Source organism: Streptomyces sp. NPDC001717, assembly GCF_042892775.1.
Taxonomy (GTDB): Bacteria; Actinomycetota; Actinomycetes; order Streptomycetales; family Streptomycetaceae; genus Streptomyces.
On the sequence record NZ_JBIAUK010000025.1, the window covers coordinates 1 to 57,671 of the forward strand.

Below are 57,671 nucleotides of genomic sequence, written 5' to 3' on the forward strand. Positions count from 1 at the left end.
GGTAGGCGTTGGCGGCAGCGTAGTTGGCCTGCCCGGCCGTACCCGTCACCCCCGTGATCGAGGAGAAGAGGACGAAGGCGTCCAGGTCCAGGTCCCGGGTCAGCTCGTGCAGCAGCCACGCGCTGTCGGCCTTCGGGCGGAGCACGGCATCCAGCCGGTCCGCCGTCAGCTCCTCCAGGATCCCGTCGTCCACCACGCCGGCGGCGTGGACGACGGCGGTGAGGGGGTGTTCGGCGGGGATCGCGGTGAGGAGGGCGGTGAGTGCGTCGGGGTCGGCGGTGTCGCAGGCGGTCAGGGTGATGTGGGCGCCGAGGGTGGTGAGGTGTTCGGTGAGTTCCCTGGCTCCGGGGGCGTCGGGTCCGCGCCGGCTGGTCAGGTGGAGGCGGGTGATGCCGTGTGCGGTGACCAGGTGTTCGGCGATGAGCGTGCCGAGCGCGCCGGTGGCGCCGGTGAGCAGCACCGTCCCGTCCGTCCGCAGCGGACGCGCCGTGGAGTCCCCGGCCGGTACGGCCGCCAGGCGCGGCACCAGGATCTCCCCCTCACGGAGGGCGAGTTGGGGCTCGCCCGAGCTGAGCGCCCGGTCGAGCGAGGCGGCGGACGCCTCGCTGCCGTCGGTGTCCACGAGGACGAACCGGTCCGGGTGCTCGCTCTGCGCCGTGCGCACCAGCCCCCAGACGGCCGCCGACGGCAGAGCGGGCAGGCCCTCGCCCGGACGGGCCGCGACGGCGCCTTCCGTGACCAGCGCGAGCCGCGCACCCGCCGGCTGCTCCACCGCCAGCCAGTCCTGTACGAGGCCCAGCGCGTGCCGGGCCGCGGCCCGGGGGCCGTCGTGCGTGTCGACGTACGCCGCCACGGCCGAGGAGTCGGAGTCGCGCTCGGCGGTGAAGGCCGGGGCCACCGCCGTCCACGCCACCGCGTACAGCGGGAGCGACGGGGCGGAGGGCGCGGCCGGCAGGCCTTCGGGCAGCGGCCGCAGCACCAGCGCCTCGGCGGTCGCCACCGGTGCGCCCGCCTCGTCCGTGCACACCACGGACACCGAGCCCGGACCGGCCGGGGTCAGCCGGACCCGGAGCGCCGTCGCACCGGTCGCATGGAGGCGCAGACCCGTCCACGCGAACGGCAGGACGACCTCGGTCGCGTCCTCCTCCCGGACCGGAAGCAGGTGCAGCGCCGCGTCGAGGAGGGCCGGGTGCAGGGCGAACGCGTCACCGGAGGCGGCGAGTTCGGCGGGCAGCCGCACCTCGGCGAACAGGTTCTCGCCGTCGCGCCAGGCGCCCGTCAGGTTGCGGAAGGCCGGCCCGTAGCCGTAGCCCAGCTCCGCCAGGCGCCCGTACACCCGCTCCACGTCGATCACGGCGGCCCCGGCGGGCGGCCGGTCGGCGCCGGGCGCGGCGGCCGGGAACGGCGCTTCGGGGACGAGGGTCCCGGAGGCGTGGCGGACCCACGGGGCGTCCTCGGAGGTCCGGGCGTGGACGGTGAAGGGGCGGCCGCCCCCGGCGCCCGGGGCGTCCACCGTCAGCTGGAGGGTGACGGGTCCCGTGGTGGGCAGGAGCAGCGGCGCCTCCAGCGTGAGGTCGTCCACCACCGGGCTCTGGGCGAGCTCGCCCGCCCGCAGCGCCAGCTCGGTGAAGACGCTGCCCGGTACGAGGGGCACCCCGCCGACCGCGTGGTCCGCGAGCCACGGCAGCAGCTCCGGACGCAGGGTGCCGGAGAACAGCAGGCCCCGCCCGTCGGCCAGTTCCACGGCGGGCCCGAGCAGTGCGGCGCCTCCCTCGGACTCGGGCGCGGCCTCCATCCAGAAGCGCTCCCGCTGGAAGGGGTAGGTGGGCAGGTCACGGGCCCCGGCCGACCCGGGCCCGCCGATCGCGGCCCGGTCGACGGCCACGCCCCGGGTGTGGGCGGTGGCGAGGGCGCGCAGGAAGACGGCCCGCTCGCTCCGGCCCCGGCGCAGGAGCGGGGACGCATCGGGAGTCAGCGAAGTCAGCGAGGCATCCGGGCCGACCTCGATGGCGAAGGCCGGGCCCTGGCCCCGGAGGGTTTCGAGTGCGTGGTGGTAGCGGACGGTTTCGCGGATGTGGCGGGTCCAGTAGTCGGGTGAGGTGAGTTGTTCGGGGGTGGCGAGGGTGCCGGTGAGGGTGGAGATGATCGGGATGCGGGGTGGGTGGAAGGTGAGTCCGGCGGCGACGGCGCGGAACTCGTCGAGGATCGGGTCCATGTGCGGGGAGTGGAAGGCGTGGCTGACGGTGAGCCGTCGGGTCCGGCGGCCCGCAGCGGTGAAGTGGGCGGCCACGCGGTCGACTTCGTCTTCATCCCCGGAGACGACTACGGCCCGGGGGCCGTTGACGGCGGCCAGTCCCGCGCCCCCGGTCAGATGGGGGAGCACTTCGTCTTCGGTGGCTTCGATGGCGGTCATGGCGCCGCCGGTGGGGAGGTTGCCCATGAGGCGGCCTCGGGTGGTGACGAGGAGGGCGGCGTCTTCGAGGGTGAGGACGCCGGCGGCGTGGGCGGCGGTGAATTCGCCGATGGAGTGTCCGATGAGGTGGTCGGGGGTGATGCCGTGGCTTTCCAGGAGCCGGTGGAGGGCGGTTTCGAGGGCGAAGAGGGCGGGCTGGGTGTATTGGGTGAGGCCCAGGCGGGTGTCGTCCTCGTCGAAGACGATGTCCTTGAGGGGGTGGTCGAGGTGGGGGTCGAGGGCGGCGCAGGCGGTGTCGAAGGCTTCGGCGAACGCCGGGTAGGCGTCGTACAGTTCGCGTCCCATGCCGGCTCGTTGGCTGCCCTGTCCGGTGAACAGGAAGGCGGTGCGGGCGGTGCCGGAGGCGGTCGCGTGCACGACGGCCGGGTGTTCCTGGCCCGCCGCCAGTGCGGCGAGCGCCGTCAGGGCGCTCTCCCGGTCGTCCGCGACGAGCACCGCACGATGGGCGAGCACGGCCCGACCCGAGGCCAGTACGCGCGCCGTGGCGTACAGCGAGGAGGATTCCGCGCGGGCGCCGAGGTGGGCCGCGACCTGCCCGGCCTGGGCCCGGAGCGCCTCCGGGGAGTGGGCGGACAGCGGCAGCAGCACCGGACCCCCGGCGGGGCCGGAGTCTTCGGCGCCGGCGGCCGGAACCTCGGCGGCCTCCTCCAGGATCACGTGCGCGTTGGTGCCGCTGATGCCGAAGGAGGACACGGCAGCCCGCCGCGGCCCGTCGCCATCGGGCCACGGCACCGACTCGGCGAGGAGTTCGACCGCGCCGGCCGACCAGTCGACGTGTGGGGAGGGTTGGTCCACGTGCAGGGTGCGGGGCAGCAGCCCGTGGCGCATGGCCTCGACCATCTTGATGATGCCGCCGACGCCGGCCGCCGCCTGCGCGTGCCCGATGTTCGACTTCAGCGATCCGAGCAGCAGCGGCCGGTCCTCCGGCCGGTCCTGCCCGTACGTCGCCAGCAGCGCCTGTGCCTCGATCGGGTCGCCGAGCCGGGTGCCCGTGCCGTGCGCCTCGACCGCGTCGACGTCCCGCGCGGTGAGTCCGGCAGAGGCCAGGGCCTGGCGGATGACCCGCTCCTGCGCCGGCCCGTTCGGGGCGGTCAGGCCGTTGCTGGCGCCGTCCTGGTTCACCGCCGAACCGCGTACGACGGCCAGGACCTGGTGCCCGTTGCGCCGGGCGTCCGACAGCCGCTCCACCAGCAGCAGCCCGACCCCCTCCGACCAGCCGGTCCCGTCCGCGGCCGCCGCGAAGGACTTGCAGCGGCCGTCGGCGGACAGCCCGCGCTGCCGGCTGAACTCCACGAAGGTGTCCGGCCGCGCCATCACGGTGACCCCGCCCGCAAGGGCCAGATCGCACTCGCCCGAGCGCAGCGCCTGCGCCGCCAGGTGCAGGGCCACCAGGGAGGACGAGCACGCGGTGTCCACGGTCACCGCCGGCCCCTCCAGACCGAAGGTGTAGGCGAGGCGCCCGGAGACCACGCTCGCGGTGTTGCCGGTGAGGACGTAACCCTCCAGCTCCTGCGGTGTCCTGGCCAGCCGCGCGCTGTAGTCGTTGTACATGACGCCCGCGAACACACCGGTCCGGCTGCCGCGCACCGACCCCGCGTCGATGCCCGCCCGCTCGAAGACCTCCCACGCGGTTTCCAGCAGCAGCCGCTGCTGCGGATCGACGGCCACCGCCTCGCGCGGGCTGATCCCGAAGAACTCGGCGTCGAACTCGGCCGCCCCGTAGAGGAACCCGCCCTCACGGGTGTATGAGGTCCCCAGGTGATCCGGGTCGGGGTCGTACAGCCCGTCCAGGTCCCAGCCGCGGTCGGGCGGGAAGGGGCCGATGGCGTCGGTGCCGGAGGCGACGAGCCGCCACAGGTCGTCGGGAGAAGCCACACCGCCCGGGTAGCGGCAGGCCATCCCCACGATCACCACCGGATCCTCGGTGAGCGGGACCGCAGCAGCCCCGGCCGTGCCCCGGTCAGCGGGGCCGCCCTCCCGGGCACCCGGCAGCAGGCTCACCACGTAGGCGGTGAGCGCCTCAGGGGACGGATGGTCGAACACGGCCGTGGCGGGGATCCGCAGCCCGGTGAGCGAGCCGAGCCGGTTGCGCAGTTCCACCCCCGTCAGCGAATCGAATCCCAGGTCGCGGAAGGCCCGGCCGGCGTCGATCGAGGTCGAGGTGGCGTGCCCCAGTACGGTCGCCACCGTCGTCCGGACGAGTTCGGCCACCTCACGGGTCCGCTCCGGTTCCGGCAGCGCCCCCGTCCGCCCGGCCCAGGACCCGTCCGCGGCCGGCCGGGAGCCGCCCGCCGCACCGGCCGCCGCGCGGCGCAGCGGGGTGCGCACCAGGTGCCGCAGCGGGGCCGGCAGCGGGCCCGCTGCCGAGCGCTCCCGCAGGGCCGGGGCGTCCACCCGTACGGGCGCCAGGGCGCCGGCGGCACCGCCCGCCGTCGCGGCGTCGAGCAGCGCCAGCCCCTCGTCGCCGGTCAGGGGGGCGAAGCCGGACCGTGCCCAGCGGGCCCGTTCCGCCGCCCCGAGACCGCCCGCCATCCCGTCCCCGGTGTCCCACAGGCCCCAGGCGAGCGAGACACCGGGCAGGCCCAGGGCCCGCCGGTGATCGGCGAGGGCGTCCAGGACGGCGTTGGCGGCCGCGTAGTTGGCCTGCCCGGCCGTACCGGCCAGCGCGCTGACCGAGGAGAACAGCACGAAGGCGGCCAGGTCCAGGTCCCGGGTCAGCTCGTGCAGGTGGACCGCCGCGTCGGCCTTGGGCCGCAGCACCGCGTCCAGCCGCTCGCCGTCCAGACCGTCGACCGTGCCGTCGTCCAGCACGCCCGCCAGGTGGAACACCGCTCCCAGCGGACGCTCCGCCGGTACGGAGTCCAGGACCCGGGCCAGCGCGCCGCGGTCGGCGGCGTCCACGGCCGCGAAGTCGGCCCGCGCACCCAGCGCCTCCAGCTCCGCCGCCAACTCGACGGCCCCGGCGGCCGCGGCCCCGGACCGGCTGAGCAGCAGCAGGTGACGCACGCCGTGCCGTCGTGCGAGATGCCGTACGAGCAGCCGGCCGAGGGAGCCCGTCCCGCCGGTGACCAGCACCGTACGGTCGGCGAGCCCGGCGAGCCCGGCCAGGGCCGGGGAGTCGGCGCCCGCCTCCGCCACCCGTACGAGCCGGGGCGAGCTCAGGACGCCCGCCCGGACGGCCAGCTGGGGCTCGGCCAGGGAGGCGGCAGCGAGCGCGGCCGGCGCCGCGCCGTCCTCCGCCGAGAAGCCGGAGTCGACATCGGCCAGGGCGAAACGGCCCGGGTGCTCCGTCTGCGCCGACCGCACCAGCCCCCACGCCGCGGCCGCCCACGGATCGGCCACCTCGTCCCCGGCGGCCGCCGCGACCGCGTCCCGGGTGAGGAAGAGCAGCCGGGACGCGGCGAACCGGTCGTCGGCCAGCCACGACCGCACCTGCTCGAGGACGTGCCCGGCCGCCCCGCGGCCCGCCGGAACCCGCACCGCGACCACGGGCGGGACCTCCTGGTCCTCCCGGTCCACGTCGCCGAGCGAGCCGACGAACGCCACGGTCCCCGCGGAGCCCGCCGCGGGCGCGACGGTCTCCCACACGACCCGGTGCAGATCACGTGGCCGCTCGGCCGCCGAACCGAGCCGGGCCACGTCGACGGGCAGCAGCGCCAGCGCGTCCGCCGTGACCACGGGGCGCCCCTCGGGGTCCACCGCCGTCAGGCTGCCGTCGGCCGCCCAGCGCACCCGCAGGACGGACGCACCGGTCGCGTGCACCTGCACGCCCGACCAGGAGAAGGGCAGCGGCAGACCGTCCGCGCCGTCCTCGGCGGCGCGAGCCACCGGCAGGTGCAACGCGGCGTCCAGCAGCGCGGGATGAACGCAGAAGCCCTCCGCCTCCAGCCCCGGCAGTGCCAGCTCGGCGTAGAGTTCCTCGCCCCGCCGCCAGGCTGCCCGTACGCCCTTGAAGGCGGGGCCGTACGCGTACCCGAGGGCGTCGAGGTCCTCGTACAGGGCGTCCGCGTCCACCGGCTCGGCGCCGGACGGCGGCCAGGCACCCGCGGGCCCGCCGGCCGGAGCGGTACGGGCCGGTGCCAGCAGACCGGTGGCGTGCCGGGTCCACCCCGTGTCCGTGTCCGTGCCGGCGTCGTCCGAGGAGGCCCGGGCGTGCACGGACAGCGGGCGCGCCCCGCTCGCGTCGGCAGCGCCGACCGACAGCTGGAGCCGTACGGGGCGGTCCCCGGCCAGGACGAGGGGCGCCTCCAGGGTCAGTTCCTCGACGCGCGGGGTGCCGGACTGTTCCCCGGCGGTCAGCGCCAGGTCGAGGAAGAGGGTGCCCGGCACGAGCACGCGGCCCGCGATCCGGTGGTCCTCCAGCCACGGGTGGGCGCCGGGCGACAGATGTCCGGGCAGGACGAGGCCGCCGTCCTCGGCGAGTTCGATGCGGGAGAAGAGGAGGGCGTGACCGGTCGTCGGCCGGCCGGGATGGGCGGGCGCGTTGAGCCAGTGGCGCCGGTGCCGGAAGGGATACGTGGGCAGGCCGTCCGCGTGGGTGGGGCGGCCGGGCTGGAAGGCGGACCAGTCGAGGACCGAGCCGTGCGCGTGCGCGGCGGCGAGGGCGGTCAGCAGGGTGAGACGCTCGTCCCGGTTGCGGCGCAGGAGGGGTAGGGCGCTCGGGGTGGACGCACTGAGGGCGGCGTCGGGGCCCACCTCGACGAGGACGGCCGCCACGCCGGTCTCGTGGAGGGTTTCGAGTGCGTGGTGGTAGCGGACGGTTTCGCGGATGTGGCGGGTCCAGTAGTCGGGTGAGGTGAGTTGTTCGGGGGTGGCGAGGGTGCCGGTGAGGGTGGAGATGATCGGGATGCGGGGTGGGTGGAAGGTGAGTCCGGCGGCGACGGCGCGGAACTCGTCGAGGATCGGGTCCATGTGCGGGGAGTGGAAGGCGTGGCTGACGGTGAGCCGTCGGGTCCGGCGGCCCGCAGCGGTGAAGTGGGCGGCCACGCGGTCGACTTCGTCCTCGTCGCCCGAAACGACGACGGACTCCGGGCCGTTGACGGCGGCGAGCGCCACCCGCTCGCCCAGCAGCGGCAGCACTTCGTCTTCGGTCGCTTCGATGGCGGTCATGGCGCCGCCGGCGGGCAGGTTGCCCATGAGGCGGCCTCGGGTGGCGACGAGGAGGGCGGCGTCTTCGAGGGTGAGGACGCCGGCGGCGTGGGCGGCGGTGAATTCGCCGATGGAGTGTCCGATGAGGTGGTCGGGGGTGATGCCGTGGCTTTCCAGGAGCCGGTGGAGGGCGGTTTCGAGGGCGAAGAGGGCGGGCTGGGTGTATTGGGTGAGGCCCAGGAGGGTGTCGTCCTCGTCGAAGACGATGTCCTTGAGGGGGTGGTCGAGGTGGGGGTCGAGGGCGGCGCAGGCGGTGTCGAAGGCTTCGGCGAACACCGGGTAGGTGGCGTACAGTTCGCGTCCCATGCCGGCTCGTTGGCTGCCCTGTCCGGTGAACAGGAAGGCGGTGCGGGCGGTGCCGGAGGTGGTTCCGAGGACCACGGCCGGATGCTCCTCGCCCGCCGCCAGTGCGGCGAGCGCCGTCAGGGCGCTCTCCCGGTCGTCCGCGACGAGCACCGCACGATGGGCGAGCACGGCCCGACCCGAGGCCAAGGCACTGGCCACCCCGGCGATGTCCGCGTCCTCATGGCCGGCCAGATACGCGTGCAGCCGCTCGGCCTGCGCCGTCAGCGCGTCGGCCGAACGCGCGGAAAGCGGCAGCAGCACCGGGTCGGCCGCCGCGGGTGCGGCGTCCGCCGCGACCGGCTCCGGCTCCGGGCCCTGCTCCAGGATGACGTGGGCGTTGGTGCCGCTGATACCGAAGGAGGACACGGCCGCCCGTCGCGGCCGCCCGTACGCGACCCACTCCCGGGCCTCCGTGAGCAGTTCGACCGCGCCGGCCGACCAGTCGACGTGTGGGGAGGGTTGGTCCACGTGCAGGGTGCGGGGCAGCAGCCCGTGGCGCATGGCCTCGACCATCTTGATGATGCCGCCGACGCCGGCCGCCGCCTGCGCGTGCCCGATGTTCGACTTCAGCGATCCGAGCAGCAGCGGCCGGTCCTCCGGCCGGTCCTGCCCGTACGTGGCGAGGAGTGCGTCCGCTTCGATCGGGTCGCCGAGCCGGGTGCCCGTCCCGTGCGCCTCCATGGCGTCGACGTCCCGTGCGGTGAGTCCGGCAGAGGCCAGGGCCTGGCGGATCACCCGCTCCTGCGCCGGACCGTTCGGGGCGGTCAGGCCGTTGCTGGCACCGTCCTGGTTGACGGCGGAGCCCCGTACGACGGCCAGGACTCGGTGCCCGTTGCGCCGGGCGTCCGAGAGTCGCTCCACCACCAGCAGCCCGACCCCCTCGGCCCACGCCGTGCCGTCCGCGGCCGCGGCGAACGGCTTGCAGCGGCCGTCGGGAGCCAGCCCGCGCTGCCGGCTGAACTCCAGGAACATGCCGGGTGTGGGCATGACGGTGACCCCGCCCGCAAGGGCCAGATCGCACTCACCCCGGCGCAGTGCCTGGACCGCCAGGTGCAGGGCGACCAGGGAGGACGAGCACGCGGTGTCCACGGTCACCGCCGGCCCCTCCAGGCCGAAGGTGTAGGCGAGCCGGCCCGAGGCGACGCTCGCCGTGCTGCCGGTGAGCAGGTACCCGTCGTAGCCGTCGGCCGCCTCGTGCAGGCGCGGCCCGTAGTCCATGGCCGTCGCGCCGACGAACACCCCGGCCCGGGATCCGCGCAGGCCGTCCGGGGAGATACCGGCCCGCTCGAAGGCCTCCCACCCGGTTTCCAGCAGCAGCCGCTGCTGGGGGTCCATCGCGGCGGCCTCGCGGGGGCTGATCCCGAAGAACTCGGCGTCGAAGTCACCCGCGCCCGCGAGGAACCCGCCTTCGCGGGCATACGTGGTCCCCGGGCGGTCGGGGTCGGGGTCGTACAGCCCGTCCAGGTCCCAGCCGCGGTCGGCCGGGAAGGGGCCGATGGCGTCGGTGCCGGAGGCGACGAGCTGCCACAGGTCGTCGGGAGAGGCCACACCGCCCGGGTAGCGGCAGGCCATCCCCACGATCACGACCGGGTCGGTGTCGGTGTCGGCCACCGGGGTCCGGGTGGTGGAGGCGGCGGTGGCCGCGTCGCCCGAGGGGGGCGCACCGGTGTACCGCTCCTCCAGTACGCGGACCACGGCCTCGGGGGTGGGGTGGTGGTAGATCAGCGCGGAGGGCAGCGCGTGCCCGGTGGCTGACTGGAGCCGGTCGCGGAGCTCGACCCCGGACAGCGAGTCGAACCCCAGGTCCTTGAAGCTGCGCGCGGTGTCCACGGCCGCGGCCGTGGCATGGCCCAGCACGAGGGCGATCTGGGTGCGTACGAGTTCTGTCAGGTCGGGGTGCGCCGGGTCTGCGGCGGGAGCGGCCGGAGCGGCGGAGGCGTCTGGAGCGGCGGGGGCGGCCGCAACCGCCGGCACGGCGGCAGCGGCCACCGCCGCAGCCCCGAGGGGATCCGCCGGGGAGTCCGCCGAAGGGGCCGCGGCGTCCAGCCAGTGCCGTTCGCGGTGGAACGCGTACGTCGGCAGCGGTACGGCCCGCCCGCCCCGGGCGGCGAACAAGCCCGTCCAGTCCACGGCGGTGCCGTGCACATGGGCTCCCGCGACGGCGGTGAGCAGGGCCGGGGCCTCCGGACGTCCGCGGCGCAGCCCGGCGAGCAGAGCCCGCCCGCCGCCGCCCGGCCCCTGGAGGGTCCGACGGGCCATCGCGGTGAGCACCGCGTCCGGGCCGAGTTCGAGATAGACGGTCGTGCCGGCGCCGTCGAGGGTCCGGACGCCGTCGTGGAAGCGGACGGCCTCCCGGATGTGACGGGTCCAGTAGTCGGGCGAGGCCAGCTCCTCGGCGGTGGCGAAGGCGCCCGTCACGTTGGAGACCACCGGGATGCGGGGGGCGTGGAAGGTGAGCGAGGCGGCGACGGCGCGGAACTCGTCGAGGATCGGGTCCATGTGCGGGGAGTGGAAGGCGTGGCTGACGGTGAGCCTTCGGGTGCGCCGGCCCAGCGCGGCGAAGTGGGCCGACACCCGGTCCACTTCGTCGGCGTCACCCGAAACCACCACGGATTCGGGCCCGTTGACGGCGGCGAGCGACACCCGGCCGCCGAGCAGGGGCAGTACCTCCTCCTCCGGCGCCTCCACCGCGGCCATCGCGCCGCCCCCCGGCAGGCTCCCCATCAGGCGCCCGCGCACCGCGATCAGCAGGGCCGCGTCGGCCAGGGAGAGCACCCCCGCCACGTGCGCGGCCGTCAGCTCGCCGACGGAATGGCCGCCGACCCGGTCCGGGGTGACGCCCCAGTTCTCCAGCAGCCGGTGGAGGGCGGTTTCGAGGGCGAAAAGGGCGGGCTGGGTGTATTGGGTGAGGCCCAGGAGGGTGTCGTCCTCGTCGAAGACGATGTCCTTCAGGGGGCGGTCGAGGTGGGGGTCGAGGGCCGCGCAGACCGTGTCGAAGGCTTCGGCGAACGCCGGGTAGGTGTCGTACAGTTCGCGTCCCATCCCGGCCCGCTGGCTGCCCTGCCCGGTGAACAGGAACGCCGTGCGGGCGGTGCCCGAGGCGGTTCCGCGGACCACCGCCGGATGCTCCTCGCCCGCCGCCAGCGCGGCGGTCCCGGCGAGCAGCCCGGCCCGGTCCCCGGCCACCACGACCGCCCGCCGGTCGAAGAGGGTCCGGGTCGCGGCCAGGGAGAAGGCGGTGTCCACCGCGTCGTGCGCGGAATCCGCCTGGTGCCGGTGCAGCCGGGCGGCCTGACCGGCCAGCGCCCCGGCGTCGCGCCCGGACAGCAGCCACGCCACGGGCCCGCCACGAGCGCCGCCCGCGTCACCGCCGCCGAAGGTGACGGCCGGTACGGAGGAAGTCGACCGGGGGGCAGCCGGCACGGGGGCCGCCTCGCCCACCACCACATGGCAGTTGGTTCCGCCCATGCCGAACGAGCTCACCCCGGCGATCAGTCGGCGGTCGGGTGCCGGCCACGCGCTCTCCCGCGTCTGGACCCGGAGCCCCAGCTCCTCCAGGGGGATGTCGGGGTTCGGCTCACGGAAGTTCAGGCTCGCCGGGATGCGGCGCCGCGACACCGACAGGGCCGTCTTCAACAGCCCCACCAGCCCGGCCGCGCCCTCCAGATGCCCCACGTTCGTCTTGGCCGAGCCGACCAGCAGCGGGGCGTCCGCCGGGCGGCCGGCGCCCAGAGCGGCACCCAGGGCCGCGGCCTCGACCGGATCGCCCACGGGTGTTCCGGTGCCGTGCAGTTCGACGTACTGGACCGAACCCGCGTCCGTGCCGGCGCGGGCGTGCGCGGCCCGCAGCACGGCCTCCTGCGCGGCGCGGTCCGGGACCGTCAGGCCCGCGGAGGCCCCGTCGTTGTTGACGGCGCTGCCGAGGATCACGCAGTGCACCCGGTCCCCGTCGGCGACCGCCCGGTCGAGGGGCTTCAGTACGACGGCGACACCCCCCTCGCCCCGGACGTAGCCGTTCGCACGGGAGTCGAAGGTGAAGCACCGGCCGTCGGGGGACAGGGCACCGAACCGGGCGCTGTCCGCGCTGCTCCCGGGCGACAGGATCAGGTTCACCCCGCCGACCACGGCCAGATCGGCGTCGCCGTGGCGCAGGGCCTCGCAGGCCAGGTGGACCGCGACCAGGGACGAGGACTGCGCGGCGTCGACCGTCAGGCTCGGACCGGTCAGCCCGAGCACGTACGAGAGGCGGTTGGCGATGATGCCCCGGCTGAGTCCGGTCACCGAATGCCGCCCGGCCGCCGCCTCGCCGCGACGGTGGTGCAGCGCCGCGTAGTCGTCCCAGATGGCGCTCGCGTACACCGCCGTCCGGCTCCCGGCCAGCGAGCCGGGCACGATCCCGGCCTCCTCCAGGGCCTCCCAGCCGAGTTCGAGCATCAGCCGCTGCTGCGGGTCCATCGCGGCAGCCTCGCGCGGGGAGATCCCGAAGAAGTCGGCGTCGAAGCGGTCCACCTCGTCGAGGAAGGCCCCCCTCGCGGGAGCCGACGCGGACCAGCGGCCCGCCGGAGGCTCCCCGACCGCGTCCTCGCCCCGGCTGAGCAGCCGCCAGAAGGCGGTGGGGTCGTCGGCCCCCGGAAGGCGGCAGGCGAGGCCGACGACTGCGATCGGTGCGGAGCGGGGCTTGGCCATGGTCTGTCACGTACTCCCTCGTCGAGGACGAATGCGCCACCAGGCTCGCCACCTGCTCTAACGGGGGTCTTTCGCCGCTCTAAATCCGGTCCGCCGGACCCCGGTGCAGCCCCGCGCGCAGCGCCGTGAGGTGCTCCACCCCGATCCGCTGCCGGTCCTCCGGCACCACCCCGTCCACGAACGCGTGGTAGGCGCCGGGGAAGTTGTGCAGCTCCACCGGTACGTCCGCCTGCGCCAGCCGCAGCCCGTACTGCAGGCCCTCGTCGCGGAGCGGGTCGAGACCGGCGGTCGAGATGTAGGCGGGCGGCAGTCCGCTGAGGTCCGCGGCCCGGGCCGGGGCGGCGTACTCGGAGACCCCGCCCCCACCCCCGTCCCCGTTCCCGCCCAGGTACAGCTCCCAACTCTCCTCGGCCAGCCGGCGGTTCCAGACCGGCGTGTCCGTGTACGCGGCCATCGAGGCGGTCGCCAGCCGGTCGTCCAGCACCGGCGTGCTCAGATGCTGGAAACACAGCGCGGGACCGCCCCGGTCGCGGGCCAGCAGGGTCAGACCGGCGGCGAGGGCGCCGCCGGAACTCGCCCCCGCCACCGCGATCCTGCCCGGGTCGGCGCCGATCTCGGCCGCATGGCCGGCGGTCCACCGCAACACCGCCCAGCAGTCGTCGAGACCCGCCGGGTAGGGATGTTCCGGCGCCAGCCGGTAGGAGACCGCGACCACCACCGCCGAGGCGTGCAGGGCCGCCTGCGCGGCCCCCAGGTGCACGGAGTCCACGTTGCCGAGGCAGAACCCGCCGCCGTGGATCCACAGCACCGCCGGCAGCGGCGCCCGCGACTCCCGCGGCCGGTAGACCCGTACCAGGACGTCCGGACCGCCGGCCGGTCCCGGGACCGTCAGCTCCCGTACGTCGGTACCCGGCACCGGCGGCAGTTCGCCGATGCCCAGCAGCCTGCCGCGGTGGTCCGCCACCGCGTCCACCAGACGTCCCTCGACCGGCATCCTCAGGCCTCCAGAGCGAGGGCCTGCGAGGGACACAGGGCCACGGTCCCGCGGGCCCGCGACTCCTCCTCGGCACCGCTCACCCGCTCCCGCAGGACGAGCACCGTTCCTTCCTCCGACTGGTCGAAGCGGTCGGGGTCGGACAGCACACACTGTCCCGCGCCCAGACACCGGTGGGTGTCGGCCGTGATGCGCATGTTCTTCAGGTCCCTTCTGCTGTACGGGTGACCGCGGTCGTCGCGTTGCCGGTCGCGGTCCTTCACCAGGTGACGGGCAGTTCCCAGACGCCCTGCACGCCGCCCGGCTCCTTGAGCGGCAGCGCTCCGGCCGGTACCGCGAGGCGCAGCCCCGGCAGCCGGCGGAACAGGGTGGACAGGGCGATCTCCATCTCGGCACGGGCGAGGTTCTGGCCGATGCACTGGTGCACCCCGTGGCCGAAGGAGATGTGGTGCCGCGCTCCGCGCGCGACGTCGAAGGCGTCCGCGCCGGGGAAGGCGTCCTCGTCCCGGTTGGCGGTCGAGATCACCACGATCACCCCGTCTCCGGCCTTGATCTCGTGGCCGCCCAGCTCGGTGTCGGTGGTCGCGAACCGGGCCACCCCGTCCGCGATGGCCATGTACCGCAGGAGCTCCTCCACCGCCCCCGGCAGCAGGGTGGCGTCCGACCGGAGCGCCGCCAGCTGCTCCGGGTTCTGCAGCAGGGTCAGCACGCCGAGCGCGATCGCGCTGGCCGTGGTCTCGTGCCCGGCGACGAGCAGCAGCAGCGCGATGTCGACCAGGTCGCGGTGGGAGAGGTGGCCCGGCGCGAGCTGTTCGGCGATGAGCGTGTCGAGGAGCCCGTCGCCCGGATCGGCCTCCTTGCGCCGGATCAGGCCGTCCAGGTAGCCGCTCAGCTGGGCGAACGCGTCCGCGCTGTCCTCCAGCGTGGTGGTGCCGGTCACCACCCGGCGCGACTGGTGCTCGAAGAAGGCGTGGTCGGCGTACGGCACGCCGAGCAGCTCGCAGATGACGATGGACGGCACCGGCAGGGCGAAGTCCGGGACCAGGTCGGCGACCGGCCCCTTCGCCTCGATGGTGTCGATGAGCTCGTCGACGAGGCGCTGGATGCCGGGCCGCAGCGCGGCCACCTTCTTGACCGTGAAGGTGGACAGCAACATGCGCCGCTGGACGGTGTGCTCGGGCGGGTCCATCCCGATGAAGTTGCGCACCTTGCGGGCGGCCTCGAAGCGGGGGGCGGTGGCCGGATAGTGCGGATGCACCCGGTCCGAGGAGAAGGTCGCCGCGTCCAGCAGCACCTGGCGGGCCTCGGCGTGGCCGCTGACGGCCCACACCCGGCGGCCGTTGTACAGCTCCACGAGGGAGACGGGCCCCTCCTCGCGGTAGCGGTCGTAACCGGCGGGCGGCTGGAAGGGGCAGCCGCGGGCCTGCGGATACGCGGGCAGCCCCCCGGTGTCCGCGGTGGGGCCGGTCGTCGTCCCGGTCATTCTTTTGCCTCCAGGGTGGCGGTGGGCGCGGCGGCCGCCGGAGCGGTGGCCGGCGCGGAGGGGCGGGGCGCGCCGAGCCGGCGTACGGCCGGTGTCTCCACCCAGGTGAACAGGGCGTGCGCCAGCCCCAGGCTGACCAGCAGCGCGAGCAGCAGCAGACCCGCCCCGGCCGCCGCCGGCAGGTCGGATCCGGCGACCAGCCGGCGGTGCCCGTACGTCACGACCAGGCCGTGCACCATGTAGAACGCGAACGAGAGCTCGCCGAGCCGTACGAGGACCCGCCCGCGCAGCGGCGAAGGGCTCCCGGTGTCGTCGGACACGGCGGCGGCGGCCACCAGCGGGGTCAGCCACAGGGCTGCGGTACCGGCGATCCCGTACAGGTACGGGACCAGGGAGTTGACGGCGTACCCGCCGACGGCGATCAGCGCGGCGGGGGCCAGCCCGATCCGGGGCCAGGCCCCGGCGAGTACCAGCCGTGCGGCGACCATGCCGAGGAGGAACTCCAGGGCGCGCACCGGCGGGAAGAAGTAGACGAACCAGATCTGCTCGAAGGACAGCGAGCCGTCGGAGATGAACGGCAGCGGTGTCCCGGTGACGGCGTACCGGCCGACCAGCGGGGCGATGACGGTGAACGCGCCGAGAGTGGCGGCGAGCGGCCAGAGCCGGGCCACCGGCACCCGGTTCAGCACGCGCAGGAGGAAGGGGAAGCTCAGGTAGAAGAAGAGCTCGACCGACAGGGACCAGCTCACGGCGTTCATCGTGTTGGGCACGGTGATGTCGGGGAACCAGGCCTGGACGAGGAAGAGGTTGGCCAGGGTCCCCTTCGCGGTGAAGGGATCGGCGGCGACCAGCATCACCACGGCCGCGAGGACGAAGGTGACCAGGTGGTTGGGGTAGATCTTCGCGAGGCGCCGCCGCCAGACCCGGGGCGCCGTGTCGTCCGGCCGTGCCGACCAGGTCAGCACGAAGCCGCTCAGCACGAAGAAGAAACTGACGCCGTAGAAACCGGCGTGGTCGAACACGTCTCCGAGGGTCTGGCCCGCGGACCCGCCGATGACCGGGTCTGCCAGGTGGTGTGGAAGGCGAAGACGAGCAGGGCGGCGATGAAGCGGAGTCCCGTCAGGGACGGGAGTCTGGACGCGGGTGGGCGGGACATGAAGGGCGACCTCCGGCTGGTACGGGAACGGGCTGGTGCGGGCGGGCCCGGCGGCCCGGGCCGGGCTCCCGGCGTGCGGTCCGGTCCGGTTCGGTCCGACGGACGACCCCACGCTCGCAGCCGCCTGTTGGCCGGATCTAAAGCCGCTCTTGTGCCGCCCCCGGCTCCACGCGCCCCCGCCCCGCCGCAACGCCCGCGCTCCCGCCAGCGGTCTGCTCGCCCGCCCGCCGCACCCCCTCGTCCCGGCCCGCGGCGGCGCCCGCGTCGGATCGGGCGCGTTTGGGGACCGCTGCCAGGAGGGTTCGTGTGTACGGGTGGGACGGGGCCGCGAACACCTCCTCCACCTGGCCCGACTCCACGATCCGCCCGTCCTTCATCACCATCACCCGCGCGCAGACCTCCCGGACCACGGCCAGGTCGTGCGAGATGAACAGCGTCGCCAGCCCCAGCGAGGCCTGGAGCTCGCGCAGCAGGTCCAGGACCTGCGCCTGTACGGACACGTCCAGCGCCGACACCGGCTCGTCGCACACGAGCAGGCGCGGCCCCGGTGCCAGGGCCCGCGCGATGGCGACCCGCTGCCGCTGCCCGCCGGACAGGGCGAGCGGCCGGCGCTCCAGGTGCTCCTCGGCCAGCCCGACCCGCTCCAGCAGTCCCAGCGCCCGCCCGCGCCGCTCCCCGCGGGGCACACCGGCCGCGGCCAGCGCCTCGCCGACGATCCGCTCCACGCTCCACCGGGGGTCGAAGGCGCTGAGCGGATCCTGTGGCACCAGCTGCACGGTGCCCCGGCGGGCCCGCCGGTCGCGTTCCCGGGCCGCGCTCCACGCCCGGCCCGCCAGGTGGATCTCACCGGCGTCGGGCGCGGTCAGCCCCAGCACCATCCGGGCCAGGGTCGACTTCCCCGACCCGGACTCGCCGACCAGGCCCAGCGACTCCCCGGGCCGCAGCGTGAAGGAGACGTCGCGCACGGCCGTACGGCGGCTGCCGCGCGGCCCCTTGAACTCCTTGACCAGCCCGCGCGCGGCCAGCAGCGGCTCGCCCTCCGCCACCCGGGCCGGCACGGCGCGTCGCCGGCTGCCCGGTACGGCCGCCAGCAACGCCCGCGTGTACGGGTGCCGCGGCTGCTCCAGCACCTCCGCCACGGGGCCGGACTCGACGATCCGCCCGTCCTTCATCACCGCCACCCGGTCGGCGAGGGCCTCGACCACCGCCAGGTCGTGGCTGATCAGCAGCAGTCCCGTGCCGCCCGCCTTCAACTCGCCGAGCAGCGCGAGGATCCGGGCCTGCACGGAGGCGTCGAGCGCGGTGGTCGGCTCGTCCGCGATCAGTACGCCCGGCTCCGCCGCCAGGGCCGACGCGATCAGCGCCCGCTGGCGCAGCCCCCCGGACAGCTGGTGCACGTAACTCGCCGCCCGCTCGGCCGGTTCGGGCACGCCGACCCGCCCGAGCAGCCCGACCACGCGCTCGGCGGCCCGCGACCGGGGCACCAGGCGGTGGGTCAGCAGGGGTTCGGCGATCTCCTTGCCCACCGGCCGCAGCGGATCGAGCGCCACCAGCGCGTCCTGCGCCACCAGGGCGATCCGCCGCCCCCGTACGGTGCGCCACTCGCGATCGCCGAACCCGCGCGCGTCGCGCCCGAACAGCCGCAGGTGGGCCGCCGTGACCGACGCGGTGGGCCCGGCCAGCCCGAGCATGCTGCGCGCGAGCGCGCTCTTGCCGGACCCCGACTCGCCGACCAGGGCCAGGCAGCGGCCCGCGGCCAGGGCCAGCGAGGCACCCCGTACGGCGTGCACCTGGCGTGGCCCGGTGCCGAACCGGACGTCCAGGTCGGCCACTTCGATCAGCGGACCGCCGCCCGAGCCGCCCGCGGCGCCCGTTCCACCCCCGGCGCCCGTTCCACCCCCGGCGCCCCCGGCGGAGCCCTCCGCACCGCGTCGTATGCCGGTCATGAGGAAGCCCGCCCTTCGGCTCGTGTCTGTGCGTGGCGGCCCACCACCGTGACCGCGAGGACGGTGCCGAGCAGCAGCAGTCCGGGGAACAGCGCGATCCACCACGCCTGGTCCAGGAAGCCCTGGCCCTCGGTGAGCATCGCCCCCCACTCCGGGGTCGGCGGCTGCGCCCCGAGCCCCAGGTAACTCAGCGCGGCCCCGGTGGAGATGGACGCTCCGAGCGTGACCGTGGCCAGTACCAGCAGCGGCCCCAGCGTGTTGGGCAGCACGTGCCGTACCACGATCAGCGGGCGCGGGACGCCGAGGGCGACCGCGGACTCCACGTACCCGGAGCGCCGTACGACCAGCGCCTGCGCCCTCACCACCCGGGCGAAGCCGGGCGCCGTGCCGACGGCCACGGCGATCGTGGTGCCCGCCACCCCCTTGCCGGCGACCAGCACCACCATCAGCGCCAGCAGCAGCCCCGGCAGGGCCAGCAGTACGTCCGCCCCGCGCATCAGCAGCGCGTCGCCGAACCGGCCCGACAGCGCCGCGGCCAGCCCCCACACCACGGCGACGGCCACACCCGCGCCCGTCGCGGCCGCGCCGATCGCCAGCGAGTAGCGGGTGCCGTGCACCACGCGGGCGAAGACGTCCCGGCCCAACTGGTCGGTGCCGAACCAGTGTGCGCCGTCCGGCGGGCGCAGCGCGTTCAGCGGATCGGTGTCGGTGGCGCCGGCACCGGTGAACAGACCGGGCGCCAGCGCCGCGGTCAGGATCAGGAGCAGGACGGCCCCGGCAACGGCCACCGACGGGCGGATCCGGAATCCCCGGTGGGACGCGCTCATGCGGCAGCCACCCCCGTCCCCTTGCGCAGCCGGGGGTCCACCACCGCGTACAGCACCTCCACCACGGCCCCGACCAGTACGAAGGCGACCGCGGACAGCGTCACCACCCCCTGGACCACGGGCAGGTCCCGCCCGCCGACCGCCTGGAGGGCGACCCGGCCGATCCCGGAGCGGGCGAACACGTTCTCCACGACCACGGCCCCGCCCAGCAGCGTGCCGGTGAACCAGCCCGCCAGCGTCAGCGCGGGCAGCGCCGCGTGCCGCAGGGCGTGGCGGGACCGTACGGTGTGCTCCCGCAGGCCGCGGGCCCGGGCGGTCAGGGCGAAGGGCTGCCGCAGTGCGTCGAGCAGCCCCTCGCGCAGCACCTGCGCGAGCACCGCGGCGATCGGCAGGGCCAGCGTGGCCACCGGCAGCACGAGGGACCGCGCGTCCCCGCTGTCCGAGACCGGGAACCAGCCGAGCCGGAAGGAGAACACCGTCAGCAGCATGATCCCGAACCAGAAGGACGGCGTGGACACGACGGCGAGCTCCAGCAGGGCCGAAACCCGGCGGGGCCAGCGGGCCCGGCCGGACGTCAGCACCGCCACGGCGACCGCCAGCAGCAGGGCCGTCAGCGTGGCGTACAGGGCCAGTTCGACCGTCGGGCCGAGCTGCTCCGACAGCACCCGGGACACCGGCTGCTGCAACTGGTACGAGTCGCCGAAGTCGCCCCGCGCGAGCCGCCCCAAGTACGCCGCGTACTGCACGGGGAGCGGCTCGTCCAGCCCGTAGTGCTGCCGGATCTCCGCCCGCTGCGCCGCGTCGACCAGGGCGTGGGTGCCGACCACCGCGTCCACCGGGTCGCCGGGTACGAGGTGCAGCACCAGGAAGGCGCAGGTCGCCGCGCCCCACACGACGAGGGCCGCGGCGCCCAGCCGGGCGGCGAGGTAGCGGACGGCAGCCGGCATCAGTGGCCCTCGACCCAGGCGCCGTAGAACTCCGGCCACGCCGAGACCGACGGGCGCAGGTCGTGCACCCGCCGGTTGAAGCCGACCGTGGACTGCTTGACGTAGCCGGGGACGACAACCGCCTGGTCCAGGGTCCAGCGCTGCACCTTCGCGTACGCCTCGGCGCGCTTGGCCGGGTCCGCGGCGGCCTGGGCCTCCTTCAGCCAGGCGTCGACCTGCGGGTCGGCGACGCGCGCGAAGTTGTGGCCGCCGCCCTCGGCGGTCTCGGTGGACAGGAAGAAGTGGCTGAGGATGTCGCCGTCGGCGCGGGCCCAGCCGGTTTCGACCACGTCGTAGCGGCCCGAGTCCAGCCGCCCGGACACCTCGGCGGCGTCGGTGGAGGCGGCCAGGTCGAGCTTGATGCCCGCCTTCTTCAGGTCGCCCTGTACCGCCTGCGAGAAGAGGCTCGGCTTGCCGTAGACGGGGGCGACGACCGTGAGGGTCTTGCCGTCCTTGGTGCGGTAGCCCTCGCCGTCCCGCCCGGTCCAGCCCGCCTCGTCCAGGAGCTTCGCCGCCGACGCGGTGTCGTGCGGCCGGCTGTTCTCCAGGGTCTTGTCGTAGCTGTACGGGGTGGTGGGGGAGAGGACGCTCCAGGCCCGGGTGCCGGCTCCCTGGAAGACGGAGGCGACGACCGCGTCCACGTCGAGGGCCTGCTGGAAGGCCTTGCGGACCCGCAGGTCCGAGAAGAGCGGGCTCTGGGTGTTCAGGTAGAAGGCGTCGACCGCCCCGGGGACGCCCTTGGAGACGAGCGACAGCTTGGTGTCGCGCTTGACCACCCCCACCTGCTGGGCCGGTACCGCGCCGGCGGCGTCGACCTGGCCGGAGGTCAGGGCGCCGACACGGGTGGCCTCCTCGCTGATGAAGCGGAGGGTGAAGGAGTCCAGCCGGGCCGGGCCGGTGTGTCCGGCGCCCTCGGGCGCCCAGGCGTAGCCGGGGTTCCTGGTGTAGGCGCGCTGCTGGCCGCGGGTGTACTGGCCGGCCTTGAAGGGGCCGCTGCCCACCGCGTCGTTGCCCGCGCAGAGCTTGTCCGCACCGTCCTTCAGCGACGCGGGGGCGGCGATGCCCAGGTAGGTGGTGCTGACGGCCTGGAGGAAGGGCGCGTAGGGGCGGCTGAAGCGCACCTCGACCTCGGTCGGGCTCTTCACCGTCGTGCCCTCGTACGGGCCGAGCAGCCCGGCCGCGTACTGGGACTTGGTCTCCTTGGCGGTGATGTGGTCGAGGTTCGCCTTGACCGCGGCCGCGTCCAGCTTCGTCCCGTCGTGGAAGGTGACGTCCTCGCGGAGGGTGAAGGTGTACGTCTTCCCGTCCTCGCCGGTCCGCCAGGACTTCGCGAGCCAGGGCTTCAGCTCGCCGTCCGGGGTCTGGTAGACGAGGGAGTCGAAGACCGGCCGCTGGACGAACGCGGTGACGTCCTGGGCGCTGGTGTGCGGGTCCCAGCAGTCCGGCTCCTGGTCCGTGGCGTACACGAGCTTGCCGCCGGACACCGGCTTGGCGGCGCCGCCGGCCGCCGGGGTCGCGGCTTCCCCGGCCGAGCAGGCGGCGAGGGCGGTGGCGGTGGTCAGGACGAGGGCGGACACGAGGACGGCTCTGCGAGCCGGGTGGCGCGAGTGCATGACGGACTCCGGGACGGTTGACGGGTGCGGGACCGGGTCCACTGTCGCGACGGGGGCTAAAGCCGGACTGAACCGCCCGCGGCGTGACCCGCCGGGACTCCCGCACGGGCCGCGGCCTGGGCGAACAGTTCGAAGGAGCGCAGCCGGTCCTGCTGTCCGGGCACCACGGTGAGCGCCATGACCTCGTCGGCGGCCGTACGCGCCAGCAGCGCGGCCAGTGCCCCGGCGACCGTGTCCGGGGAGCCGATCAGCTGGGGCGCCGTGAGGTCGTCGAGGAACTGCCGTTCGGCCCGGTCGAACCCGTACGAGGCCGCGGTGGCGGCGGAGGGGAAGGCGTCGAAGCGGCGGGCCGTGCGCATCCGTATCTTCCCCAGCAGGTACGGGGCGGCCACCGCGAGCGCGGCCTCGTCGGTGTCGGCCACCGTGACCAGCACGGAGACGAGCGTGCGCGGCCGGTCCAGCTGCTCCGAGGGCCGGAACGACTCGCGGTAGCGCTCCAGCGCGAAGGCCGAGGCGTGCGGGTTGATCTGGTGGGCGAAGGCGTACGGCAGCCCGAGCGCCCCGGCGGCCTGTGCGCTGGCCGGGCTGGAGCCGAGCATCCACAGCTCCGGCCTGCCGTCGGCGGCGGGCACGGCGACGATGCCGGAACCGGGGTCGGCGGGGGCGAAGTAGCCGCCGAGCTCGGCGATCTGGTCCCCGAAGTCGTCCCCGCCACGGTCCGGGGCCCGGCGCAGGGCGCGCGCGGTGGCGGGGTCGGTGCCGGGCGCGCGGCCGAGGCCCAGGTCGACGCGGCCGGGATGCAGCGCCTCCAGGGTGCCGAACTGCTCGGCCACCACCAGGGGCGCGTGGTTGGGCAGCAGCACTCCGCCGGAGCCGACCCGCAGGGTGGTCGTGGCGGCGGCCAGCCGGCCGATCAGGATGGCGGGCGCGGAGGTGGCCAGGCTCGGGGTGTTGTGGTGTTCGGCGACCCAGTAGCGGTGGTAGCCGAGGGCTTCGACCTGCGGGGCGAGGGCCACGGTGTCGCGCAGGGCGGTGGTCGCGGAGCCGCCTTCGAAGACGGGGACCACGTCGAGCACGGACAGCGGGATGCGGCCGGAGCCGGTCATCGGGAACTCCTCTGCGGGGAAGGGCGGTACGGGAGACCGGCCGGGTGGCGTGGCGGGGGTTCCACGGCACCCGGCCGGAGCGGAAGGGGCCGGACGGGCGGGGCCGGGTCAGGCGTGGTCGGGCACCGGCTCGGCGGCCACGTCCGGCGCGGCCGCGGGAGCGGGCTGCGGCCGGCCCGGCAGGAGCAGTCCGGCGAGGAAGACCACCACGGCGGCGGCCACGGCCCACCAGAACGCGTCGGCGAAGCTGTCGGCCGTCGGCACGGCGTGCTCGCCGCCGCCCTGGAGGATGAGCGCCACCACGGCGATGCCGAGCGAGGCGCCGATCTGGTTCAGGATGAACACCGCACCGGTGGCCCCGGCGACGGCCTCGCCCGGCACCGTCCGGTACACCGAGCCCATGGTCGGGGCGCCGACCAGGCCCATCCCGAAGCCGGCGGCGAGCTGTGCGACGGTCAGCAGGACCTGGGAGGTGTCGGGCCCCGACTGGGTGAAGACCAGGGCGCCCGCACCGATCAGCAGGGCGCCGGACGGGACCAGTACGCGCGCCCCGAACCTGTCGGCCAGGTTGCCGGCCAGCGGCATGCCGATCAGCGTGCCGAGGCCGAGCGGCGCGAGCAGCAGACCGGACTGGAGCACGCTGTGCCCGTGCACCTGCTGGTAGTACAGCGGCAGCAGGAACAGCAGCGAGAACAGGCCGCCGCCGAGCAGGAACATGGTGGTGACGCCGGCGGTGAAGCCCTTGCTGGAGAAGAGCCTCAGGTCGAGCAGCGGGGTCTTGTCGGTCCGCAGGGCGTGCACGGCGTATCCGGCGAACAGGGCGATGCCCACGGCGAGCCCGATGACGACCGGGGTGCTGCCGAAGCCGTGCGCGCCGGCCTGCGAGAGCGCGTACACCAGCGCGGCGAAGCCGGGGGAGAGCAGGAACACGCCGAGGACGTCCAGGGGGACCGGGTCACCGCTGGGCGGCGGGTCGGCGGGCAGCACCTTGACCGCCAGCACGATCGCGGCGAGCGCGAAGGGGATGTTGACGAGGAACAGCCACTTCCAGTCGAGGTTGTCCAGCAGCAGGCCGCCGACGATGGGGCCGACCACCGGTCCGAGGGTGATCGGTACGGAGATCAGGCCCATGACCCGGCCGATCCGCTCGGGGCCGGCCGCGCCCGCGACCACGGTCATCATGATCGGGTCGATCATGCCGCCGCCGAGACCCTGCAGGACGCGGAACGCGATCAGCGATTCCGCGTTCCAGGCGAAGGCGCTGAGCGTGGAGCCGAGCAGGAAGACCGTGAGGCCCAGCAGCCACATGCGCTTCGCGCCGAACCGGACGAGCGCCCAGCCGGCCAGCGGGATGGCCAGGGCGACCGCGAGCAGATAGCCCGTGGTCACCCACTCGATCGTGGCGAGCGAGGCCTTGAACTCGCCGCCCAGCGTGCTGATCCCGACGTTGACGATCGTCGCGTCCAGGTAGGACATCATCCCGCCGAGCACCATCACGCCGAGCAGCGTGAGCAGCCCGGAATCGAGCCGGGCCGGGCTGCTCTCCGGCGCCTTTGCTACAGACACGGTAACTCCTTTGAACTCATCTGCCCATCAATTTGAACTGGGTGGTTAAGTTTTATGGTTGGGACGGTAGCATGGCGCCATGAGCGTTGGCGAGACCCCGAAAACGAAAGCGGCCCCGGCGGACCGGGGCCGGATGGACAAGCGGCGGGCCATCGTGGATGCGGCCCTCCGGGTCTTCGCGCGCGTGGGCTACAGCCAGGCGAGCCTCGACCTCATCGCCACCGAGGCGGGGGTCGCGAAGCCCACGATCTACAACCACCTGGGGTCCAAGGAGAACCTCTTCCGGCACGTGATGACCGAGACGGCGGCGCGCTCCAACGCCAAGACCCTCGACGTGCTGGAGGACTTCCCGACCGACCCGGAGGGACTGCGGCCCGGCCTGGAGGACGTGGCCCACAAGCTGGTCGACTGCTACTGCGACGAGCAGTCGGAGTCCGTGCGCCGGCTGCTGTACGCGGAGGCGGTCCGCTTCCCCGACCTCTTCGACGAGGTGCGCGCCAGCGGACCCAACCAGTTCACCGACGCCCTGGCCGGCCGCCTCGCCCGCCTCGCCAACGCGGGCCACCTGCGGATCGAGGACCCCGAGCGGGCCGCCAACCAGTTCATCGCCCTCGTCTACGAGGAACTGCCGGGCATGAGCGCACTGGGCACCCGGCCGCTGGACCCGGAGCAGGTCCGGCACATCGTCAGCGCGGGCGTGGACACCTTCCTGCGCGCCTTCGCAGCCGACCCCCGCACGGGCCCCGCGCCCGGCCCCGGCGTCAGCGGCTGATCCGCTCGAACTCCCCGCGGTAGAACAGCAGTGGCTCACCGGCCCCCGACGCGTCGAGGCGGAGCACCCGGGCGACCACGATCACGTGGTCGCCCGCCGGATGCTCCGCCTCGATCGCGCACTCCAGCCAGGCCAGGGCCCCGTCCAGCACCGGCGCCCCGCCGGGGGACCGCGTCCACGGCAGCCCGTGGAACTTGTCCGATCCCCGCGCGGCCAGCCGGATCGCCGCCTCCTCCTGGTCCGCCCCCAGGATCGTGATCCCCAGCAGCCCGCCCGCCCGGATCCGGGGCCAGCTGGAACTCGTGTGCGCGACGCAGAAGGAGACCAGCGCGGGGTCCAGGGAGACCGAACAGAAGGAGTTCGCGGCCAGCCCCGCCCGCTCGCCCGTCCGCGGGTCCGCCGCCGCGACCGCCACCACCCCGGTCGCGAACCGCCCCAGCACGCTGCGCAGGCACCGGGAACCGACCGCGGCGGCCGCCGCCGCGCTCACGGCCGCGCCCCCGCCCCGTAGCGCATCCGGGCGAACTCCCGGGTCAGCGCGGCCCGCTGCTCCCCGTACCCGCCGCGCATGCGCAGCACCGACAGCAGGGTCCACAGCCGGGTCTGCGCGAAGTACCGGGGCGAGCCGTGCACGTCGTCGTGCTCCAGCAGCCGCACCGAGCGCACCCGCTCGCGCAGCAGCCTCGCGTCACCGGGCGGGATGATCTCGTCGCGCAGGCTCGTGACGTGGGCGACCGGGACGCGCAGCGCCGCCAGCTCCTCCGGCGCCAGCGCCCACCCCTTGATCACCCCGTACACCTCGTCGGGCGTCGTACGGGCCAGATGGGCCAGCGTGTCGGTGGTCACGCGCGGCACCGAACGCTGCCACTCGGTGTCGGTGAAGAAGTCGTGCAGGGGCGCTCCGGCACCGACCACACCCTTGATCCGGTCGTCGGACAGGGCGGCGCGCAACGCCAGATGGCCGCTGAAGCTCAGCGCCAGGGCGAAGGTGCGCGAGGTGTCCGCCCGGTCCCCGACGGCGTCCAGTACCGCCCTGAACATCCGGTGGCTGCCGGCGTCGTACGGCAGGGTGTTCTCGCCGACCCCCGGCATTTCGGTGACCACGCCGGCGAAGCCCAGCTGCCCGAGTTGGAGCAGCACCGGCGCCCACTGCTCCTTGACCGACACGATGCCGCCGGTCATCACCAGCAGCGGCCGGGGCACGTCCGCGTCCAGCCCGGTGGTCCAGCACCGGATCCGGCCTTCGGGTAGTTCCACGTCCAGCCGCCCGACGGCCGGGAAGCCGGCGGCCCAGTCCGCGAACGAGGCCGTACAGCGCTCCAGGGCCGTCGCCCGGGCCGCGCCGTCCACGAAGGGGAACCGCGCCATGTTGTAGTGCACGGACGCTTCGAGCAGACGGCCCTCGTCCGCCAGCCGCGTGGCCTCCGCGCTCCACTCGTGCACCCAGGAACCGGGCGTTCCGTCCCCGTCGTGCCCGATCCGGGCCAGCAGCGCGTCGTAGTGCTCGGGCGGCAGCCCCTGCGAACGGGTGTGTGCCACCACGAAGTTCTTGAGCTCGGCGATGTCGTTCATACGCTCTCCAGTGCTTCCTTGACCTCGGTGAGCACGTCGGCGGCCTCCGCGCCGTCGATCGCCCGGTGGTCGAACGCCAGGCTCAGGCGCAGCACGGGCGCGACGGTGATCTCCCCGCCCCGCGCGACCGGGCGGTCCAGGATCCGCCCGACCCCGAAGGTGGTCGTCGTCCCGCCCACCGAATGGAAGGAGTCCACGGCGCGGTGTCCGAGCGAGCTCACCGAGAAGGTCCCCGTCAGATGGGGCCGCAGCGCCAGCGAACCGGCGGCCTGGCGGAAGGTGCGCCGCCCCTCCGGCCACGGCAGCCGGTGCAGCTTCCGGATGCCCTCGAAGTCCTCCAGCCGGTCCGGGTCCCCGTCCCTGACCCGGTCCAGGTGCGCCTGGACGGCGGGCAGTTCGGCGGTGTGCAGATCCGGTACGACGCTGCCCAGCACCACCCGCCGGCCGTCCAGGGTCCGGTCCAGGGCCAGTTTTCCGTTGACGAAGGGGTAGCGCGCGATCCGCGGCCGCCCGACGCCGCCGCGGATCGCGGCGTTGGCGTCCGGATGCGCGGCCAGCACCCGGCCCGCGGCCCGCAGTACGTACGCGGTCGTCGCGTACCGCACCCCCGTGCTCTCCAGGGCGGTCGCGCGGTGGGCCAGCACCCGGGTCATGTCCACCTCGGTGTCCAGGAAGACGGGCGAGAACTCCCGGATCACCTCCAGGAAGAACAGCGTGTGACGGCGCTGGCGGGGGAGCGGCTCGCCGGGCGTGTCCGTCACGGCGCCACCGCCAGCCGGTAGAGCGCCTCCAGGCTCGGCGCCTCCAGGACGTCCGCCAGCGACAGCGCCCGGCCGGTCTCCCGTTCCAGGGCGGTGCACAGCGCCAGCAGGTGCACGGAGTCCCAGGACTCGACGGTGTCCAGGCTGCGGCCGAGCTCCTCGGCGCTCACGGACAGGGCGAGTTCGTCCTGGAGCAGCAGGACGAAGTCCTCCACGGTCTTCACGGGGCGTTCCCTTCCAGGAGCGCGGTCTCGAACCGCGCGGTCAGACGGATGTGGTCCGCGGGCCGAGGCAGCGGGTCCAGGTCGTGCCGGTATTGCGCGGAGGCCTCGTCGCAGGCCACGGTGGCGAAGCCCGACCGCGGATAGAAGTCCGCGACCTTGCCGTTCTTCGCGGTGCGCCGGTAGCCCGCGAGCACCTGCCGGGCCCCTTCCTCCCGCGCACGGCCCAGTACGGCCGCCAGTACCGCCCCTTCGATGCCGCGCGAGAAGACCCGGCAGCTGAGCAGGAAGTTGTCGATGTGCACGCTGTCGCCCTCACGGGACAGCAGCACCGCCCCGACGAGGCCGTTCTCCCCGAACCGGTCGGCGGAGGAGATGGTGAGCACCGATGCCGCAGGGTCCTCGGCCAGCGCCCGCACCTGTGCGGGCTGGAGCCGGTGCGTGGTGAGGTTGAACTGGTTGGTGCGCAGCGTCAGCTGGGACACCCGCGCGTACTGCTCCGGCTCTGCGGGGGCCAGGGTCACCGAGACGTCCAGCTCGCGCAGGTAGCCCTCCAGCGAGTCGAAGGTGTCCAGGAAGTCCTGGCGGGCCTGCTCCTCCCGGTAGCGGGCGGGCCGCGCGAGATCCTCGGCCGTGAGCTGCCGTACGTCGAACCAGCCCTCGGCCAGCAGCCGCTGCACGTGCAGCGCGGGTTCCTCGTCCACCTGCACCACGGCCACTGCCGGCAGCTCGCTGCGTACCAGACCGCACTCGAAGGGGCTGTCGTCGACGAAGACGATGCTGTCCACGCCCACGTTGAGCTCCCGCGCCAGCTCGGTCAGATTGTCGTGCTTGGGACTCCAGTTGGCCCGGATCCGTACGAAGTCCTCCTCGCGCAGCGCCAAACCGGGGTGCTCGCGCAGGGTCTTGACCACGGGATCCAGGTCGTTCTTGCTGACCGCCGCGAGCAGGACGCCCTGCGCGCCCAGCTGCTTGGCCACCTGCTGGAACCGGTGGAAGGCCTGGCCCCGGTAGCCGCCCTCCGTCTCGATGCCCTCCGGCCCGACCTCGCCCAGCACCCCGCCCCACACCGTGTTGTCCAGGTCGAGGGCCAGTACCTTCTTGCCCCCGCCTGCCGACTGCCGGGCCAGGTGCCCTACTTCCCGCGCGAAGCCGGCGAGGAGGGCGTCCGACAGATGCGCCCGGGCGTACACGCTCTGCCGGACGTCGCGTGCGGGCACCCCCTCGGCGAGCAGCGGATCGAGGTCCACGGCCACCACCTCGGACCGCAGCTGGGACAGCCGCAGCAGGCGTGCGTTCGCCTCCCGCCACAGCGCGCCCAGCCGGGCCCGGGACCTCAGGTCGACCACCTGCGCGGTCAGCTCCCGGGGCAGGGGAAGGGTGTTGAGGACGAGCGTGGCGCCGGCGCCGGCGCCGGCGAAGACGGCTGCGGCCCGCTCGACCAGCGCGAGCTTCGCGTGGAGGACCCGCTCCACGTCCTCCACCCGCCAGGGCGACGGCAGTTCGTCCGTGACGACCGCCGGGTCCAGCACCAGCAGCGCGAGCGAGGGCCGCGCCGCGTACAGGGCGCTGTCCGGATCGGCCAGGTCGAAGACCCAGCTGTCGAAGTCCGACAGCCGGACCCGGGCGAGCAGCCCGTGCCGGGCGAACTCGACGGTGAGCGCCGGCACCAGGGCCGCGAGGGTGCCGTGCCCGGTGACCGCGACGAGCGGCGCCGGTACGTCCGGGTGCGCGGCCAGCACCTCGTCCGGATCGAGGCGGGCCAGCAGCCGGCCGTACCGGACCAGATCCGCCTCGGGCGCTTCGGCCAGCAGCCCCCGGACGTCCGGGTACCGCTCGGCCAGACGTCCCGCGCGGTGCAGAGCGGCCAGTGAATCCGCCACGGTCTCAGTTCCCTTCCAGTGCGAAGCCGGCCTTGATCCATTTGCTGGACTCGATGGAGATGCCGACCGCCTTGCGGCCCGGCCCGAAGGCCCCGGCGAGCGCGCGCTCCAGCTGGAGGAAGACGATCGCGTTGCCGCTGTTGCCGGCCTCGGCGACCACGGAGACGTCCTCGGCGTTCGGCAGCGCCAGCCGCTTCGAGATCAGCCCGGTCATCCGGCCCGACAGCTGCGGGGGCAGCAGCAGGTCGACGTCCCCCGGCTTCCAGCCGGCCTCGTCCAGCAGCTCGGCCAGCACCTCCTCGGACATGACCGGCACGTGCTCCTCGATGGCCTTGTAGTCCTCGCTCGCCGCGGGCCGGTCGCTGTCCCGGTCGGCCGGGCCGAACCACTCCAGGACCGCGCCCGGCTCCCGGCCGAGCCCGACCAGACGGGTGAACAGGCCCCGCACCCGGGCCGATCCGGGCCCGGGCTCGACGGACAGCACCGCCGCCCCGGCCGCGTCCCCGAAGAGCACGTAGTTGACCAGCTCGGCGGGGGCCGCCTTGCGCAGGTCGGCCGTGACGTCGTAGAAGCGGGCGATCACGTCGCCGCCGAGCACCAGTACCCGGCGGCCGGTCCCGCTCAGCAGGATCTGCCGCGCCACGTCCAGCGCCTGCACGGCGCCCGAACAGCCCGACTGGAGCTGGAAGGTGCGCACCCCGTCGATGCCGAGCCGGTCCGCGACGATGTTCACCGTGGCGGGCATCAGCCGGTCCGGGGTCGCCGTGCCCAGCACCACCGCGTCGACGTCCCGGCCCGTGAGCCCGGCGGCCTCCAGCGCCCTGCGCCCCGCCCGTTCGGCGAGGTCCGCCAGCGAACTCGTGATCTCCCCCGACTCGAGGTCCAGCGCCAGATGGCGGGACCGGGTGCCGATGAAGGCCTCGACCCACTGTTCCCACAGCGGGTCCATGCCGAATCGCCGGGCCAGCGCGGCGTTGTCCACCGCCGGCCCGGGCAGCGCGGAGGCCGCCGAGAGGATGTGTACGTCCCGACCGGTCATCAGTGCTCTCTCCTCATAGCGTTGCCTCGCGTCGATCGGACCTCGGCCGGATCTCGGCCGGGCCTCAGTCGGACAGCAGGATCCGGGCCTCGGCGGAGGCGCGGACGCCGGTCATGCGCCACTTCCGGAAGCCGGTCAGCCCCTCGTAGCGGCCGCTCGTCCCGGTGGCCGGGTAGTACACCCACTCGCTGGTGCGGACGTCGTTGAAGTCGGCCCAGCCCTCGGCGTGGATCGTGCCGTCGTCGAGGGTGATGTCCTCGGTGTAGTAGGTCAGCAGGCCGCCGTCGCCGGGGCGCTCGTACGCGATGCGGAAGGACCCGTGCGAGGTGCCGATGAGCTTGCCCGACTCGTCGAACAGCTCGTCGTCGAACGTTCCGGTCTGGCCGATCTGCGGATCCGACACCTCCACGTCGTCGACCACCTTGACGACGATCTCCTTGGGCACGCGGATCACGATCTGGTCTGCCATGGTCTGGTTCCTCAACTGTCGTAAGGGATGGGGCGGGAAGGGAAACCGGGAGTCACACGGTCCGGGACGGGATGTCCCAGGCAACCAGCGGAGGCCGGTCAGGACTGGTGCCCGGCCCGGTGAACGGACCGGTGAACGGACCGGTGACGGGTCCGGTGAGCGGCTCGGGTCCGGCGGCGCGTCCGGCCCCGTCCGGCGACGGGAAGAAGACGTCGGTGACGTCCTCGTGCCCCGCCCGGGTCAGCACCGACCAGAAGCTGCCGCGGGTCCACGTCCCGCTGTTCAGCGGGTCGTTGTCGGAGAAGGTGTACGGGGCGTACTGGCGGCCGGTCGGATCGGGCTGGGTGAAACGCCCCCAGAACCCGTTGTAGAGGTGGTGGTCGAGTACGTGCGCGCTGCGCAGGAGCTGGTAGGCGCCCCGGTAGCGGAAGGGGTTGAGCGCGGCGGCCGGACCCGTCGCCGTCACCGCGCCGTGCGGGGTGTAGGCGTAGCGGGCCGCGACCGAGCCCTGCTCGTCGAGGAGCGCGAGCACGGAGCCGTGCTGGTCCGTCACGGCCCAGTAGTGCCGCCCGTCGGCGGTCAGTACCGCCAGCAGCGTGCCGTCCGGGGTGCGCACGAAGTCCGTGGGCACGCCGTCGTCGGCGACCCGCACCACGCCCAGGTGGCTGTGGGTCAGGACGTGCGTGACCGTGCGGCCGTCCACCGTGGTCTCGGTGATGCGGCGCGGGGTCTCGTGCCCGACGCCGTCGTAGGCGATGTCCACCACCCGAACGCCCCCGAACTCCCCGGTCAGGGTCTGCCGGGTGGGGCTGTAGGTGAACGAACCGGTCGGGTTCTGCTCCTCGGTGAAGTTCCCGGCCCCGTCGTACTCGAAGGTGGTCTCGCCGAACCGCACGACCTGGCCCGCCCCGTTGAGGGTGAACCCGATCTCGCCCAGGCGCACCAGGTGGTTCGCCCCGTCGTAGGCGTACTCCACCGCGCCCGCCCGCACCAGCCGCTTCAGGGAGTCGTACCCGTAGCCGGTGAACTCGCCGTCGACGACGGTGTGCCGCAGTACGTCGCAGTCCGCCCCGCCGCCCGTGTTGTAGCCGTACTCGACCGACAGGAGCACCTCCCCGGCCGTGTTCCGCACGGCCAGGGCGGTCCTGCGCCCCGAGGCGTCGTAGGCGATCTCCTGGACGGCCGGGCCGAAGTCCACCGAGGTCAGCCGCCCGGCCGCGTCGTGCGCGAGCAGGGCGGTGCTGCCCGCCGGGGTGGTGACGGAGGCCGGACGGCCGGCGGCGTCGTGCCCGTAGAGCACCGGTCCGCCGGGCGTGGCCAGCGAGGTGATCAGGCCCTCGGCGTCGTATCCGGCGCGGATCTCCTGTGATCCCGTGTCGTCCCTCCGCACGGCCGACGTCAGGCGGTCGCCGCCCGCCGTACGGGCCCACGCGAAGGAGTACGACCAGCCGGGCCCCGACTTGCGGACGGGCCGGCCGAGCCCGTCGTGGACCAGCCCGACCAGGGTCTCGCCGGTGTCCTCGTCGACGACCTCGGCGGTCCGGCCCACGGCGTCGTACCGGTGACCCGTGGTGCGGCCGTCGCCGGCCGTCACGGACGTGATGCGGGACAGGGCGTCGTAGCGGTACGCGGTGGTGCCGAGGGGGGCGGACGGCACCACCTGCGTGAGATGGCCCGCCGCGTCGTAACGGAAGGCGGTGGTAGCCCCGTTGCCGTCCGTGAACTCCGTGATCCGGCCGTGCACGGGATCGTAGGCCCGGGTGTCCAGGGGCGTCTCGCGGCCCGCGACCCCGGTGCGCACCACCCGGCCGGACGCGTCGCGCTCCAGCAGGAGTTCGTGGCCCGCCGGGTCGCGCAGGGAGCTCGGCAGCCCCGGGTGCGTCGGATCCGCGTACACCGCCGCGAACACCCCGGAGGTCGGCAGCCGCAGCGAGAGCGGCCGGCCCTCCTCGTCGTAGTCGCGCAGCAGCGTGCCGCCCGCGGCGTCCGCCGTCCGGGTCGGCCTGCCCGCGGCGTCCCACTCCTGCCGGGCCGTGTGGCCCAGCGGGTCGGTCACCGCGACCTGCCGCCCGGCCGCGTCGAAGGAGTGCGTCGTACGCCGGCCCGTCGGACCGGTGACGACGGTGCGCCCCTCCTCGTACGCGAACCCGGTGCGCACCGGCGCGTCCGGTCCCGCCCAGCCCACCGCGACCACCGCGGAGCCCTCGCCGTAGGCCAGGTCCACGGGCCCGTCGTGCGGCGGGGTGATCCGTACCAGCCGGCCCCCCTCGTCCCAGCCGAAGTCGGTGACCGCGCCGACGGCGTCCCACTCGCGCACCAGCAGGCCCGCCGCGTCGTACGCGAACGCGGCGGCCTGGGCGCCGGTGGGGTCGATGAGCTTGGTGATGCGGCCCTCACCGTCCCGGTGCAGGGTGGTGACCCGGCCCCGGGAGTCGGTGACGGTCACCGGCTCCCCGAACCGGTCGATCGTGTTGCCCTCGCCCGCCGACAGGGACCAGCCCGGGCCGAAGCCCTCGTCCGCCCGAGATCCGCCCCGGTACTCGCGCACCAGCCGCAGGTGCCGACCGGCTCCGGCGACCACCAGGTCGAGGCGGCGCAACACCGGCTCTCCGGAGGCCAGATCGACGAGCAGTTCCGTCCTGTCCCCGATCGGTACGCGCCGCACGGCGCGGCCTCCAGGGGTGTCCCGAAGCGTGGGCACTGGCGACTCCTCAGGGCGGGGAACGTGTCCGGAAAACCGCCGCGGCAGGGCACCGTCCGGCGGGACGCCAGGCTCACTCCGGGCTCTAAAGCTCGCCTAAGGTCGGCCCCGGCCGACCGGACCGGGCCCCGTGAATCTTCTGTTACGGGCCACTTGACGGCTGGAGTCGTCTCGTAGGCTGTCGGCGGGCCGATGAATCCCGGCCATGCGGCAAAGGACCGAAGGAGACGCGCGGTGACCCTCATCACGACTGTCCGAGGACCGAATTCCGCCACCGTCCGCACGGCCGAACTGCAGCGTCTGGAGCGGATCCTGGACGCCGCCGGACAGGGACGCTCCACGGCCGCGGAACTGGCCGCCGACCCCGGAACCGGCAAGACCCGCCTGCTGACCGCTCTGGCCGGCGAAGCCGAACGCCGGAACATGCGGGTCCTGCGTGGCCGCTGCTCCGAATCCGAATCGGCCGTCGCCCACCACCCGTTCATCCAGGCCCTCACCACCTGGCAGGCCGAGGACGGCACCGGTTCGCCGCTGCCGGAGGCCGCCGCGCTGATCCGGGCCCTCGCAGAGGGACCGGACCACGAGAACGCGGACTTCAGCACCCGCTGCCGCTTCTACGCCGAGCTGCGCACCCTGATCTCCGCCTGCCTGGCCACCGTCCGCGGCGGAGTGCTGCTCGTCCTGGACGACTACCACTGGGCGGACCCCGGCACCGCCGAACTCCTCCAGACGCTGATCCACTGGCCGGTGACCGGCGGCCTCGCCGTGGTCGTGGCCCACCGCCCGCGGCAGATACCCGCCGGCGTACGGGCGACCCTCCACGACGGGGTCGAGCAGGGACTCGTCGACCTCGTGGAACTGCCCGGACTGGACCTCGAACAGAGCGCCGCCCTGCTGTGCTCGGCCGCCGGCGCACCGGTCGCCGACGGATCCGACCTCGCCGACCTGCGGGAGCGCGCCGCCGGCATCCCGCTGTACCTGCTGGCCCTCGCCGGTGCCGAACGGGAAGCCGCCGGGGCCCCCGAGGGCTGGGGACGGGCGGCGGGCGGCGGCCTCTCCGTACGGCTGCACGCCGAGCTGGCCCCGCTCGACGCGGTGACCCTGACCGTCGTCCACGCGGCCGCCGTGCTCGGCGACACCTTCACCGTCGACGCCGTGGCCGAGGTGGCCGGCGTCACCAGGACCGAGTGCTGCGCGATCCTCGGCCGGCTGCGCCGCCGCGACCTGGTACGGCCCGCCGCCTTACCCGGAATGCTGGCCTTCCGGCACCCGCTGCTGCGCCGGGGCCTGTACGAGGAGATCGACTCCTGCTGGCGGGCGGGCGCCCACGCGCGGGCCCTGGCCTGCCTGCGCGCGCAGGGCGCCCCCGCCACCGAACTGGCCCCGCACATCGAACGGGCCGGGTCCGGCACGGGCGACGGCGACCGGCACGACCTCGTCGCCGCCGCCCGTACCGCGCTCCACCTGGGCCGGCCCGCCGCGGCGGCGCACTGGCTGACCGTGGCGATCCGGCTCGACCGTGCCTCGCTCCCGCCGGTCGCCGAACCGGTGTCCGCCGAACTGTGGCAGTCCGTGATCCAGCACCTCGCCGCGGCCGGCGACGCCGAGCGGGTCTCCGGGCTCGTACGGGAGGTCCTCGCCGGCCCGGTCGGCCCCGTCGCCCCGGCCGCAGGGGCGGCGTCCGCCCGGGCCGGCGAGGTGGCGTACCTCTCCGCCGTCCTGGCGGCCCTCGGCCGCGACGAGGAGGCCCAGGGCCTGATCGCCGCCGCGCTCTCCGCCGAAGCGCACACGGACCCGGAGGCGGTGGCCCTCCTCCAGGTCCGCCAGCAGGTGGCCAAGGTCCTCGCCGGCCAAGTACCCGCCCGCGCCGACGTCGAGGCACTGGTCCGGGCCACGGCCGGCGCCGCCCCGGTCACCGTGGCCGGCGCCCTCGCCCTGCGCGGCCTGTGCGCGGTCGTCGCGGGCGACACCTGCGCCGCCGAATGGGCACTGGAGGCCGCCGCCCAGACCCTCGACGAACTCGACGACGGGGACGCCACCGCGGGCGAGCAGGAGAGCACCCTGCTGCTCCTGCTGAGCTGGGCCGAGGCGCTCATGGGCTGGTACGGCCCCGCGCACGGCCACGCGGAGCGCGCCCTGGCCGCCGTCCGGACCAGGGGCGACGCGCATCTGCTGGCGCCGCTGCTGGACACCCTCGGCTACGTCCACTACCAGTCCGGCCGGATGCCGGACGCGCTGGCGGCGGCGCGGGAATGCCGGGAGGTGGCCAAGGCGGCGGGCCGCAGCGACCACGTCGGGCTCTCGGACGCCATCACGGCCGCCGCCTGGGCACAGCTGGGCCGCGGCAGGCCGTCCACGCGTGCCGCCCGTCCGCCCTCGGGGGATCCGATGGCCTCGCCGCGCACCCCGCTCAACGCGCTGCTCCAGGCCGAGGCGTACCTCGCGGCGGGGGACGGAGAGGCCGCCCTCGCCCTGCTGCTGCCGCGCCGGGAGGCCTGGCGCGTCTCCGAGCCCGTCGCGGTCTTGGCAGCCCGCGGCTACGAGCTCCTGGCGGCGGCCGCCGTCACGGTGGGGCTGGAGAACGCGGGCATGGAGGCGGAGGGCGTCGCCGAATGGGCGTCGCATTCGGCGGACGCCGCGGCGGCCGTCGGGATCGCCGAACAGCGCGGCCACGCGCTCATGGCCCGCGGCCACGCCCTGCTGAGCCGGCGCCGGACGGCCGAGGCGGCCCAGGTGTACGAGGAGGCCCTCGAACTGCTCGGCCCGGACAGCCCGGCCGGCGCGCGGGCCCGGGAAATGGCCAGGGAGCTGGCCCGGGAGGCCGCCCGCGGCGCCGTCCGGCCCGCGTCCGGCTGGCCGGGGGCCGAGCCGGACGCCAGGGCCGAGGGGCTGCTCGCGGAGCTCACCTTGCGTGAGAAGGAGGTGGCGGCACTCGCCGGCGAAGGCTGCAAGAGCAAGGAGATCGCGATGCGGCTGACCGTCAGCCACCGTACGGTCGAGGCCCATCTCACCCGCATCTACAGCAAGTTGGGGGTGACCTCGCGCGCGGAACTGGCGCGGCTCGTCGCCTTGGCGGGCTGAGCCACCGCGACCGCGGTCGCCAGCAGCCCGCGCCCCGCCGTCCAGCGGCCCTCGAACGCCCGCAGCTCCCGCCCGCCGACCAGCGGCCCGGGTACCCGGAGGGCGGCCCGGAACGAGCACCGCACGGGGTCGAACAGCACATCGGCCTCATGGAAGTCCAACAGCCGCCCCGTCAGCGGGAACCATGCCTTGTACACCGCCTCCTTGGCGCTGAACAGCAGCCGGTCCCAGCACAGGTCCGGCCGCAGGGCGAGCAGGGCGCGGATCCGTTCCCGCTCCCGGGGGAGCGACACCGACTCCAGCATGCCGTGCGGCAGCGGTTCGTCGGGCTCGGCGTCCACCCCCAGCGCCAAGGCGTCGTGCGCCCTGGCCACCACGGCCGCCCGGTAGTCCCGGCAGTGGGTCATGCTGCCCACGACCCCGGTCGGCCAGGTCGGCGCCCCGCGCTCGCCCGGAAGCAACGGAGCGTACCGCACGCCCAGTTCACCGAGGGCGAGCGAGGCGCAGTGGCGTACGGTCGTGAACTCGCGCCGCCGTGACGGCACGGCCCGCGCGATCACAGCCTCCTCGGCCGGATGCAGCCGGGCCCGGGGCGGATCCCCGTACGCCTCGGCCGACACGGCCCAGGACGGCAGTAGTTCCCTCATCATGCCGACTCCTTCGCGGGATCGGGTCGACCCGCCAGGATCAGCCGGGGTCCCGCGGGCCGGTCGCCGCGGCGGCGCCATTCGCGGGGGTAGCCCATCGACACCTCCTCGAAGCGGACGCCGTCGTACCAGGTCGTCCGGGGAATGTGCAGGTGGCCGTAGACCACGGCCGTGGCGCGGAACCGTACGTGCCAGTCGGCGGTCGCCCCGGTCCCGCACCACAGTGCGAAGTCCGGGTGGCGCAGCACCCGGGTGGGCTCGCGCACCAGCGGGAAGTGGTTGACCAGTACGGTGCGCACGTCCGGCCCGAGCGCGGCCAGCCGCCGCTCGGTCAGCTCCAGCCGGGCCCGGCACCACGCGCCCGCGTCGGCGTACGGCTCGGGGTGGATCAGGGCCTCGTCGGCGCACACCACCCCGTTCTCGGCGGCCAGTTCCAGTGCCTCCCGCGCGTCGCGCACCCCGGGCCGGCGGAAGGAGTAGTCGTACAGCAGGAACAGCGGCGCCACGGTCACCGGTCCCTGGGGCCCCTCCCACACCGGGTAGGGGTCCTCGGGGGTGACGACGCCCAACGCGCGGCAGCGGGACACCAGTTCCTCGTAGCGGGCCACGCCCCGCAGGAGCACCGGGTCCCGGGGGTGCGACCACAGCTCGTGGTTGCCGGGCACCCAGACGACCTTGGCGAAGCGCTCGCTCAGCAGCCGCAGCGCCGCCTCGACGTCGGAGAGGATCTCCCCGACGTCACCCGCGACCAGCAGCCAGTCGTCCTCGTGCCGGGGCCGCAGGGCGTCGAGTGCCCCGCCGTTCTCCTCGTAGGCCACGTGCAGATCGCTGATGGCGAGCAGGCTGCCGCTCACGCGCGCAGGCCCGGGCGGGCGGGCGGCGGGCCGGAGACCGGGCGGCGGGCCGCGGCGGGGAGCGGGCCGGACGCGAGGTCCGCGGCGGGGAGCGGGCCGGACGCGAGGTCCGAGGCCAGGCCGGACACCAGCTCGGCCACGGCCGCCGTGTGCTCCGTGAGGAAGAAGTGCCCGCCGGGGAACACGTGCAGGTCGAACGGCGCGCTGGTGTGCGAGCCCCAGGCCCGCACCTCCTCCGGCGAGGCCTCCGGGTCCCGGTCGCCGGCCAGTCCGACCACCGGGCAGGACAGGGGGGCGCCCCCGGTCGGTTCGTACGAGGCCAGCGCGCCGTAGTCGGCGCGCAGCACCGGCAGGACGAGGCCGAGCATCTCCTGGTCGTCCAGCAGACCGGATCCGGTGCCGCCCAGCGAGCGGACCTTGGCCAGCAGGGCCCGGTCGTCGTCGAGCCGGTCCGCTCCGGGCCGGGAGCGGGACGGCGCCCGGCGTCCGGAGAGCAGGAGCGCGGCGGGTCCGCCGCCGGTGGTGTCCTCGAGGCGCACGGCCACCTCGTAGGCGAGCGAGGCGCCCATGCTGTGCCCCAGGAACAGCCGGGGCCGCGGGCCCTGTGCGCCCGGTCGCGGCACCAGCGCCTGTGTGATCCGGTCGGCCAGGGCGTGGAGATCGCCGGCCGGTGCCTCGCGGTGGCGTTCCTGCCGGCCCGGGTACTGCACGGCGAGCACCTCGACGGCCGGTGTGAGCAGGCGGGACAGAGCGAACCAGTAGGCGGCCGAGCCACCGGCGTGCGGAAAGCAGACCAGTTCGGCCGTGGCCCCGGCGGAGGGGTGGAACCTCCGCAGCCAGCGGTCGGGTTCTTCCGTCGCCACGTCAGCCCGCCAGCGGGAGGTCGAGGAGCCGGTCGGAGGTGAGGATCGCCTGGTGCAGGCGGCGCAGCGACCTGCAGGGCTCCAGGCCCAGTTCGGCCCGCAGCACCCGCTGGGCCGAGCGGTACACGCGCAGGGCCTCGGCCTGCCGCTCGGAGCGGTACAGCACGAGCATCAGCTGGCGGTAGAAGGACTCGCGCAGTGGGTATTGGGCGATCAGGCCGTTCAGGAGGCTGATCACCTCGCGGTGCCGGCCCAGGGCGGTCCGCGCCTCGACGGACAGCTCCAGGCAGTCCAGCCGTTCCTCCTCCACCCAGGTGGCGAACGCCGAGAGCACGGGACCCTCGGCGATCCCGTCCAGGACGGGCCCGCGGACCAGGAGCAGCGCGCGCTCGAAGGCTTCGAGCGCCCCCTCGTACTGGCCCGCGTGCTGCCGGGAGCGGCCCTGGCGCATCAGCTCCTGGAAGTCGTCGACGTCGTAGCCGGCTCCCTCCAGGCGGAGCACGTAGCCGGAGGGCTTGGTCACGATGGCGGTGCCCGCGTGGTCCCCGGCGGCGACGAGGAACTTGCGCAGCTGGGACAGGTAGACGTGGACGGCGGCCGATGCCCGCCGCGGCGGAGCCGTACTCCAGAGCTCGGAGACCAGTTGCTCCTTGGTGGTGACGCGTCCGGCCGCGATGAGCAGGGTGGCCAGTGTCATCTCCATCTTGGGAGCGCTGAGGGAATGGTTGGCCTCTCCGTTCGAGACGAGTAGCGGACCAAGCAGTTCGTAGCGCATCGGACCCCCGTGAAGAGTGGGAACACGCTTTCGTGTCCCGCCGGCCTCACTCTCCGAGGAGTGGCCCTGTCCACGCATCGGGGAAAATACGTACGTACCGCGATTGGCCGGAATCGATCGGTCCCGGCGGGTCGTCCGCCTTCGGCCCGCCTGCTCGCGGTCGCCGCGATGACCTGCGGTTTTGGAGCGGCTTTGGCGGGGTTCGGCAAGCTCTGCGGATGTTCTCGTACGTGCTTCGCTGTCTGAAAGCCCTGGGGGAGTGGATCATCGCCGCGGGACTGATCTGGATCCCGCCCGTGCCGCCCCCCGCCTCCCCCCACCTGTCGGAACCACCCCCCGGCCACCCCGAACGCCTGGACCCCACCGGCCCGCTGACCGAGCTCGAACTCCTGCTGAGCAAGGACCTGCCGGGCTGGCCGTGAGGCGCGGGGGGTGAGGCGCGGGCCGGCGTCGGCGTTGTAGGGCTGGTTCACGTCGACCGTCAGATCGCGCAGGACGGCGAGAAGGAGGGGCCCCGGCGGGGGTGGTCGGGTGGCGGCATGGGTGTGGTCCACATCCTCGGGGCGGGAAGTGTGGCGACGGGCACCATGTGCCGTTGACCTGGGCGTTCCTATGGTGTGGCGACACGGAATCGTCCCCGCCCCCAGTCCGGAAGTGGTACTCATGGCCGCCCCCGCCACACCGTCAGCGAGCCCCGGCAACATCAAGAGAGTCGTCGCGGCGAGTCTCGTCGGGACCACCATCGAGTGGTACGACTTCTTCCTCTACGGCTCCGCCGCCGCCCTCGTCTTCAACAAGCTGTTCTTCCCCAGCAGCGAACCGCTGGTCGGCACCCTCCTCGCCTTCCTCACCTACGCCATCGGCTTCGCGGCCCGCCCCCTCGGCGGCGTGGTCTTCGGACACTACGGCGACAAGATCGGCCGCAAGAAGCTCCTCATCCTCAGCCTCCTCATGATGGGCGGCGCCACCTTCGCCATGGGCCTGCTGCCCACCCACGCGAGCATCGGCGTCGGCGCGCCGATCCTGCTCACCCTGCTGCGCCTCATCCAGGGCTTCGCCCTCGGCGGTGAATGGGGCGGTGCGGTCCTGCTCGTCTCCGAGCACGGGGACGACAAGAGCCGTGGTTTCTGGGCCTCTTGGCCGCAGGCCGGCGCCCCCGGCGGGAACCTGCTCGCCACCGGTGTCCTCGCGCTGCTCGCCGCCGTCCAGTCCGACGAGGCCTTCCTGGCCTGGGGCTGGCGCGTCCCCTTCCTGCTCTCCGGCGTCCTCGTCGTCGTCGGACTGTGGATCCGGGTGTCGGTCGCCGAGTCGCCCGTCTTCCTCGAAGCGCAGGCCAGGGCGGCCGAACAGGCCGCCGCCGGTGCCAAGGAGAAGCTCCCCGTCGCCGAGGTGTTCCGTACCAACTGGCGAGGAGTCCTCACCGCGATCGGGACCCGCCTCGGCGAGAACATCTCGTACTACATCCTCACCGCGTTCCTGCTCGTCTACGTCACCACCCATCTCGGACTGTCGAAGAGCAACGGTCTGAACGCCGTCCTCATCGGATCCGCCGTCCACTTCGTCACCATCCCGGCCTGGGGCGCGCTCTCCGACCGCATCGGCCGCCGCCCGGTCACCCTGATCGGCTCGGTCGGCATGACCGGATGGGCCTTCGCCTTCTTCGCGATGCTGGACACGAAGTCGTTCCCCGCGACAGCCGCCGCCGTCACCATCGGACTCCTCTTCCACGGCGCCATGTACGGCCCCCAGGCGGCCTTCATCTCGGAGATGTTCGACACCACCGTCCGCTACTCCGGCGCCTCCATGGGCTCCCAGCTCGCCTCGATCATCGGCGGCGCCCTCGCCCCGATCGTCGCGGTCGAACTCCTCAAGGACTACGGCGCGTCCCTGCCCGTCTCCCTCTACCTGGCGGCCGCGGTCGTCATCACCACGCTGACGGTCCTCGTCGCGAAGGAGACCCGAGGGCGCGACCTGGCCCGGAACCACACCCAGGCCGGCGCCGCGATCCCCGGCGCGCGCCGGATCGACCACCGGTCGGCCTCCGCCGCCGGATGAGTGGCCCCACCGTCCCGGCGGCCGCCCCGCGTCCGGCCCCCGTCCGGCCCCGCATCCGCCCCTTTGGCCGGCGGATGCGGGGCCGGTGCCCGTCCGACCGAACACGACACCGGCCCGTACGACCGCCCGTACGACCGCCCGTCCGACACGCCGAGCGCCTGCGCCGCGCGGCCGGCGGACGAACTGGGCCGGCCGTCGCCGAGCCGCACTGGCCGACCCCGGGTTCGTCGGCGTGCTCCTCGGAGACCGGGACCGGCCGCGACCGGAGAGGGCGCTCGAACTCCGGATGGCCCGCCGTATCGACCAGGGCTCGTCGGCTCCCGGCGAGCCCGCCTTGAGCATGAGCTGATTTGCCTAAAGCTTTTAGGCACATGCATACTCCTCTTAGGTTGGCGGAGGAGGCCTGATGGTGGGACGGGCGGGATTGACCGCGGAGCGGCTGGTGCGCGCCGGGGCCGAGCTGGCGGACGAGATCGGTTTCGAGCGGGTGACCCTGTCGGAACTCGCCCGGCGCTTCGACGTGAAGGTGGCGAGTCTGTACTCCCACCTGAGGAACTCCCACGATCTGAAGACGCGGATCGCCCTGCTCGCACTGGAGGAAATGGCCGACCAGGCCGCCGACGCCGTCGCCGGGCGGTCGGGGAAGGACGCGCTCGCCGCGTACGCGGGCGTCTTCCGCGACTACGCGCGCCGGCACCCCGGCCGCTACGCCGCGACCCAGTTCCCGCTCGACACCGAGACCGCCCTGGCCAGTGCGGGCGTACGGCACGCGCGCATGACCCGGGCCATCCTGCGCGGCTACGACCTGGCGGAACCGGAGGAGACGCACGCCGTCCGGCTGCTCGGAAGCCTCTTCCACGGTTACGTCAGCCTGGAGAACGCCGGCGGCTTCAGCCACAGCGCACCGGACAGTCAGGAGAGCTGGGAGCGGGCCGTCGACGCCCTCGACTCCCTCCTGCGCAACTGGCCCACCCCCTGACCATCCACCTCCCACCCCCTCTCGACGGCCGGGCCGCCCGGCAGGAGCAGACGATGACCACCGAACCGCCCCGGACTCCCACCCCGATCACCACGCCGATCACCGCCGGTCTGCTGCGCGGCGCCATCGAGCTGGAGCGCACCGCGCACGGACTCCTGCCGCACCGGCTGCCGGCCCGGGCCCGCGCCCAATCCGCCGACGGGCAGCTGGCCATGGCCGAGGCCCAGCCCTCCGGAGTGCGGCTGGCCTTCCGTACGACAGCCACCGCCGTCGAGCTGGAAACCCTGCCCACCAAGCGCGTCTACACCGGTGCCCCGCCCCGGCCGGACGGCGTGTACGACCTGCTCGTGGACGGACGACTCGCCGCGCAGGGCACCTGCGCCGGCGGCAACACCCTCGCCATCGACATGAGCGACTGGAGCACGGAGTTCCGCCCCGGCGCACCGTCCGCGGTCCGTTTCACCGGACTGCCCGGCCGGGCCAAGGACGTGGAGATCTGGCTGCCGCACGACGAGACCACCGAGGTGGTCGCCCTGCGTACGGACGCCCCCGTGGAACCGCTGCCCGACCGCGGTCGGCCGGTCTGGCTGCACCACGGCAGCTCGATCAGCCAGGGTTCCAACGCCACGAGCCCCAGCGCGATCTGGCCCGCGCGCGCCGGAGCGCTCGCGGGCGCCGAGCTGATCAACCTGGGCTTCGGCGGCAGCGCGCTGCTGGACCCGTTCACCGCCCGCGCGATGCGCGACACCCCGGCCGACCTGATCAGCGTCAAGGTGGGCATCAACCTGGTCAACCTCGACCTGATGCGTCTGCGGGCCCTCGGCCCCGCCGTGCACGGCTTCCTCGACACGATCCGCGAGGGCCACCCCACCACGCCGCTGCTCGTCGTCTCCCCGATCCTGTGCCCGATCCACGAGGACACCCCGGGCCCCACCGCCGTCGACCCGTCCACCCTCGCCGACGGGCAGTTGAGGTTCCGGGCCACCGGAGACCCGGCGGAGGTCGCCGGCGGGAAGCTGACCCTCGGCGTCATCCGGACCGAGCTGGCCCGCATCGTGCGAGAGCGGTCCGCCGACGACCCGAACCTGTACCACCTCGACGGACGGGAGCTGTACGGAGCCACGGACGCGGCCGAACTGCCGCTGCCCGACGACCTCCACCCGGACACCGCGACGCACGCCCTCATCGCCGAACGCTTCGCGAAGCTGGCCTTCGCGCAGAACGGGCCGTTCTCCGCGCACCGCTGATCGTGGTGGAGTCGAGAACGCGCCGTCACCAAGCTGTGAAACTCCGGCGGGACGCTTGTGCCCAGCCCAGCGCACTCGCGCCTCTCACCCGGGGGAACTCATGAGCACCGTCCGCAGAACCGCAGTCCTCCTCGCCTCCGCGTCCGCCCTGGCGGCGCTGACCGCCTGTGGGCCCACCGGGGACGACGCGGCGGGCGGGGCCACCACGCCGCCCGCGAGCCCGACCAAGGCCGCGACGCCGTCGGCGAGTCCGACGAAGGCCGCGACGCCGACCAAGCCGAATCCGAAGCCGAAGCCGACGGCGTCCTCCGACCCCGACCACGACGTCTTCCCGTGCAGCACGTTCGACGTGAAGTTCACCGCGAGCCTGGCGGACCCGACGAGCAGCAGCTACCTGCTGAAGGTCACCAACAAGGGCACCAAGGCCTGCAGGGTGCTCGGCCACCCGATCGTGACCTTCGGAGACCTGGACGGCCACGCCACCGAGCGGGGCAAGCCCCCCGCGATCGAGGACGCGATCCGGCTCGCCCCGGGAGAGACCGCCTACGCGGGGCTCATGGGCGGCGCCAACGACGGCAAGGGCAAGACCGTCAACGAGATCTCCATGACCATGAGCACCGAATCCGACCTCAAGCAGACGCCCCTCAAGGCGTCCACCCCCGGTCTGTACGTCTCGCCCGACAAGAACTCCGTGACCGCCTGGATGAACAACGCGGAAGACGCGCTCTCCCTCTAGTCCGGGTCACGGGTCACGGGTCACGGGTCACGGGCCACGGGCCACGGGCTCCGGCATACGGTCCGAGGCCTACGGCCTGATGTCGTAGAGCAGGTTGAACGGATCCTCCTGCGTGGACCGGGCCACGCTGGTGAATCCCGCCTCGGTGCACAGATCGCGTACGACCGCCTCCGGCATGCCGCAGGTCCCGAGGGCGGCGCCGCCGTTCGCGAGAGAAGTGGTCATGCAGTAGAACACGCTGAATCCGTAGTACATCGCGGCGACCGGACCCACGTTGTCCTCGGCGCGGTCCGCGCAGTTGATCTCCAGCATCAGGTAGTCGCCGTCGTCCTCGACCGCGGCCCTGATGGCGGCGAGGAGCCGCTTAGGTTCCGCCGAGTCGTGGATGACGTCGAAGGTGGTGACCAGGCCGTAGCGGCCGGGAAGGCCCTGGGCGGCGTCCACCGTCTCGAAGGTCACCCGGTCGGCGACCCCGGCCGCCCGCGCGTTCGCCCGGGCGCGCTCCACCTGGCCAGGGAAGTTGTCGAACCCCGTGAAGCGCGAGCGGGGAAACGCCCGGGCGAGCACGATCAGCGCGCGGCCCGCGCCGCACCCCACGTCCGCGACGTCGATGCCCCGCTCCAGCCGCTCGACGACATGGGGGAAGGTGCTCAGCCAGTCGTCGACCATCACGCTCTCGAACCATCCACTGGTGAACCGGCCCATGCCGTCCCACAGGCCGTCCGGGTAGGCGTCCTGCGCCACGCCGCCGCCGCTGCGGAACGCCTCGGCCAGGCGCTCGTACGGGGCCAGCGCGGCGGGCATGAACTGGTAGACGCCGCCGAGGAACATGGGCCCCGATTCGTCGGCCAGGGCGGGTACGTGCTCGGCGGGCAGCAGGAAGCGGCCGGGCTCCGGTTCCTCCAGGTATCCCGAGGCGGTGAGTCCCCGCAGCCATTCCCGTACGTAGCGCTCGTCGAGGGCGAGCCGGTCCGCGAGCTCCCGGCTGCCGGCGGGGCCGTTGGCCGCGAGGTCCTTGAACAGGCCCAGCCGGTCGCCCAGATGACACAGACCGACGGCCATCGTCCCGCTGAGGTCCCCGAGTGCCTTCTCCATGAAGGCCCCGGCCTTCGCCTCGTCCCATGCGCCCTGCCCCGCCACGGTGTTCCTCCCGGCCGTCGAGTGCGATCACGGGGTGTGACCGGCCCGGCAAGCGAAGCACCGGCCCGCTCCCTCGCGCCACCCGGGTCGGCCTTCCTCACCCGATCCGCGTACGGGGCGGAGCCGCGGCCGCGGGGGCCTCATGGCCCCCGTCTGCGGGTCTTTCGTCCAGAGCCTTGTTTTCGTAATAGCCAAATCCTGATCTGATCTATTACCGTTTGGGGTGGGAGAACCTCGAACACCCGGCAAGGAGCTGCAGCAGCATGTGGAAGTGTGAACAGGTCGTCGGTGGCGAACTCGACGTGGCGGAGGCGGCCGCGCTCTACCGGGCGTCCACCCTCGCCGAGCGTCGTCCCGTGGAGGACACGCAGCGCTTCGCGCGGATGCTCGCCGGCGCGAACCTCGTCATCGTCGCCCGGGACGAGGACGGCCGCCTCATCGGCATCTCCCGCGCGATCACCGACGGCGTGTACTCCACCTACCTCAGTGACCTCGCGGTCGATGCGGCGTACCAGGGCAGGGGAGTGGGCCGCGACCTGATCCGAGCCACCCGCGAGGCCGCTCCGGAAGCCAAGCTGATCCTGCTGGCGGCCCCCGCGGCCGTGGACTACTACCCGCACGTCGGGTTCACCGCCCACAACTCCGCGTGGACGATGCCCGGCCCGGCCGCTTCGGCCTGACCGCCCGAGCCCTCGCGCCACGCGTCGTGGGCCGTGACATTTGTACTGCCGGCGTCCGTACATGCGCATCTGCCGGAAGGGCCGTCGCGCTCCGTAGCGTGGTGGACATGACGCAGACGACCACGACACCGCGAACCGAGGCCGGTTCACCGACGGGAGCGCAGCCGGCGATCCGCTTCCGGGGCGCCGCCAAATCCTTCGGCCCCGTCCACGCCGTCGCCGGTGTCGACCTCGACGTACGGCGCGGCGAGACGGTCGCCCTGCTGGGCCGCAACGGCGCGGGGAAGTCCACCACCATCGGCCTCCTGCTCGGCCTGGACGAACCCGACAGGGGTGTCGTCAGCCTCTTCGGCGGGACCCCCGAGCAGGCGGTTCGGGCCGGGCGGGTGGGCGCGATGCTCCAGGAGGGGCGCGCCGTCCCGCGGATCACCGTACGGGAGCTCGTGGCCTTCGTGGCCCGCGCCCACCCGGCGCCGATGCCCGTCGCCGAGGCGCTGGAACTCGCCGGGCTCACCACCCTCGCCGGCCGGCGGGTCGACAAACTCTCCGGGGGTCAGGCCCAGCGCGTCCGCTTCGCCGTCGCCCTCGCGGGGAACCCGGAGCTGATCGTGCTCGACGAGCCGACCGCCGCGCTCGACGTGGAGGCCCGCCGCACCTTCTGGGAATCCATGCGGGGCTACGCCCGGCGCGGCAACACCGTCCTGTTCTCCACCCACTACCTGGAGGAGGCGGACGCCCACGCCGACCGGATCGTCGTCCTCCACCGGGGCCGGATCGTCGCCGACGGCACGGGCGAGCAGCTGCGGCGCACCGCCGGCTGCGGCTCGCTGGTCTCCTTCGACCTGGCCGGCGGTTCCTCCGCCTTCCTCACAGGTCTGCCGGGGGTGTCGGGCGTGGAGGTACGCGGCGACCGCGCCCGGCTCCGTACGCAGGACCCGGACGCCACCGTCACCGCCCTCGCCGGACTCGGCGCCCTGCGGGGCATCGAGGTCACCGCGCCTTCCCTGGAGGACGCCTTCCTCGCCCTCACCGGTGAAACCGCCGAGACCCCCTCCGCCCGCGTGTCCGTGTCCGCTTCCGCTTCCGCTTCCGAGGAGAAGGCCCGATGATCACCGCCTATGTGCGGCTGGAGGTCCGCCGCACCCTGCGCGACACCGGCTTCGTCGTCTTCGGCATCGGCATGCCCGTGCTGATGTACCTGCTCTTCACCAACCTGGGCAGCACCGAGTCCGAGTGGAAGACCGCCTCCATGGTGGCCATGGCCGCGTACGGGGCCCTGGGCGCGGCCCTGTCGACCGGGACCGGCGTCGCCGAGGACAAGGGCGTGGGCTGGCTGCGCCAGTTGCGGGTCACCCCGATGTCCCCCCGCCAGGTCGTGGCCGGGCGGGCGCTGACCGGGTCGGTGATCGTACTGCCCGCCATCGCCGCGGTGCTCGCCGCGGGCGCGCTCGTCAACGGGGTCCGGCTGGAGGCCTGGCAGTGGGCCGCCGTCACCCTCGCGCTCTGGCTCGGCGCGCTCCCCTTCACCCTGCTCGGCATCGGCAACGGCTACCGGCTCACGGCACAGACCACCGGCCTGGTCAACGTCGGCTGCAGCCTCGCGCTCTCCGTGGCCGGCGGCCTGTGGTTCCCCGTCGAACTCTTCCCGGACTGGATGCGCTCCCTGTCACAGCTCACCCCGACACGCCGCTTCGCCGAGATCGGCCAGTCCCTGGCCGCCGGAGCCGCACCCGGCCTCGCCGCCGTTGCCGTCACGGCGGTGTGGGCCCTGCTGTTCGGCTCGTACGCGGTCCTCTCGTACCGTCGGTCCGCGAGGACGGTCTAGGTCATGGAACGGGGAACCGGAATGGGCGGCAAGCGGGGGATCATGTGGGAGCGGAGGCCCGATGGGCAGGCCCGCATGGCCGAATGGCGGGCCGCGGAGCACAAGCGCAGGGCGGGCGCGGAGCCGGCCGCGGAGGACCGCGGCCCCGACCGGGGCTGCGACGGTGACCGCGACGCGGGCCCGACGCGCGGGCCGCGGGCCTTCACCCTCCTGCCCTGGCTGCTGCTCGGCATGGGCGCCGTCTCCAACGTCATCCACGGCGAGACCCCGAACCCCTGGGTCGGCGCACTGGGCCTGCTGACCTTCAACTCCCTCTACATCACCCTGGTGTTCCGGGCCTTCCACGAACGGGCCCGGGAGGCGGCCGGCACCCGCTGGTGCCTGGTCGGGCTGGGGCTCGTGACCTGCGCGCTCGCCCTCGCGTACGGGGACAACTGGCTGCTGTTCTTCCCGCTGCTGGGCCTGGCCACCGGGGCGGTGCTCCGCGGCCGCCCGCTCGGCCTGGCGATGGTCGGGACAACGGCGATGGCCGCGGCGGTCTCGGCGCTGCACGAGGGATGGGACGCCATCGGGATCGTCTACGGGACCCTCCTCTCCGGCATGGTCACCGGGGCCATCCTGGGCCTCGCCGAGACGGTGCGGGAACTGCGCGAGACCCGGCAGGAACTGGCCAGGGCCGCCGTGGACCAGGAGCGGCTGCGTTTCTCCCGGGACCTGCACGACCTGCTCGGCCACACCCTGTCGGTGATCGTCGTCAAGTCCGAGGCGGCCCGCCGGATCGCCCCCCGCGACATGGAGGCCGCCCTCGAACAGGTCCGCGACATCGAGTCGGTGGGCCGCCAGGCGCTCACCGAGATCCGCGAGGCCGTCACCGGTTACCGCGAGTCGAGCCTCGCGGCCGAACTCGACCGGGCCCGCGGGGCGCTGACCGCCGCCGGCATCGAGCCCGTCGTACGACAGTCGGGCCCCCCGCTACCCCCGCAGGCGGCGGCGCTGCTGGGCTGGGTGGTCCGCGAGGCCGTCACCAATGCCATCCGCCACAGCGGCGCGGCCACCTGCGAGATCGACGTGCACGGCGGCGCGGAACGGGCCGCCCTGGTGATCACGGACGACGGCGACGGCGTAGGCTCGACCCCTCCGGGCAGCGGACTGACCGGACTCGCCGAACGACTCGCCGCGGCGGGCGGCACCCTGAGCAGCGGCCCGGCGCCGGGCCGGGGCTTCCGGGTCACCGCCGAACTCCCGGTCGAGACGGCCGAGGAAGCCAACGAGGGGGGCCGATGATCAGGATCCTGCTGGCCGAGGACCAGGGCATGATGCGCAGCGCACTGGCCCTGCTGCTCGGGCTGGAGGAGGACATCGAGGTCGTGGCGCAGGTCGCCGCCGGGGACGCGATCGTGCCCGCGGCGCTGGAGGCCCGGCCGGACGTGGCCCTGCTCGACATCGAACTCCCCGGGCGCAGCGGTCTCGACGCCGCCGCCGAGCTGCGCACCGCGTGTCCGGAGTGCCGGGTGCTGATCCTGACCACCTTCGGCCGCCCCGGCTACCTGCGCCGGGCGATGGAAGCCGGAGCCGCGGGGTTCCTGGTCAAGGACGGGCCGGTCGAGGAACTGGCCGCCGCGGTGCGCCGGATACTCGCCGGGGAGACCGTGATCGACCCCTCGCTCGCGGCCGCCGCGCTGAGCGCCGGACCCAGCCCGCTGACCCCGCGCGAGGTCGACGTACTGAACGCCGCCGTCGACGGGGCGACCGTCGCCGACATCGCGGCGAAGGTGTACCTGTCGGAGTCGACGGTGCGCAACTACCTCTCCTCGGCCATCGGCAAGACCGGCACCCGCAACCGTATGGAGGCCGTCCGCGCGGCGCGCCGCCAAGGCTGGCTCTGACGGGTCACTCCCCGTCCGGCCCCGGCGCGGCCGCGCCCTTCCGTCCCCAGGCCGTGAGCGTGCCGGGGGACAGGCCGGTGCACTCGGGGGAGTCCAGGTAGCGCACGGCCTCGTCGAGCCCGGCGTCGTCGATCAGGCCCGTCGCCACCATGGCGGCCCGCGCCCGCCCCCAGGTGTCGGCCCAGAACCGGCTGATCGGGCTCCCCGGCAGGAGCGGCGGCACGTGGATCTCGGCCGCCACCGCCTCCAGCCCGGCCGCCCGCAGCAGCTCGGGACGGCGCGGCACCTGCGAGACGTCCGTCCCGATGGTGTCGCGCAGCCCCTGCCACATGGCCCGCATGGCGCGGGTGTACGGGGTCACGGGAGCCGAGTCCGTGGTCAGGTCGACCGCGTCGCTGATCACCAGGACCCCGCCCGGGACGAGCAGCCCGGCGAGCCGGGAGACGAGCTGCTGCGCGGACGGCAGGTGCATGAGCACGAACCGGGCGTGGACCAGTCGGAACGACCCGGGGGAGAAGTCCTCGGAGGTGATGTCCGCCTGGAGGGTGCTCAGGCCGGGCACGGGGTGAGCGGCGAGGAACCGCACGTCGCGGTCCACCGCGAGCACCCGGTCCACTCCCGCCTCGCCGAGCAGCCGGCGCGCCACCGTGCCCGTGCCCGCGCCCACCTCCAGGCAGCTCCAGCCGGGCCCCGCGCCGAGTTGCCGCAGCCGGGCCATGGTCGTGTCGTCGTAGACGAGGGCACCGAGATCGATGCGTTCGTCCTCGCCGCGTTCCTCGGGACGGAAGACCCGCTCACCGTAACGGCCCTCGTTCCGGGGCCCTGCACCGGCCATGCCGTCATTGTGACAAGAGCGGACTGATGCCACATGTCGTGGGCCGAGTTCGGCTTCCTCCGCGATCCGGTCGAGGTGTCGGACTCGGTCCTCTCCAAGCAGGTCGCGGTGCTGGAGGAGGCGGGCTGCGTCGAGGTGCACAAGGGTCGCGTGGGCCGGCGCCCGAGGACCTGGCTCTCCCTGAGCGCGGAGGGGCGCGCGGTCCACCGGCGCCACCTGGAGGCCCTGCGGGCCATCGCGACCGACTGGTCGTAGCGTTCGGCCGCCGTGGAACCCGTCCCTGACCGGCCTCGGTTCGGTCGCGCCGGGGGCGAGGGCCCTGGCGAAGACCGCGTCGACGTCTTCGCCGTACCCGTGCGGGGTGCCGGACGCCCCGAAGGGCTCCGGCCCGGCTCCCGGCTCCGGGCCTACTCGCCGTCCGTCTCGGAGGCCAGCGGAACCTCTCCCGCGGTCTTGCTGAAGCCGAGCGCCTCGACGATGCGGCCGTCCGTGACGCGCATGACGTTGACCCCGGACACCCACTGGTCGGCGCCGTCGCCGAAGCGGTAGGTCCACAGGATCGTGGCGCGATCGCCCGCCACGAGCACCTCCTGCGGGGTGAACTGCGAGCTGCGGTCCTCGGCGAGCGCTCCCCACCAGGCCGTACAGGCTTCGAGCCCGACGACCCGCTCGCCGGTCGGCGCGGGCTGGACGCTCTCCATCACGCAGTCCTCGGCGATCAGATCGTGCAGGAGATCGGCCTCGTGCTCGATGAACACACGGTTGAAACGGTCGATGACCTCGGCGGTGCTGCGTACGGACATGACGCCTCCTCGAAAGGGATAGACCGTTCGGTCTACTCATATAGATAGACCGGTTGATCTACCGTGTCAAGAGCCGGCAGAATCACCCCATGACCACCACCACCGCCGCCGCCAAGCCGGGCCCCCGGGAACGGCTGCTGCTCGCGGCCCAGGAGCTCACGTACACCCAGGGCGTCGGCGTCGGCGTGGACGCACTCCTCAAAGCGGCCGGCGTCGCCCGCCGCTCGCTGTACGAGCACTTCGGCGGCAAGGACGGCCTCATCGCCGAGGTGCTGCGCCGCAGCACCGCCGAGGACGAGGCGGAATACCGCGCGACGATGGCGGGCGCGGGGCAGGACCCCCGCGCCCGGCTCCTCGCCGTCGTCGACCGGCTCGGCACGATCGCCTCGGCCCCCGACTTCCACGGCTGCCGCTACCTCGCGGCCGACCTCGCGCTCTCCGACCCGGCCCACCCCGGCCACGAGGTCACCCGGGCCTACCGGAACACCGTCCACGGCCTGTTCCGGGACGAATTCGCCGCCCTCGGCCACGCGCGCCCCGAGTTCGCCGCCGACCAGCTGCTCATCCTCGTCGACGGCCTCCTCGCCGCCGGCGCGACCCGCCCGGGGATCCGGCCCGCGGCCGCCTCCCGCGAACTCGCCGAGCACATCATCGACTCGGGCCTCACGTAGCCGCCCCCGACCCGAACCGGCATCGAGGCGGTCACCACCCAGGGGCCGACTCGGGGTGGTGCCAGGGGCATTCCCGATGGGCCGCCGCCTGCACGGCCGGAAGACTGGCGATCATGACGAAGTCGTTCACCACAAGCCCTCGTCGGATCGCCCTGGCCGCCGCGACCGCCGCCCTCGTGACGGTCACGGCAGCCCTCCCCGCCGGCGCCGCGACCCTGCGACAACCGGCGCCGGCCGCCACCCCCGGCGTCCGGGAGCGGATCGATCCGGCCGCACTCCAGCGCTCGCTCGGCACCCCCGCCGACGGACTCTTCGCGGGAGCCATGGCCCGCGTCGGGGGACGCGACGGACGGTGGACGGGAACGATGGGCGCGGTCTCCACGGACCCGGCGGCTTCCTTCCCGATCGGCAGCATCACCAAGCTGTTCACCTCCACCGTCGTGCTCCAGCTCGTGGCCGAGGGCAGGCTCTCCCTCGACACCCCGGTCCAACAGCTCCTGCCCGACACCCTTCCGGCCCACTGGCAACCCGTCACCGTCGCACAGCTGATCAGCCACACCAGCGGCCTGCCGCGGGCCGCCTGCTGGGACCCGCACGCCGTGTACACGCCGGCCGGCCTGGTGAAGACGGTGACCGAATGCCCCGCGGCCGGCGAACCCGTCACCGGAGCCGACATCCCGCAGGTCTACAACGGCGTGAACTACTTCCTCCTGGGCATGGTGATCGAGAAGGTCACCCACCGGTCGTACGCCCAGGAGGTCGGCCGCCGCATCGTCCGCCCGCTGGGCCTGCGGCACACCTACGTCCCCGGGTGGGGAGAGACGGCACTGCGCGCGCCGGCGTTGGCACCGCAGCTTCCGCCCACCGACCCGTGGCCCTGGGCCGAGGGCGGCATGGTCTCCGACGCGCCCGACCTGGAACACTTCCTCGGGCAGCTGCTGCGCGGCCGGCTCCTGCCGCCGGCCCAGCAGGCCCTGCTCTTCGAGCTCCCGCCGCACGCCGAACGCGGCTTCACCCGCGGCGGCGTGCAGTACGCGAAGCTCCCGGACGGCACCGAGGTGTACGGCAAGAGCGGGAGCTACGGCGGCCACACCAACGGTGTCTTCGCCACTCGGGACCTGCGCCGGAGCGTCGTCTACTCGCTCGTGCCGCTCACCACCGACGACAAGGAGATCGCCAAGCGGTACCTGGCCATCGTGGACGCCGCCTTCTGAATCAGCGGCCGTACGAGCCGTGGCAGAGCCCGGTGATGGTGGGGCTCGTGACCCCCTGCGAGGACCGGCAGAGCTCCGCCATGTCGATGCGGCCGGGTGCGGGCACGGGTCCGCCGCGCCGTGGCGCCGCGGGCTTCGCGGCCGGAGCGCGCCGCTTCGGCTCGGCCTGCGGCTCGCCCTTGGGCTTGACCTTCGGCCGCGGTTGCGACTTCGGCACCGACCAGGTCCGGGGTGGCCGATGCTCGGACCGCCGTCCGGCGACCGGGCGGCCGGACTCGGGCTCCCGGCGAAGTTCGGGCCGCTGCCCGCCGGCGTCCGGCGCGGTCTCCTCCGGCCCGGCCACCGCCGTGACCGGAGCGGGAGCAGAGCTCGCGGGCAGCCGGGTCAGCGGCCAGGCGTCGGGGGGTGCGCCGGCGGAGGTGCGGGCCACCGGCGGTTTGTCGTCGCCGACTCCCGAGCCCGAGACGGTGACGCAGCCCGAGGCGGCCAGCAGGGCGATGAGGACGAGGGGAGGGGTCCGGCGGCGCATTCGATCACTGTGGCGCAACCGGGCCGGGTCCCGCGCCGACGGCACGCGGAGATGACCCCGACGAGTGATCACCGGGACCGCGCACGGCGCGCACGGTGCGTTCGCCGCGTACGGCGTGGGCGGTGCGGGCCGTGCGGAAGACCGAGCCCGGCGCCGTCAGGTCAGCTCTCCAGGCGGACGGGCATCAGCAGCGAGAACGTCTCCTCGGTGTCGGTCCGGCGGATCGCCAGGGGCGCCGTGGGTGCGCCGAGCTCCAGGACCAATGCGTCCCGGCCACCGGCGGCGAGGGCGTGCAGCAGGAACTCGCGGTTCACGGCGACGCGGTCCTGGTCCTCGTCACCGTCCTCGCAGACGGCCACAGCCCCGTCGGCCGTCACCTTGAGCACGGTGAGATCACAGGTCGCGCCGTCCTGTTCGCGCACCTCGCCCGCACGGACGGGACCGGTTTCCACCGCTTCCCGGAAGGCCGGGACGTCGACGAGGACCCGGCGCCCGGCCGGCAGACGGACGAGGCGGCGGTAGTCGGGGAACTCGTGCTCAAGAGACCGGCCCGCCACCTGACGGCCCCCGGTCTCCAGGGTCACGCGGTCACCGTCGACGGTGAGTTCGACGGCCGCGTCGTCGCCCAGCAGCGCCCGCATCGCGTCGGCGAGCGGCGACGGCACGATGGCCTGGACGCGCGGCCCGGCGTCACCGGTGGTGGCGACATGCGCCACCGCCATCCGGTACCGGTCGGTGGCCACGACGCGCAACGCGGCACCCTCGATGTCGAACAGGACGCCGCCGAGCACGGGCAGCTCCGGATCGGTACTGGCGGCGAAGCGGACCGCGTCCAGAGCGGCGGCCAGCTCCGCGGCGGGCACGGAGGGCCGGACGGTGGTGGCACGGAACGAAGTCATCGGGTTCTCCCTGTGTTCGAGAAGGGCTCGGATCGTGGAGAACTCGGTGCGGGCGTCGGACAGCCCCAGTTCGAGACGGCGCAGATGGGCTTCCAGCAGCTTCAGGACCAGGTCGGTGTCCGCACCGGACCATCCGGCGAGGACCAGCCGGATGTCCGCCAGCGGCATGCCGGCCCGGCGCAGCCGCGTCAGCAGCCGTGCCTCTTCGAGCTGCCCGGTCCCGTACCAGCGGTAGCCGCTGACCGGATCGACCCAGGCCGGGACCAGTACACCCGCACGGTCGTAGAACCGCAGGGCACTGACGCCCAGCCCGCTGCCCCGGGCCATTTCACCGATACTGCGCATCTCGCTCTCCACACCCGGAACTCTGGTCCCTCCACCAGGTCGAGGGTCAATCCCGGTCGGCAGACCCTGGCGCACGCTACCGCGAACCCGATGATTCGCTCGCACTTGCGGTTAAGCTGCGGCAGAGATCGTCGAACGGGAGACGCCCAGCGCATGCGCACGCCACCATCTAGGACTGGAACAAGGGAAACTGACGGATCGTCCGTACGGATCGGCGCTCTCGTCCCGCTGACCAGACCCGGCTGGGTCGAGGCCGGTCGGCACCTGCTCGCCGGGCTCGAACTGGCCGCCCGCGACGTCAACGACGCCGGCGGGATCGGCGGCAGACCGCTCGAACTGCTGGTCCGGGACACCGCGGCCGATCCGCAGCGGGCCGCGGACGCCGTGGACGAACTGGCGGGCCTGGGCGTGGCCGCCCTCGCGGGGGAGTACCACAGCGTCGTCGCCCGCGCCGCGGCCGCCAGGGCGGACGCAGTCGGGCTGCCGTTCCTCTGCTCCTCGGCGGTGCTCGACGCCCTCACCGACCGGCCGACGCCATGGGTCGCGCGCCTCGCCCCCGCCCAGTCGCACGGCTGGCGGATCTACGCCGACTTCCTCCTCGGCGCGGGCCACGGCCGTATCGCGGTGGCCGCCGAACCGAGCGCGTACTGGGCGTCGGGTGCCCGCATCCTCCGGGACCACCTCGCCCCGCACGGCGGCGCCGTGTTCGAGCTCGACGCGCGCACCCTCACCCCCGCCGCCCTGTGCGACGAACTCGTCGGCACCCGCGCGACCGCCCTCCTGCTCCTGACCGGCTTCCCGGAGCCGGCCGTGTCGATCCTCCGGTCCGTCCGCCGCGACCGGCGCCTCGCCGGGACCACGATCGGCGCTCCGGCCGGACAGCCGGAGTTCGCCGAATGGGCGGCCCTGACGGCCGAAGACGGCGCCGCGGTCCCGTTCCTGCGCTACCTGCCCGAGAACCCCACCCCGCTCGGCGCCGGTGTCGAGAAGGCCCTGATCGAGATCCTGGACGAAGCACCCTCCTTCGTGGCCTTCGAGGGCTACGACACGGTCACCGTCCTCGCCGACGTACTGCGCACCCACGGCACGGACCGGGCGCGCATCGCCGAATCCTGGTCGGGCGTGGAGGTCGAAGGCACGCGCGGGCGCATCCGGTTCTCCCGCGAGCCGGGGATCGGCGTGTGGCAGTGGGCGTGGCCGCCGGTCCAGGTCGTCGACCGGGATCCGGCGGCACCCGGCCGCCTCCGCATCCGCCACAGCGGCTGACAAGAAGAAGCGAAGCTCCTCACACCCAGGCCCAAGGAGATCCATGGTCGACACCGTCAACTCGCTGGCCACCCGCACTCACGAACTGTTGGTGGCGCTGCTGACCCAAGGTCCCGCCGGGGTGGGCGCCGCCACCGCGGGGATCCACGACATCGTGGCGCGTGCCACGGCGCTCGGGCCGGACGCCGCGTGGCTCGCCGCCTCGGGCCACGCGACCCTGGCCGGACTGGCCCTCGTACGCGGACAGGCGGACGAGGTCGTCCACCACCTGGACACGGCGGTGACAGCCGGCTTCAACGATTGCGTCGCGCTCCACAGCGCCGCCATACGTCCGCTGCACGGCGATCCCCGCTTCCGGGCCCTGTACGAGCGGATGCGCGTCACTCCGGCCGACCTCGACGAACTGTTCTGGCTGCACCAGGAGATGCAGATCATGACGAGGGAGGCCCAGGACGCGACCGTCGACAACATCGGCCGCCTCGACACCGGCGTGTCGCCGCTCCCCGCCGCCCCCATGCCGACCCGCGCGCCGAACACCCCCGGCGTCCTGATCACCCGCATCGATCTCGCCGTGACGCAGACGGCGCTCCAACA

General features: G+C 74.0%; 45 protein-coding genes (1 of these 45 running past the window's edge). 17 read left to right on the top strand and 28 right to left on the bottom strand.

Annotation, left to right across the window (positions count from 1 at the left end; translation table 11 throughout):
* The 11 genes from ACFYZL_RS30005 to ACFYZL_RS30055 form a co-directional block, all read right to left on the bottom strand.
* A partial coding sequence (locus ACFYZL_RS30005) for an SDR family NAD(P)-dependent oxidoreductase (protein WP_388683252.1) occupies positions 1–12,652 on the bottom strand: 12,652 nt, incomplete at its 3' end.
* Positions 12,653–12,731: 79 nt separating this feature from the next.
* Positions 12,732–13,646: an alpha/beta hydrolase gene (locus tag ACFYZL_RS30010; protein ID WP_384754332.1), complete on the bottom strand. Its 915-nt coding sequence runs from the start codon at positions 13,644–13,646 to the stop codon at positions 12,732–12,734.
* Positions 13,647–13,648: 2 nt separating this feature from the next.
* The gene (locus tag ACFYZL_RS30015) at positions 13,649–13,909 is read right to left on the bottom strand and encodes a ferredoxin (protein ID WP_384754334.1); all 261 of its coding nucleotides are present in this window, start codon (positions 13,907–13,909) and stop codon (positions 13,649–13,651) included.
* Positions 13,906–15,129, bottom strand: coding sequence for a cytochrome P450 (locus ACFYZL_RS30020; RefSeq protein ID WP_388683256.1), 1,224 nt, complete (start codon positions 15,127–15,129; stop codon positions 13,906–13,908). The genes ACFYZL_RS30015 and ACFYZL_RS30020 overlap by 4 nt, the downstream gene beginning before the upstream one ends.
* Entirely contained in the window at positions 15,126–16,151 is a 1,026-nt protein-coding gene (locus tag ACFYZL_RS30025; protein ID WP_388683258.1) for an acyltransferase family protein, read from the bottom strand. The genes ACFYZL_RS30020 and ACFYZL_RS30025 overlap by 4 nt, the downstream gene beginning before the upstream one ends.
* 271 nt (positions 16,152–16,422) lie before the next feature.
* Positions 16,423–18,231 carry a dipeptide ABC transporter ATP-binding protein gene (locus tag ACFYZL_RS30030; RefSeq protein ID WP_388683260.1) on the bottom strand — a complete coding sequence of 603 codons (1,809 nt, stop codon included), beginning with the start codon at positions 18,229–18,231 and terminating at the stop codon, positions 16,423–16,425.
* Complete coding sequence (locus ACFYZL_RS30035) at positions 18,228–19,058, bottom strand: ABC transporter permease (protein ID WP_384754345.1); 831 nt, start codon at positions 19,056–19,058, stop codon at positions 18,228–18,230. Before ACFYZL_RS30035 ends, ACFYZL_RS30030 begins: the two co-directional genes overlap by 4 nt.
* On the bottom strand, positions 19,055–20,005 hold the full coding sequence (locus tag ACFYZL_RS30040; protein ID WP_384754347.1) for an ABC transporter permease: 951 nt from the start codon (positions 20,003–20,005) through the stop codon (positions 19,055–19,057). The genes ACFYZL_RS30035 and ACFYZL_RS30040 overlap by 4 nt, the downstream gene beginning before the upstream one ends.
* On the bottom strand, positions 20,005–21,657 hold the full coding sequence (locus ACFYZL_RS30045; RefSeq protein WP_388683263.1) for an ABC transporter substrate-binding protein: 1,653 nt from the start codon (positions 21,655–21,657) through the stop codon (positions 20,005–20,007). The genes ACFYZL_RS30040 and ACFYZL_RS30045 overlap by 1 nt, the downstream gene beginning before the upstream one ends.
* Positions 21,658–21,713: 56 nt before the next feature.
* The gene (locus tag ACFYZL_RS30050) at positions 21,714–22,763 is read right to left on the bottom strand and encodes an LLM class flavin-dependent oxidoreductase (protein WP_384754352.1); all 1,050 of its coding nucleotides are present in this window, start codon (positions 22,761–22,763) and stop codon (positions 21,714–21,716) included.
* 108 nt (positions 22,764–22,871) lie between these two features.
* Positions 22,872–24,329 carry a DHA2 family efflux MFS transporter permease subunit gene (locus tag ACFYZL_RS30055; RefSeq protein ID WP_384754355.1) on the bottom strand — a complete coding sequence of 486 codons (1,458 nt, stop codon included), beginning with the start codon at positions 24,327–24,329 and terminating at the stop codon, positions 22,872–22,874.
* Between the two features lie 79 nt (positions 24,330–24,408).
* On the opposite strand from ACFYZL_RS30055, the gene ACFYZL_RS30060 reads away from it, so the two are divergent.
* The gene (locus tag ACFYZL_RS30060) at positions 24,409–25,101 is read left to right on the top strand and encodes a TetR/AcrR family transcriptional regulator (protein ID WP_384754358.1); all 693 of its coding nucleotides are present in this window, start codon (positions 24,409–24,411) and stop codon (positions 25,099–25,101) included.
* Here ACFYZL_RS30060 and ACFYZL_RS30065 read toward each other — a convergent pair.
* From ACFYZL_RS30065 to ACFYZL_RS30100, 8 genes are all read right to left on the bottom strand, one after another.
* Positions 25,091–25,591 carry a flavin reductase family protein gene (locus ACFYZL_RS30065; protein WP_388683268.1) on the bottom strand — a complete coding sequence of 167 codons (501 nt, stop codon included), beginning with the start codon at positions 25,589–25,591 and terminating at the stop codon, positions 25,091–25,093. The genes ACFYZL_RS30060 and ACFYZL_RS30065 overlap by 11 nt on opposite strands.
* Complete coding sequence (locus ACFYZL_RS30070) at positions 25,588–26,673, bottom strand: alpha/beta hydrolase (RefSeq protein ID WP_384752556.1); 1,086 nt, start codon at positions 26,671–26,673, stop codon at positions 25,588–25,590. The genes ACFYZL_RS30065 and ACFYZL_RS30070 overlap by 4 nt, the downstream gene beginning before the upstream one ends.
* Complete coding sequence (locus tag ACFYZL_RS30075; protein ID WP_388683272.1) at positions 26,670–27,434, bottom strand: 2-oxo acid dehydrogenase subunit E2; 765 nt, start codon at positions 27,432–27,434, stop codon at positions 26,670–26,672. The genes ACFYZL_RS30070 and ACFYZL_RS30075 overlap by 4 nt, the downstream gene beginning before the upstream one ends.
* Positions 27,431–27,658, bottom strand: coding sequence for a phosphopantetheine-binding protein (locus tag ACFYZL_RS30080; RefSeq protein WP_384752562.1), 228 nt, complete (start codon positions 27,656–27,658; stop codon positions 27,431–27,433). The genes ACFYZL_RS30075 and ACFYZL_RS30080 overlap by 4 nt, the downstream gene beginning before the upstream one ends.
* A complete protein-coding gene (locus tag ACFYZL_RS30085; protein WP_388683276.1) occupies positions 27,655–29,538 on the bottom strand; it encodes an HAD-IIIC family phosphatase in 1,884 nt (627 codons plus the stop codon). The genes ACFYZL_RS30080 and ACFYZL_RS30085 overlap by 4 nt, the downstream gene beginning before the upstream one ends.
* 4 nt (positions 29,539–29,542) lie before the next feature.
* Positions 29,543–30,577 carry a 3-oxoacyl-ACP synthase III family protein gene (locus tag ACFYZL_RS30090; RefSeq protein WP_388683278.1) on the bottom strand — a complete coding sequence of 345 codons (1,035 nt, stop codon included), beginning with the start codon at positions 30,575–30,577 and terminating at the stop codon, positions 29,543–29,545.
* 64 nt (positions 30,578–30,641) lie between these two features.
* Complete coding sequence (locus ACFYZL_RS30095; protein ID WP_384752570.1) at positions 30,642–31,046, bottom strand: hypothetical protein; 405 nt, start codon at positions 31,044–31,046, stop codon at positions 30,642–30,644.
* A 52-nt stretch (positions 31,047–31,098) separates the two neighbouring features.
* Entirely contained in the window at positions 31,099–33,747 is a 2,649-nt protein-coding gene (locus ACFYZL_RS30100; RefSeq protein ID WP_388683280.1) for a DUF6531 domain-containing protein, read from the bottom strand.
* Positions 33,748–33,981: 234 nt separating this feature from the next.
* Between ACFYZL_RS30100 and ACFYZL_RS30105 the strand changes: the two genes are divergently transcribed.
* Positions 33,982–36,828: an AAA family ATPase gene (locus ACFYZL_RS30105; protein WP_388683282.1), complete on the top strand. Its 2,847-nt coding sequence runs from the start codon at positions 33,982–33,984 to the stop codon at positions 36,826–36,828.
* Here the strand turns inward: ACFYZL_RS30105 and ACFYZL_RS30110 are convergent.
* Genes ACFYZL_RS30110 through ACFYZL_RS30125 form a run of 4 tightly spaced genes read right to left on the bottom strand, consistent with a single transcriptional unit; the run spans position 36,765 to position 39,895 of the window.
* Positions 36,765–37,478: a 4'-phosphopantetheinyl transferase gene (locus ACFYZL_RS30110; RefSeq protein ID WP_384752580.1), complete on the bottom strand. Its 714-nt coding sequence runs from the start codon at positions 37,476–37,478 to the stop codon at positions 36,765–36,767. The two genes, ACFYZL_RS30105 and ACFYZL_RS30110, sit on opposite strands and share 64 nt — an antisense overlap.
* A complete protein-coding gene (locus ACFYZL_RS30115; protein WP_384752582.1) occupies positions 37,475–38,329 on the bottom strand; it encodes a metallophosphoesterase family protein in 855 nt (284 codons plus the stop codon). Before ACFYZL_RS30115 ends, ACFYZL_RS30110 begins: the two co-directional genes overlap by 4 nt.
* Positions 38,326–39,192: a thioesterase II family protein gene (locus tag ACFYZL_RS30120; protein WP_388683286.1), complete on the bottom strand. Its 867-nt coding sequence runs from the start codon at positions 39,190–39,192 to the stop codon at positions 38,326–38,328. Before ACFYZL_RS30120 ends, ACFYZL_RS30115 begins: the two co-directional genes overlap by 4 nt.
* Position 39,193: 1 nt before the next feature.
* On the bottom strand, positions 39,194–39,895 hold the full coding sequence (locus ACFYZL_RS30125; RefSeq protein ID WP_384752588.1) for a BTAD domain-containing putative transcriptional regulator: 702 nt from the start codon (positions 39,893–39,895) through the stop codon (positions 39,194–39,196).
* Positions 39,896–40,185: 290 nt separating this feature from the next.
* Here ACFYZL_RS30125 and ACFYZL_RS30130 point away from each other — a divergent pair, with 290 nt between their 5' ends.
* The 5 genes from ACFYZL_RS30130 to ACFYZL_RS30150 all read left to right on the top strand — a co-directional run bounded on the left by ACFYZL_RS30130 (position 40,186) and on the right by ACFYZL_RS30150 (position 44,984).
* Positions 40,186–40,389 (top strand): DUF6059 family protein, encoded by a 204-nt coding sequence (locus tag ACFYZL_RS30130; RefSeq protein ID WP_384752592.1) that lies wholly within the window; start codon positions 40,186–40,188, stop codon positions 40,387–40,389.
* A 241-nt stretch (positions 40,390–40,630) separates the two neighbouring features.
* Positions 40,631–42,022: an MFS transporter gene (locus tag ACFYZL_RS30135; RefSeq protein WP_388683290.1), complete on the top strand. Its 1,392-nt coding sequence runs from the start codon at positions 40,631–40,633 to the stop codon at positions 42,020–42,022.
* 409 nt (positions 42,023–42,431) lie between these two features.
* The gene (locus ACFYZL_RS30140; protein ID WP_384747258.1) at positions 42,432–43,001 is read left to right on the top strand and encodes a TetR/AcrR family transcriptional regulator; all 570 of its coding nucleotides are present in this window, start codon (positions 42,432–42,434) and stop codon (positions 42,999–43,001) included.
* A 53-nt stretch (positions 43,002–43,054) separates the two neighbouring features.
* Positions 43,055–44,248 (top strand): SGNH/GDSL hydrolase family protein, encoded by a 1,194-nt coding sequence (locus tag ACFYZL_RS30145; RefSeq protein ID WP_388683292.1) that lies wholly within the window; start codon positions 43,055–43,057, stop codon positions 44,246–44,248.
* Between the two features lie 100 nt (positions 44,249–44,348).
* Positions 44,349–44,984 (top strand): DUF4232 domain-containing protein, encoded by a 636-nt coding sequence (locus ACFYZL_RS30150; RefSeq protein WP_388683295.1) that lies wholly within the window; start codon positions 44,349–44,351, stop codon positions 44,982–44,984.
* 69 nt (positions 44,985–45,053) lie between these two features.
* Here ACFYZL_RS30150 and ACFYZL_RS30155 read toward each other — a convergent pair whose 3' ends face one another.
* Positions 45,054–46,124, bottom strand: coding sequence for a class I SAM-dependent methyltransferase (locus ACFYZL_RS30155; RefSeq protein WP_388683297.1), 1,071 nt, complete (start codon positions 46,122–46,124; stop codon positions 45,054–45,056).
* Between the two features lie 263 nt (positions 46,125–46,387).
* Between ACFYZL_RS30155 and ACFYZL_RS30160 the strand changes: the two genes are divergently transcribed.
* From ACFYZL_RS30160 to ACFYZL_RS30180, 5 genes are all read left to right on the top strand, one after another.
* Positions 46,388–46,804, top strand: a complete 417-nt coding sequence (locus ACFYZL_RS30160; RefSeq protein WP_388683299.1) for a GNAT family N-acetyltransferase — start codon at positions 46,388–46,390, stop codon at positions 46,802–46,804.
* 107 nt (positions 46,805–46,911) lie between these two features.
* Positions 46,912–47,913, top strand: coding sequence for an ATP-binding cassette domain-containing protein (locus ACFYZL_RS30165; RefSeq protein WP_388683302.1), 1,002 nt, complete (start codon positions 46,912–46,914; stop codon positions 47,911–47,913).
* Entirely contained in the window at positions 47,913–48,629 is a 717-nt protein-coding gene (locus tag ACFYZL_RS30170) for an ABC transporter permease (RefSeq protein WP_384747261.1), read from the top strand. Before ACFYZL_RS30165 ends, ACFYZL_RS30170 begins: the two co-directional genes overlap by 1 nt.
* Before the next feature lie 75 nt (positions 48,630–48,704).
* On the top strand, positions 48,705–49,913 hold the full coding sequence (locus ACFYZL_RS30175; RefSeq protein ID WP_384747263.1) for a sensor histidine kinase: 1,209 nt from the start codon (positions 48,705–48,707) through the stop codon (positions 49,911–49,913).
* On the top strand, positions 49,910–50,515 hold the full coding sequence (locus ACFYZL_RS30180; protein ID WP_384585900.1) for a response regulator: 606 nt from the start codon (positions 49,910–49,912) through the stop codon (positions 50,513–50,515). Before ACFYZL_RS30175 ends, ACFYZL_RS30180 begins: the two co-directional genes overlap by 4 nt.
* A 4-nt stretch (positions 50,516–50,519) precedes the next feature.
* On the opposite strand, the gene ACFYZL_RS30185 is transcribed toward ACFYZL_RS30180, so the two are convergent.
* A complete protein-coding gene (locus ACFYZL_RS30185; protein WP_388683305.1) occupies positions 50,520–51,350 on the bottom strand; it encodes a class I SAM-dependent methyltransferase in 831 nt (276 codons plus the stop codon).
* A 33-nt stretch (positions 51,351–51,383) separates the two neighbouring features.
* On the opposite strand from ACFYZL_RS30185, the gene ACFYZL_RS30190 reads away from it, so the two are divergent.
* On the top strand, positions 51,384–51,605 hold the full coding sequence (locus ACFYZL_RS30190) for a transcriptional regulator (RefSeq protein WP_388683308.1): 222 nt from the start codon (positions 51,384–51,386) through the stop codon (positions 51,603–51,605).
* A 152-nt stretch (positions 51,606–51,757) separates the two neighbouring features.
* Here ACFYZL_RS30190 and ACFYZL_RS30195 read toward each other — a convergent pair whose 3' ends face one another.
* On the bottom strand, positions 51,758–52,153 hold the full coding sequence (locus ACFYZL_RS30195) for a nuclear transport factor 2 family protein (protein ID WP_388683310.1): 396 nt from the start codon (positions 52,151–52,153) through the stop codon (positions 51,758–51,760).
* 89 nt (positions 52,154–52,242) lie between these two features.
* Between ACFYZL_RS30195 and ACFYZL_RS30200 the strand changes: the two genes are divergently transcribed.
* The gene (locus ACFYZL_RS30200) at positions 52,243–52,824 is read left to right on the top strand and encodes a TetR/AcrR family transcriptional regulator (RefSeq protein ID WP_384747185.1); all 582 of its coding nucleotides are present in this window, start codon (positions 52,243–52,245) and stop codon (positions 52,822–52,824) included.
* Between the two features lie 113 nt (positions 52,825–52,937).
* Positions 52,938–54,038, top strand: coding sequence for a serine hydrolase domain-containing protein (locus ACFYZL_RS30205; RefSeq protein ID WP_388683312.1), 1,101 nt, complete (start codon positions 52,938–52,940; stop codon positions 54,036–54,038).
* A 1-nt stretch (position 54,039) separates the two neighbouring features.
* Here the strand turns inward: ACFYZL_RS30205 and ACFYZL_RS30210 are convergent, their stop codons facing one another.
* Together ACFYZL_RS30210 and ACFYZL_RS30215 are read right to left on the bottom strand one after the other, a co-directional pair.
* Positions 54,040–54,567, bottom strand: coding sequence for a hypothetical protein (locus ACFYZL_RS30210; protein WP_388683314.1), 528 nt, complete (start codon positions 54,565–54,567; stop codon positions 54,040–54,042).
* A 161-nt stretch (positions 54,568–54,728) separates the two neighbouring features.
* Complete coding sequence (locus tag ACFYZL_RS30215; protein ID WP_388683318.1) at positions 54,729–55,811, bottom strand: MerR family transcriptional regulator; 1,083 nt, start codon at positions 55,809–55,811, stop codon at positions 54,729–54,731.
* 153 nt (positions 55,812–55,964) lie between these two features.
* Between ACFYZL_RS30215 and ACFYZL_RS30220 the strand changes: the two genes are divergently transcribed.
* Together ACFYZL_RS30220 and ACFYZL_RS30225 are read left to right on the top strand one after the other, a co-directional pair.
* Positions 55,965–57,077 carry an ABC transporter substrate-binding protein gene (locus tag ACFYZL_RS30220; protein WP_388683321.1) on the top strand — a complete coding sequence of 371 codons (1,113 nt, stop codon included), beginning with the start codon at positions 55,965–55,967 and terminating at the stop codon, positions 57,075–57,077.
* Between the two features lie 43 nt (positions 57,078–57,120).
* Positions 57,121–57,671 carry the 5' portion of a hypothetical protein gene (locus ACFYZL_RS30225; protein ID WP_384747193.1) on the top strand. The gene runs 226 nt beyond the window's last position, so 551 of the gene's 777 nt are visible here — the first part of the coding sequence; its start codon is at positions 57,121–57,123; the stop codon falls past the right edge of the window.

Bases quoted from the DNA above. Each gene is read 5' to 3' on its own strand.
- ACFYZL_RS30010 (WP_384754332.1), bottom strand. From the start codon at position 13,646: ATGCCGGTCGAGGGACGTCTGGTGGACGCGGTGGCGGACCACCGCGGC.
- ACFYZL_RS30020 (WP_388683256.1), bottom strand. From the start codon at position 15,129: ATGACCGGGACGACGACCGGCCCCACCGCGGACACCGGGGGGCTGCCC.
- ACFYZL_RS30030 (WP_388683260.1), bottom strand. From the start codon at position 18,231: ATGACCGGCATACGACGCGGTGCGGAGGGCTCCGCCGGGGGCGCCGGG.
- ACFYZL_RS30035 (WP_384754345.1), bottom strand. From the start codon at position 19,058: ATGAGCGCGTCCCACCGGGGATTCCGGATCCGCCCGTCGGTGGCCGTT.
- ACFYZL_RS30040 (WP_384754347.1), bottom strand. From the start codon at position 20,005: ATGCCGGCTGCCGTCCGCTACCTCGCCGCCCGGCTGGGCGCCGCGGCC.
- ACFYZL_RS30045 (WP_388683263.1), bottom strand. From the start codon at position 21,657: ATGCACTCGCGCCACCCGGCTCGCAGAGCCGTCCTCGTGTCCGCCCTC.
- ACFYZL_RS30050 (WP_384754352.1), bottom strand. From the start codon at position 22,763: ATGACCGGCTCCGGCCGCATCCCGCTGTCCGTGCTCGACGTGGTCCCC.
- ACFYZL_RS30060 (WP_384754358.1), top strand. From the start codon at position 24,409: ATGAGCGTTGGCGAGACCCCGAAAACGAAAGCGGCCCCGGCGGACCGG.
- ACFYZL_RS30070 (WP_384752556.1), bottom strand. From the start codon at position 26,673: ATGAACGACATCGCCGAGCTCAAGAACTTCGTGGTGGCACACACCCGT.
- ACFYZL_RS30090 (WP_388683278.1), bottom strand. From the start codon at position 30,577: ATGACCGGTCGGGACGTACACATCCTCTCGGCGGCCTCCGCGCTGCCC.
- ACFYZL_RS30095 (WP_384752570.1), bottom strand. From the start codon at position 31,046: ATGGCAGACCAGATCGTGATCCGCGTGCCCAAGGAGATCGTCGTCAAG.
- ACFYZL_RS30110 (WP_384752580.1), bottom strand. From the start codon at position 37,478: ATGATGAGGGAACTACTGCCGTCCTGGGCCGTGTCGGCCGAGGCGTAC.
- ACFYZL_RS30125 (WP_384752588.1), bottom strand. From the start codon at position 39,895: ATGGAGATGACACTGGCCACCCTGCTCATCGCGGCCGGACGCGTCACC.
- ACFYZL_RS30130 (WP_384752592.1), top strand. From the start codon at position 40,186: ATGTTCTCGTACGTGCTTCGCTGTCTGAAAGCCCTGGGGGAGTGGATC.
- ACFYZL_RS30135 (WP_388683290.1), top strand. From the start codon at position 40,631: ATGGCCGCCCCCGCCACACCGTCAGCGAGCCCCGGCAACATCAAGAGA.
- ACFYZL_RS30145 (WP_388683292.1), top strand. From the start codon at position 43,055: ATGACCACCGAACCGCCCCGGACTCCCACCCCGATCACCACGCCGATC.
- ACFYZL_RS30150 (WP_388683295.1), top strand. From the start codon at position 44,349: ATGAGCACCGTCCGCAGAACCGCAGTCCTCCTCGCCTCCGCGTCCGCC.
- ACFYZL_RS30160 (WP_388683299.1), top strand. From the start codon at position 46,388: ATGTGGAAGTGTGAACAGGTCGTCGGTGGCGAACTCGACGTGGCGGAG.
- ACFYZL_RS30165 (WP_388683302.1), top strand. From the start codon at position 46,912: ATGACGCAGACGACCACGACACCGCGAACCGAGGCCGGTTCACCGACG.
- ACFYZL_RS30175 (WP_384747263.1), top strand. From the start codon at position 48,705: ATGGCCGAATGGCGGGCCGCGGAGCACAAGCGCAGGGCGGGCGCGGAG.
- ACFYZL_RS30180 (WP_384585900.1), top strand. From the start codon at position 49,910: ATGATCAGGATCCTGCTGGCCGAGGACCAGGGCATGATGCGCAGCGCA.
- ACFYZL_RS30185 (WP_388683305.1), bottom strand. From the start codon at position 51,350: ATGGCCGGTGCAGGGCCCCGGAACGAGGGCCGTTACGGTGAGCGGGTC.
- ACFYZL_RS30190 (WP_388683308.1), top strand. From the start codon at position 51,384: ATGTCGTGGGCCGAGTTCGGCTTCCTCCGCGATCCGGTCGAGGTGTCG.
- ACFYZL_RS30195 (WP_388683310.1), bottom strand. From the start codon at position 52,153: ATGTCCGTACGCAGCACCGCCGAGGTCATCGACCGTTTCAACCGTGTG.
- ACFYZL_RS30200 (WP_384747185.1), top strand. From the start codon at position 52,243: ATGACCACCACCACCGCCGCCGCCAAGCCGGGCCCCCGGGAACGGCTG.
- ACFYZL_RS30205 (WP_388683312.1), top strand. From the start codon at position 52,938: ATGACGAAGTCGTTCACCACAAGCCCTCGTCGGATCGCCCTGGCCGCC.
- ACFYZL_RS30210 (WP_388683314.1), bottom strand. From the start codon at position 54,567: ATGCGCCGCCGGACCCCTCCCCTCGTCCTCATCGCCCTGCTGGCCGCC.
- ACFYZL_RS30215 (WP_388683318.1), bottom strand. From the start codon at position 55,811: ATGCGCAGTATCGGTGAAATGGCCCGGGGCAGCGGGCTGGGCGTCAGT.
- ACFYZL_RS30220 (WP_388683321.1), top strand. From the start codon at position 55,965: ATGCGCACGCCACCATCTAGGACTGGAACAAGGGAAACTGACGGATCG.